This window comes from Nonomuraea sp. NPDC050733, assembly GCF_040654215.1.
Taxonomy (GTDB): Bacteria; Actinomycetota; Actinomycetes; order Streptosporangiales; family Streptosporangiaceae; genus Nonomuraea.
In genome coordinates this window covers 1-55,621 of sequence record NZ_JBFAHO010000007.1, presented here as the reverse complement: position 1 = coordinate 55,621, position 55,621 = coordinate 1, and the positions used below count along the sequence as shown (strand labels likewise).

Sequence of the window (55,621 nt, the reverse complement as noted above, 5' to 3'; positions counted from 1 at the left end):
ACGGCCGCGGCCACCGACGCCAGCGCGCTCAGCAGCCCGCGCCGCCGGCGCGAGGAGGGCCGCGAGTCCGGCTCGGCCAGCGCCCGCCGCGCCGCGCCGGCCAGCTCGGCGGCCGACGGCCAGCGCATGTCGGGCGCCTTCTCCAGCGCCCGCTGGACCACCTGCCGGGGCCCCGCGGGAATCTCGGGCGGCAGCGCCGGGACGGGCGCGTGGAGGTGCTTGTAGATGATCTGCACGGGCGTGTCGCCCTCGTACGGCAACCGCCCGGTCAGGCACTCGTACGCCACCACGCCCAGCGCGTAGACGTCGGCCGCAGGGGTGACGCCGCTCGCGGTGGCCAGCTCGGGGGCGCAGTAGGCGGCCGAGCCCAGCATCGCGCCGGTGGCGGTGAGCTGACCGGCCGAGACGGAGTGCGCGATGCCGAAGTCGGTGAGCGCGACCCGCCCGTCGGGCCTGATCATCAGGTTGGCCGGCTTGACGTCACGGTGCACGATGCCCTGCGCGTGCGCGGCGCCCAGCGCGTCGGCCACCTCGGCCACCAGCCGCATGGTCTCGGCCGGGTCGAGGGCCCGGCGCCGCAGGATCCGGTCGAGCGACTCACCCTCGACGTACTCCATCACCAGGAAGCTCATCCGCCGCCCGGCGACCTCGCACGTGCCGTAGTCGTAGACGTCGACCACGCCGGGATGCCGCAGCGTGGCCATGGCGCGGGCCTCGTTCTGGAACCGCTGGGCGAACGCCGGGTTCTCGGCCAGCGCGGGCATCATCACCTTGACGGCGACGGTGCGGCCGAGAACCGTGTCGGCGGCGCGCCAGACCTCGCCCATGCCGCCACCGCCGACGCGGTCGGCCAGCACGTAGCGGTCGTTGAGCGTGGTCCCGGAGCCGAGCACGCCTTCGAGGCTAACACCGGCAGGCCCATGACCAGGCCGGAATCGGCCACGGGCGGCCTGCTACGGCGGGAACGGCCGAGGGCCCCGGCACAAGGCGCGGGACCCTCGGGAACCGATCGCTACGACGCGGACTCCGCGTCCTTGGCCCGGTTGCGCAGCGCGCGGCTGACGCCGTCTGCCCCTTCGAGGATCAGCCGGCGCAGCGCCTGCGGCGGCTGGTGCTCGGCGAGGTAGCGCTGGGCCGCCTCCACCGTCTCCGGCTCGATGAGCAGCGACGGGAAGCACCCCACCGCGAACGTCGACGCCTGGTCGAAGGTCCACTCCTTGTAGATCCGCCCGACCTCCGCGAAGTACTTGTCGCGGTACGGCTCCAGCAGCTCGACGTGCTGCGGGTCCTGCAGCCCGGCGATCGTGGTGCGGGCGATGTGGTTGGCCAGCCCACCGCCCACGACGGCCGCCCAGGCCGCCGCCTTGGCCTCGGCCGTCGGCACGGCCGCCCGGCACAGCGCCGCGGACCGCTCGCCGGTGGCGGTCGGGTCGCGCCGCAGCTCGGCCTCGATGTCCGCCTCGCCGAGCACGCCGCCCGACACCAGCGCGTGGACGAGCGTCCAGCGCAGGTCGGTGTCCACGGTCAGGCCCGCGGGCACCGCCGAGCCGTCGAGGATGCCGCTGAGCAGCGCGAGGTCGCCTTCGGAGGTGGCCACCGGCGCGAACGCCTGCAGGAACGCGAGCTGGTGGTCGGAGCCGGGCTCGGCGCCCTCCAGCAGCGACCGGAGCTCGGTGGCGAGGAGAGCCAGGCCCTCCTGCCGCCAGGCCGGGTCGGCGTACTGCTGCACGGCCATCCGCGCCTGCCGTAGCACGGCCTGCAGGACCGTGATGTCCTTGACCGTGCCCACGCCCGACACCACGAGCCGGACGTAGTCGCGGGTGGACAGCTCGCCGTCGCGCGTCATGTCCCAGGCCGCCGACCAGCACAGCGCGCGGGGCAGCGACTCGGTGAAGCGGGCGATGCCGCCGTCGACCAGCGTGCGCAGCGACCGCTCGTCCAGGCGGATCTTGGCGTACGTCAGGTCGTCGTCGTTGACGAGGACCAGGTCGGGCTGCTCCTCGCCGGCCAGCTCGGGAACGGCCGTGCGGGCGCCCACGACGTCGAGCTCGACCCGCTTGACCCGGGTGAGCACGTCGCCGTCCAGCTTGTACAGACCGATCGCGACGCGGTGCGAGCGCAGCGTCGGGTAGTCGGCCGGGGCCTCCTGGAGCACCTCGAAGCTGTCGAAGCGGCCGTCGTCGGTCAGCGTGAAGGAGGGGCGCAGGGTGTTGACCCAGGCCGTCTCCAGCCACTCCTTCGACCAGGACGACAGGTCACGGCCGGAGGTCCGCTCCAGGGCGTTGAGCAGGTCCTTCAGCTCGGTGTTGCCCCAGGCGTGCTCGTTGAAGTAGTCACGCACTCCGGCCAGGAAGTTGTCCAGCCCCACGTACGCGACGAGCTGCTTGAGCACCGAGGCACCCTTGGCGTACGTGATGCCGTCGAAGTTGACCTCGACCGCCTGCATGTCGGGGATGTCGGCGGAGATGGGGTGGGTGGAGGGCAGCTGGTCCTGCCGGTAGGCCCAGGACTTCTCCACGTTCGCGAACGTCGTCCACGCGCCGCCGCCCCAGCGCGTCGCCTCGGCCTGCGCGAGCACGGACATGTACGTGGCGAACGACTCGTTCAGCCACAGGTCGTCCCACCAGCGCATGGTGACGAGGTCGCCGAACCACATGTGCGCCATCTCGTGCAGGATCGTCTCGGCGCGCCGCTCGACCACCGCGTCGGTGACCCGGGAGCGGAAGACGTAGTCCTCCAGGAAAGTGACGCAGCCGGCGTTCTCCATCGCGCCCGCGTTGAACTCCGGCACGAAGAGCTGGTCGTACTTGCCGAACGGGTAGCGGACGCCGAACACCTTGTGGAAGAAGTCGAAGCCCTGCCGGGTGACCTCCAGGATGTTGTCGGCGTCGAGGTGCTCCGCGAGCGAGGCGCGGCAGTAGACGCCGAGCGGGATCCCGTCGTGCTCGGAGGTCACCTTGTGGTACGGACCGGCGACGAGCGCGGTGATGTACGTGGACATGACCGGCGTGGGCGGGAACTCCCACCGCTTGGCGGGCTGCGCGGCTCCGTGCTTGCCGCCCTCCGGGGCCAGGTCCTCGACGCTGGAGGCGGCGGCGTTGGAGACGACCTCCCAGTCGGCCGGCGCGAGCACGGTGAGCTGGAAGGTGGCCTTGAGGTCGGGCTGGTCGAAGCAGGCGTACATGCGGTGCGCGTCGGCCGTCTCGAACTGGCTGTGCAGGTAGACCTTCTGGTCCACCGGGTCGACGAAGCGGTGCAGGCCCTCGCCGGTGCGCATGTAGGCGCAGTCGGCGTCGACGCGCAGCTCGTTGGTCTCGGCCAGGGAGGGCAGCGGGAAGCGGCCCTTCTCGGCGTCGTAGGCGGAGACGTCGAGGTCCTCGCCGTTGAGCGTGACGCGGCGCACCCGCGCGCCGTGCAGGTCGATGAAGGTGGACGCGCCGGGCTGGGTGCCGGCGAAGCGGACGGTGGTGACGCTCTCGAACCGCTCGTCCCCCTCGGTCAGGTCGAGGGCGACCTCGTATGACTCGACATTCAGCAGCCGGGCGCGCTCGCGAGCCTCGTCCCGAGTCAGGTTGCCTGCCAAGTTGTGCTCCTTTTCACCACTCCGTCGGGGTAGTCGGCATCCTGTCACGTGGAATAGGAGGCCGACGTTCCCAGGTTATGGCCATACATGACTACGAGGACTCCTGCCGATCTGTGGTTCGACCCCTCCTGCCCCTTCGCCTGGGCGACCTCGCGTTGGCTGATCGAGGTGGAGCAGGTTCGCCCCATCGAGCCGCGCTGGCACCTCATGAGCCTGAAGCTGCTCAACCAGGACAAGGACGTCCCCCAGGAGTACAAGGAGCGCACCGTGCGCGCCATGGGGCTCGTGCGGGTCATCGCCGCGGCCCAGCAGAAGTACGGCGACCAGGTGACGGGCCCGCTCTACACCGAGTTCGGCACCCGCCTGCACAACGAGGGCAGGTCCAAGCGGCCGGAGCTCTACCGTGAGATCGCGGAGGAGTCCCTGGTGGCGGTCGGCCTCGACGCCGAGCTGGTCTCCGCCATGGAGTCCGAGGACCACGACGACGCCATCGCCGCCTCCCACGAGGAGGGCATCGGCCTCGTCGGCGAGGACGTCGGCACTCCGATCATCCGCGTCGGCTCCAACGCCTTCTTCGGCCCCGTCATCACCCGCGTCCCGCGCGGGGAGGAGGCCGGCCGGCTGTGGGACGGCGTGCTGCTGGTGACGGCGTTCGAGGACTTCTTCGAGCTCAAGCGAACCCGCACGCGGTCGCCCCGCTTCGACTGACCCGCTCCCACCGACTCGCTCCGACCGACTCGCTTCCGGGCACCGACTCTCTCGGTGCCCGGGGCGGTTTCCTTGCCTCCCGGGCACAGTCCCGTACCTTCCTGACGAACCCCTGTCATGCGCACGCCCTCGCCAAGTCGGGAGCGGCGCGCGAGTATGGGGCCATGCGCAAGCTGTACATCGGCGGTGCCTGGACCGCGTCGGTCTCGGGTGAGGCGATCGACGTCGTCAACCCGGCCACAGAGGAGATCATCGACCGGGTGCCGGCGGGCGCGCCGGCCGACGTGGAGGCCGCGGTCCTGGCCGCGCGCAGAGCCTTCGCCGCGTGGTCGGGCGCCGATCCCGCGGACCGCGCCAAGCTCCTCGCCGCCGCGGCCGAGCTGCTCGAACAGCGCGCCCGCGAGGTCGCCCACGCCATCGCGACCGACATGGGGGCGCCGCTGCGGTTCGCGCTCAAGGTGCAGACCCTGATGCCCGCCGGGGTGCTCGCCTCCTACGCCCGGCTGGCCGAGAGCCACCCGCGCGAGACGCGCACCGGCAACTCCCTGGTGCTCAGGGAGCCGGTCGGCGTGGTCGCCGCGATCACCCCGTGGAACTACCCGCTGCACCAGGTCGTCTGCAAGGTCGCGCCGGCGCTGGCCGCGGGCTGCACGGTCGTGCTCAAGCCGAGCGAGGTGGCGCCGCTCGCCGCGTACGCACTGGCTGAGATCTTCGAGGAGGTGGGCCTGCCGGCCGGGGTGTTCAACCTGGTCAGCGGGCGCGGACCGGTGGTGGGCGAGGCCATGGCGGCCCACCCTGAGGTGGACATGGTCTCCTTCACCGGCTCGACCGCCGCCGGCCGCAGGGTCGCCGCGCTGGCGGCCGAGGGCGTCAAGCGCGTGGCGCTGGAGCTCGGCGGCAAGTCGGCCAACGTCATCCTGCCCGACGCCGATCTCGTCACGGCCGTCAGGTCCGGTGTCGCCAACTGCTTCGTCAACTCCGGCCAGACCTGCTCCGCCTGGACCCGCATGATCGTCCACCGCGACCAGTACGACGAGGCGGTGGGCCTGGCCGTCGAGGCGGCCCGCTCCTACACCGTCGGCGACCCGCTCGACGACGCCACCCGCCTCGGCCCGCTCGTCTCGGCCGTGCAGCGCGACCGCGTCGTCCGCTACATCAACCGGGGCCAGGAGGAGGGCGCCCGGCTGGTCACGGGCGGCACGGAGCGGCCCCTGCCGCGCGGCTACTACGTGGAGCCCACCGTCTTCGCCGGCGTCGAGCCGGGCATGGCCATCGAGCAGGAGGAGATCTTCGGCCCGGTGTTGTCGATCATCCCGTACACCACCGAGGAGCAGGCCGTCCGCATCGCCGACGGCACCCGTTACGGCCTGTCGGGCGCCGTCTGGGCGGGCACGGAGGAACGCGCCCTCGCCGTGGCCCGCCGCCTGCGCACCGGCCAGGTCATGATCAACGGTGGCCGCTTCAACCCCTCGGCCCCGTTCGGCGGCTACAAACAGTCGGGCATCGGGCGGGAGCTGGGCGAGGCCGGCCTGGAGGAGTACCTGGAACTCAAGTCCCTCCAGCTGTGACTAAAGGATCATGCCTCCCGTGGCCAGGAGGTTCTGGCCGGTGATCCAGCCGCTGTCCGGGCCGGCCAGGAACGCCACGACCGAGGCGATGTCCTCGGGTCGTCCCAGCCGTCCCAGCGCCGTGAGCGCCGCCGCCCGCTCCAGCGCCTCCGGGGCGTTGCTGGAGTGCAGCATGTCGGTGTCCGTGGCGCCGGGCGAGACGGTGTTGGCGGTGATGCCACGGGGGCCCAGCTCGCGCGCCGCCACCTTGGCGAACTGCTCGACCGCCGCCTTGCTGGCCGCGTAGAGGCCGATGCCGGGGCCGGCGAGCGCGGTGTTGAGGGTGGAGATGGCGATGATCCGGCCGCCGTCACGCATGACCCGGGACGCCCACCGGATGGCCAGGAACGTGGCGCGGGCGTTGACGGCGAACACCCGCTCGTACGTCTCCTCCGACACCTCCGCGATGGTTCCCAGCCCGCCCTCGGCCGCGTTGGAGACGATGACGTCCACGCCGGGCAGCAGCTTCTCCGCCTCGGCGAACAGCCTCTCCAGGTCCTCCTTGACGCCCTGATCGGCCTGGACGGCGTGCGCCCCGGTCTCGTCGGCGACCCGTGCCGCCGTCTCCGCGCTGTTGAGGTAGCTGAAGACCACCTCGGCCCCGTCGGCGCGCAGCCGCTCGACGATCGCCCTGCCGATGCCCCGGGACCCGCCCGTGACCAGTGCGCCCTTGCCCGCGAGTACGCTCATGCCGCCAATCTATGCCTTGAGGATGATCTTGCGCGCCTCGTTCTTCGGGAGCCGGTCGACGTACAGCCTGCCGTCGAGGTGGTCGGTCTCGTGCTGGAAGCACCGGGCCAGCGACCCCCGGGCCTTGACGCGCAGCGGGCGGCCGAGCCGGTCGAGGCCCTCGACCGTCACCCCGGCGGCCCGGGCGACCGGCGCGTAGATGGGCGTCCCGGTCCTCCGGTCGGGCACCGACAGGCAGCCCTCCTCGTCGAGGATCTCCTCGGGGTCGTCGACGGTCAGCACCGGGTTGATCACGTGCCCCTTGCGCCCGCTGATGTCGTAGACGAACAGCCGCCGGGACACGCCGATCTGCGGGCCGGCCAGGCCGACGCCGTCCACCGCGTACATCGCCTGGAACATCTCGTCGATCAGGCGGCGCAGCTCCCGGTCGAAGCCCTCGACGGGCTCGGCGGCCGTACGCAGGACCGGGTCGCCGATCACGCGGATCTCACGCATGGATGCTCAACTTCCGTAAGGGGCGGTCATGGTTGGCAGTCCTTACTGTAGCGAGCCGCCGCGCCGCCCACAGCTCCTCGCGCGGTGCTGTGGAAGACTGGACAGGTGCGTGTCTACATCGGTGCCGACCATGCCGGCTATGAGCTCAAGAACCATCTCGTGTCCTGGCTGAAGGACCACGGCCACGAGGTGACCGACTGCGGTCCCTTCGTCTACGACGCCGAGGACGACTATCCGGCGTTCTGCCTGCGGGCGGCCGAGGGCGTGGCGGGCGACCCGGCGAGCCTCGGCGTGGTCATCGGCGGGTCGGGCAACGGTGAGCAGATCGCCGCCAACAAGGTGCGCGGCATCCGCGCCGCGCTCGCCTGGAACGAGGAGACGGCCCAGCTCGCCCGCCAGCACAACGACGCCAACGTCGTCAGCGTCGGCGCCCGCATGCACTCCGCGGAGGAGGCGACCAGGTTCGTCGAGGTGTTCCTGGCCACGCCGTTCTCCGGCGCCGAGCGGCACAGCCGCCGCATCGCCCAGGTCGAGAGCTACGAGACGATCGGTCAGCTCCCCTCGCTGCCGTAGTCTCCCTACGTCCTGCGCCGGGGCTCGCGCCTCGGCATCTCGTCACGCAGGGGCCGCCTGTCGGCGGCCTCCTGCTGCTCCTTCGACGGCCGCGACACGTCGCGGGCCCGCATCGCCGTCACCGCCGTGATCTGCATGCTCTGCAGCGCCATACGCCGAGCCTACGTCAGAAGGTCAGCCCCGCCCACGGTTTCGGGCTCCACGCCATGGCCGTGGAGAGCTCCCGCACCGCGCCCGGCGTGTGCTCGCGCAGCAGCCCGGCGTCGAGCTGGGCCGTCAGGAGCCCGTCGCCCAGGTAGGCCGAGCCCAGCGCGGCCACCGGCAGCGACACGTCCGGCTCCTCCTCGACCGGCTTGCACTCCGCGCCCGTCGGGTCGGCGGTGAGCCGCCAGCGCCGCGCGTTCCACGGGCACACCTCGTCCCCGACCTCCACGACCAGGTCGACCGGTGCCGCGTAGGAGCGGGCGAGGAGCGCCTCGTCCACCGACACCACGCGTACCCACAGCTCGTCCGACCAGCGGGCACGCAGCCGGCGCGGGTTGGCGAGCAGCGCCATCAGCGGGTCGTCCACCGGCCTGGTGTGCGCGTCGACGTGCGTGACCAGGTCGCGGTCGAGCACGCCCCGCCACAGCAGCGCGTACGCGGCCGGGTCGGCGGCGAACAGCTCAGCCAGCAGCAGCTCGCCGTCGGCCATCCCGTTGTCGTCCCACGACGGCTTGATCCGGAACAGCGCGTACCCGCGCACCCCCTCGTCGTCCTCGACCAGGATCGAGCGCAGCGGCCCGGCGCCCCGCTGGTCGGCCTCGCCGTCGGCCAGCACGTTGTCCCAGGTCTCCTTCCGGCGCGCGTACAGCCCCGGCCGCCGGGTCACGAGGGTGGCGAACACCCGCTCGTAGTCGGCGCGGCGCTCCTGCGGGTCGACGACCCGCATCCGCAGCGACGGGTCGTGCGGCGCCCCCGGGACGAAGGCCGTGTCGTGGGTGCTGATGCGAAACCCCTGCTGACTGGAGGCCCTTCCGTACCCGAAACGGCCGTAGATCGAGGCCTCGGAGGCGTACAGGGCCGCGACGCTCTCACCGCGCTCGCGCACGTCGGCGAGCTGGCGACGCATCAGGGCGGACAGGATGCCGCGCCGGCGGTGCGAGGGCAGCACGCCGACGGCCGTGACGCCCGCGACCGGCAGTTGCCGCCCGCCGGGGACCGTCATGGTGAGGCTCAAGGCGGCGGCCACACCCGCGATGGCGTCGCCGTCGAAGGCGGCCAGCGTGCGGTCGAACTCCGTCTCGGCCTTGAACCGCTCCTCCTCGGACGGAGTCAGCCCCCGGCCGAACGCCTCCTGCAGCATCGCGGACGCCGCGCTCCACTCGGACTCGCCGATCGGGCGGATGGGATGGGTCATCCGTCAACCGTAGGAGCGCGTGAAGGCGGGCGGCCACCCAATATCCCCCGCATCATGATCTAGGCGTTGGTCAAGTGGGCTGCCCAAACGTGTGCCAGACCGATACAGTCAGGCGCATCATGAGTTCCCGACCGGCGCCGCTGATCCCGCCACGGCTCCGCGCGCTCCTGGTGCGGGTGCCCCTGCTGGTGCCCGCCGTCCGGCTTCTGCGGCGGGCCCTGACCCGTGACCGCAACCTGCTGGTCGCGCTGGTCATGCTGACGCTCGTCGTCGGCCTGCTGGCGGCGCGCGTGTCGACCGAGTGGTTCTCGCCGTCGCTGCTCATCCTCATCACGCTCGTGGGCGGCCTCCAGCTCCGGCTGGCGAGCCTGGCCAAGCTGCTGGGCGCCGTGGTGGTGGCGCTCGGCTACATCGCGCTCACCCTGGGCGTGGGCCGGATCGGGCTCGGGCTCATGGTGACGATCGGGTTCACGACCGTCCTGGCCGTGCTCATGGCGCGTACCCGCGGCAAGCTCGGCGTGCAGGGGCTGCGCGGCGACGCGATGCTGCTGGAGCTGCGCGACCGGCTGCGCAGCCAGGGCGAGCTGCCGCCGCTGCCCAAGGACTGGGGCGGCAGGGTCGTGCTCAAGCAGGCGGGCGGCTCCTCCTTCGGCGGCGACTTCCTGGTCTCCATGCGCGACGGCGACAAGGTGGACATCGCGCTGGTCGACGTGTCCGGCAAGGGCGTCGACGCGGGCACCAGGGCGCTGCTGCTGTCCGGCACGTTCGGCGGGCTGCTCGGCTCGGTCGACGACTTCCTGCCGGCCTGCAACACCTACCTGCACCGCCAGCGCGGCGACGAGGGCTTCGTGACCGCCGTGCACGTACGCCTCGACCTGGCCACCGGCGACTACACGATCACCTCGGCCGGGCACCCGCCCGTGGTGAAGTTCGACGCGGGCACCGGCAACTGGCAGGTCTCCGCGGCCAAGGGCGTGGTCCTCGGCGTGGTGCCCGACCTGCACTGCGAGCCCGACAGCGGCACCCTGCGCAAGGGCGACGCGCTGATGTTCTTCACCGACGGCCTGATCGAGCAGCCGGGGCGTGACATCGACGCGGGCCTGGACAAGCTGCTCGGCGAGGCGGAGCGGCTGCACGCGTCGGGCTTCCACGACGGCGCGCGGGTGCTGGTCAACGCCATGGCGTCGGGGCACAACGACGACTGCGCGCTCGTGCTCATCTGGCGTCCCTGAACGCCCGGCCATGACGAACCACACGGGTGATTGGTGAAGACCGTCACTGGCCGAAGGATCTCCGCCCTGAGATCGTCGTACTTGCTGGCCCATGAGCCCGGGCCCCGGCGGAGCGGCGCGGCTTCTTCCGGGGTCCGGATCCCCGGCGGTTCCAGGGTGCGGATTCCGCGCGCGGACGGGTGCCGGGCGCGGTCAGAGCCAGCCTGAGTCGCTGGCGATGCGGATGGCGTCGACGCGGTTGCGGGCCCCCGTCTTGCACATGATCCGCGACAGGTGGTTGCGCACGGTGCCGACCGACAGGCAGAGCTGGTCGGCGATCTCCGCCGAGCGGGCCCCGCCGGCCGCGACGCGCAGCACGTCCATCTCGCGCCGGGTCAGCGGGTTGGCGGCCGACTGGAGGGCGGCGGCGGCCAGCTCGGAGTCGACCGCGCGGCGGCCCGCCGCGACCTGCCGCAGCCCGTCGGCCAGCCGCTCCGGCGCAACGTCCAGACTCATGAACCCGAGCGCGTGCGCGGCGAACGCCCGGCGCACCTGGCCGGGATTGGGCTGCGCGGACAGCACCAGCGCCCGGCAGCCGGGCGCCTTGTCGTGCAGCGCCGCCAGCACCGGCAGACCTCCGGCGCCGGGCAGGTCCAGGTCGACGACCGCCGTGTCGGCCCCGGACGCCAGCGCCGCCGGCACCACGTCCTCGGCGCCGCCGACCTCGGCCACGACCCGCATCCCGGGCTCGGCGCCGAGGGCGGCGACCAGGCCACGCCGTACCAGTGGCAGGTGCTCGGCGACCAGGATCCGGATCAAGGCACTCCCATCGTCATGTCCCAGGGTGATCGTGTGATCGCATACTGTCAACGAAGTCTCTCGGTTCCCCAAAGGGGGCGCAAGCCATTCAGATGTGCAGAGCCAGCCAGGTGTGGAGAGTTCGACTACTCTTGGGGAGTCGGGACCTTCCGTTTACCTGGAGAGCTGCCTAGATGAACTGGCTGTTCCTGGCCGGGATCGTCATCTTCCTCATCGGACTGATGGCCTCCATCGCGCTGCACGAGATCGGCCACCTCGTGCCCGCCAAGATTTTCGGCGTCCGGGTGACCCAGTACATGGTCGGCTTCGGCACGACCGCCTGGTCGATCCGCCGGGGCGAGACCGAGTACGGCTTCAAGTGGATCCCGCTCGGCGGCTACATCCGCATGATCGGCATGCTGCCGCCACGGCCCGGCGACGCCCCGGGCAAGCTCCGCGGCACCTCCACCGGACCGTTTCAGGGCCTCATCGAGACCGCCCGCGAGGCGGCCATGGAGGAGGTGCGGCCGGGCGACGAGGACCGGGTCTTCTACCGCAAGAAGTGGTGGCAGAAGGTCATCATCATGTCCGGCGGCCCGGCGATGAACTTCGTGCTGTCGTTCATCCTGTTCTCCATCCTGCTCGTCGGCATCGGCGTGCCCACCGCGGCCCCGGTCGTCTCCCCGCAGACCAACACCTGCGTCATCCCGGTCAGCGAGCAGCGCACCGAGTGCCGTCCCACCGACCAGCCCACCCCCGCCGCCAAGGCCGGGCTCAAGCCGGGCGACAAGATCGTTTCCTTGGGCGGCCAGAAGATCTCCACCTGGGACGACGCCACCCGCCTCATCCGCGGGCACGGCGCCGGAACCGTCGCGCTGGGCATCGTGCGCGACGGCAGGCCGATGACCCTGTCCGTCACGCTCATCGCGATGGACCGGCCGTCGCCGACCGACCCGAAGAAGATCGACAAGCAGGTCGGCTTCCTGGGCGTGCTGCCCAGTCAGGTCATGGAGAAGCAGAGCTTCGGCATGGTCGTCGGCTACATGAGCGAGCTGACCGTCCGGGTCGCCGGGTCGCTGCTCAACCTGCCGGAGAAGATGGTCGGCGTCTGGCACGCGGCCTTCTCCGGCCAGGAGCGCGACCCCGAGGGCCCCGTCGGCGTCGTGGGCGCCGGGCGGATGGGCGGTGAGATCCTCTCCTCGGACATGACCACCGAGCAGAAGGTCTACCAGTTGGTGAGCCTGCTGGCCGGGTTCAACCTCGCGATCGGCATGTTCAACCTCATCCCGCTGCTGCCGCTGGACGGCGGCCACATCGCGGGCGGCCTGTGGGAGGGCCTCAAGCGGGCCTTCGCCCGCGTCACCCGTCGGCCGGAGCCAGCGTACGTGGACATCGCCAAGGTGCTGCCGCTCACGTACGCGCTGGCCCTCGTGATGATCGTCATGGCGGGGCTGCTGGTTTACGCTGACCTGTTCAACCCGCTCAAGCTCACCGGCTAGCTGTACTGGGCCGCCCGCCGCCCGCGCCGGGCCCGTGGGCGGCGGAACAGGAAGAACGCGCCCACCCCGCACAGCACGCCGACGCCGATCGCCGCGCCGCCCACCCAGAGCAGGGCCTGGTCGATCGGCGGATGGGCGTAGGGCGAGCCGACCGGCCCGTCCCCGAAGTGCTCCTTCCCCTTGTACGGCACGGCCGCGCTCTTCGCCGCCGTGGCCGTGGACGCCGCCTTCACCGCCGCCTCCGCGTTCACCAGCCCGAAGCCGAGGAACGGCGTGTAGCCGGCCGGCGGCTTGCGGGCCGTCCGGACGAGGATGTCGCGCACCTGCCGGGGCGTCAGCTTCGGGTTGGCCGACAGCATCAGCGCCGCGGTGCCCGCCACCAGCGCGCAGGCCGGCGAGGTGCCGTCGCCCGCCTCGTAGCCGCCGGTGTTGCGGGCGGCGTAGATGTCGACGCCCGGCGCGGCGATCGTGTTGTACGTGTGCACCTGCGAGAACTTCGCCCGCACGCCCTCCGGCGCCAGCGCCGCCACCGCGATCACCCCCGGATAGCCGGCCGGGTACGACATGGTGTTGTTGGCGTCCACCTCCAGCGGGTCGGTGGAGCCCCCGTTGCCGGCACTGGCCACGAGGATCGCGCCCTTGCCGACGGCGTAGTCGACGGCCGCGGCCGTGTCCTCCTCGTATCCGCCCCAACCCCACTCCGCGGTGCCCAGCGACATCGAGACGACCCGGGCGCCGTGGTCGACGGCGTAGCGGATGCCCTTGGCCAGGGCGTTGCCGGCGCGCTCGCTCTCCTTGTCGGCTCCGATCCCGCCGTCCTTGGCCGCCTTCTCCGCCCGCTTGCGCGCCGGGTCCTCGCGGTCCCAGATCACCCGTACGGACAGCACCCGCGAGTCCGGCGCCACGTGCAGCACACTGGAGGCCATGGCCGTGCCGTGCCCGCCCCAGTAGCTCTGGCCGGGACGGGCGCCGCCGCCGATGAAGTCGGGGCCGCCGGTCACCCTGCCCCTGAACTCCGGATGGCCCTTCATCACGCCCGTGTCGAGGACCGCGACGGTGACGCCCTTGCCCTCGGCGAGCCGCTGGGCGCCCGGCACGCGCATGGCCGCCTGCTCCCAGCCGCGCGGCGCGCCGGCCTGCTCCAAGCCACGCCGCGCGTCGGTCATGCCCGGGACCGCCGCGCCGGCGACGAGCCCGGCGGTCAGGACGGCCGTGACCGCCACTCTCCTGATCATGCGCCCACCTTCGGGATCTGGTTGTCCAGCCGCGTGGCCAGGTTCTCGGCCAGTCCCTCGGCCGTGGAGGCCCAGGCCGAGCGGTCGTCCTTCTGCTCCAGCGGCCGGTTGCCCCAGGGGCCGGGCAGCCGGCCGGGGCGCCTGCCGTCGGCCGGGCCGGTGGTGACCGCCACGAACAGCGGTGCGTACATGTCGAACACGGCCCTGCCGCCGTCGCCCGTGCGGGCCGCGTCCTTCCACTGCGTGCCGGGGGCCGCGAGGGCACGTACCGCGTGGTCCTGCACGTCCTGCCCGTCGCGGACGTGGTCGTCGAGGTCCTCCTTGGCGGTGACGTCGCGGAAGGCGACGATCGCGGCGGTCGCGGCCGTGCCCCCGGTGTCGTCGACGTACGTGGCGCGCAGGGCCGCGACGCAGCCGCGCTGGGCGGCGAGCTTGGCCAGGCCGCCGGACAGCGCGGCGTCGCACGAGGTGCTGGAGGAGATGGCGACCCTGGTCCAGCCGCGCTCGTTGTCGGGGCCGTCGCCCTTCTTGTCCGGGTCCTCGCGGCCGATCGCGCCGGGGAACAGCTTCTCGACGGGGACGTTGCGCCACAACTCCATGGAGTACTGCTTGTTGCGGATCTTCTGCTCGCTGTTGCGGAAGGTGTGCTGGACGAGCAGGCCGCCGCCGAGCGCGGACACCAGGCCGAACCCGGCCACGAGCACCCCCGCCACGATCCGGCCCGCCCCACGCCTGCGCGGCCCGGTCTCGGGTGTCTGCGGAGGCGGTCCGTAGGGTCCCGGTCCGTTCGGCGGGGGTCCGTGGGGTTCCGGCCCGCTCTGCGGGGGTGCGTACGGTCCCGGCCCGCCCGGTGGCTGGACGTACGAGCCCGGCGCGCCCTGGGGCGGCCCGTACGGTCCCGGTCCGCCGGGCGGCGGGTACGCCTGAGGCTGGTACGGGGCGGGATGCCCGCCGGACGGCTGCGGGGCGGGATACCCCGGCCCAGGACCGGGCGGGGGGTACGTCATCGTCTCTCCAGTGGTGCGTCCCAGGCGCCCCTCAGACCACAAGCGGCGCTTTACGGCTTTTTGACCTTATCGGTCACAAACGACATGGCGGGCTGAGGGGTTCCCGGGCTCGTGACGCAGGTTCGGAAACCGTTACAGGCGCGGGCAAACGCCATGCAACCGCCACGCAAGCGCTCCCGTGTCTCCTGTGATCGCACAAGTCGTCCAGGTCGAGTGAGGAACGCAGATGGCGAAGAAGGGAAAGCTGCTCCCCGTCGGGGCGGCGGTGGTGGGGAGCGGACTCGTCCTGCTGGGCGCCGGGGTCATGGGGATGATGATGTGGCCCATGCCCGGATGGGCCGGCGTGGCCTTCTCCGCCGGCATGACGCTCACCGCCCCGGGCGCGTTCCTGGTCGTCTTCGGCCTGGTCAACCGGTCGATGGGCGCGGCCATGTCGTCCATGGACGGAGCCCTCCGGCCGGCCGGCTCGGGCGGCGTGTTCGGCATGGTCAAGGACCTGGCCGGGGGCAACCGCGACCTCCTCCTCAACGGGTCGCCGGCGAGCGCCGTCGTCCTGTCGATGCGCGACACGGGCGTGACGGTCAACGACCTGCCCATGGCCGTGTTCGAGCTGGAGGTCCACCGGCCCGGCGCGGAGCCGTACCGCGTGGCGCACCGCGAGCCGATCCCGCGCCTGCTCGTGGGAGCCGTCCTGCCCGGCTCCCATCTCGCCGTCCGCGTCGACCCGAACGACCCCGGCCGTCTGGCGGTCGACTGGTCGCAGGCCGCGGGCCCGGCCTCCCGGCCCGCGGCGGCCGGTCAGCAGGTGTCGGCCGCCGACATCCTGGCCCGGGGCGTGCCCGCCACCGTGACCATCCTCGGGACGTTCACGATGAACGGCATGACCACCGGCGACGGCGACCCGGTCGTGGGCTTCGACCTGCGGGTGAGCGGGCCGTACCCGCCGTACGAGGTGCGCCTGGCCCACCGGGTCCCGCGGCCGCACCTGACCCGGCTGGTGCCGGGCACCGTGCTCCCCGCCAAGATCGCCCCCGAGGACCCGCAGAAGGTCGCCATCGACTGGGAGGCGGACAGCCCCGTCAGCGAGCCGCAGGTGCTCTGAGCCCCGGGCGGGCACCGGTCGTGTCGGGGCCCCTCCAGCGGGCCGACCGGACCGCGCCGATCGTCTTCGTCGCCGCCGGTCGGCGCCGGAGTGCCCCTCAGCCAGATGAGCCGCGACCTCGGCCGGTACGTACGGGCTGTCCCGCGGGCCGGCGACGCCATGATCACAAAGGCTGACGGACCGTGCGCCGGGAGTGACCTGGGTGTGAACCGGGGCGAACTGGGCAATGCGTCTAATCGCACAGTCGGGGGTAGGTGCCCAACAGGCGACGTCCGCGATGGCACCGCAGGAGCGGCACACGACATGGTGGTTGTCCTCCACCCGTGACTCGCAGCGGGCGGTCGTGCCGGCGGGCTCCGCGCACGCGGCACGCCGTACACGGCCTGGTGAGAGACCTCGGGAGTTCGGCCCGTACCAGGGCGATCACCCTGTAGATCCGGCATGACGGAGGAAGCAGATGAGCGACACCCAGAACAATCCCCCTTCGAGCGCGCAGGGCGTGGACCGGGAGGCCGCGGCCGGCTGCCCGGTCGCGCATGACTCCGTGACCGCGCACGGCAGCGAGAGCGAGAACCCGGCCATCGACTCGCCGACTCCGAAGACCGGCGGTCGTCCGCGCACGAACCGGGACTGGTGGCCCAACCAGCTCGACCTCTCGGTGTTGCGCGCTCACTCGTCCAAGGGCAACCCGCTGGGGGAGGGCTTCAGCTACGCCAAGGAGTTCGAGAAGCTCGACGTCGAGGCGCTCAAGCAGGACATCATCGAGACGCTCACCACCTCGCAGGACTGGTGGCCGGCCGACTTCGGACACTACGGCGGCCTCATGATCCGGATGAGCTGGCACGCCGCGGGCACCTACCGCATCCACGACGGTCGCGGCGGGGCCGGCGACGGCGCTCAGCGTTTCGCCCCGCTCAACAGCTGGCCCGACAACGCCAACCTCGACAAGGCCCGCCGGCTGCTGTGGCCGGTCAAGCAGAAGTACGGCCAGATGATCTCGTGGGCCGACCTGCTCGTGCTGGCCGGCAACGTCGCCCTGGAGTCGATGGGGTTCAAGACCTTCGGCTTCGGCTTCGGCCGCGAGGACGTCTGGGAGCCGGAGGAGATCTTCTGGGGTCCGGAGGACGCCTGGCTCGGCGACGAGCGCTACGTCACCGACAGCGAGATGGTGCCGAACTTCGGCGCGACCGAGATGGGTCTCATCTACGTCAACCCGGAGGGTCCCCGCGGTAACGCGGACCCGGCCGCGGCGGCGCATTTCATCCGCGAGACCTTCGCGCGGATGGCGATGAACGACGAGGAGACCGTCGCGCTCATCGCCGGCGGCCACACGTTCGGCAAGACCCACGGCGCCGGCGTCGCGGACGACCACGTGGGGCCGGAGCCCGAGGCCGCGCCGCTGGAGGCGCAGGGCCTGGGCTGGCTGAGCAGCCACGGCACCGGCAAGGGCGGTGACACGATCACCAGCGGTCTGGAGGTGACGTGGAGCGACCGGCCGACGCAGTGGAGCAACCGCTTCTTCGAGATCCTCTTCGGCTACGAGTGGGAGCTCACCACGAGCCCCGGCGGCGCGAAGCAGTGGGTCGCGAAGGACGCCGAGGCGATCATCCCCGACGCCCACGACCCGTCGAAGAAGCACAGGCCGACGATGCTCACGACCGACCTGTCGCTGCGCGTCGACCCGACGTACCAGAAGATCTCCCGCCGGTTCATGGAGAACCCCGACGAGTTCGCGCTGGCCTTCGCCAAGGCCTGGTACAAGCTGCTGCACCGCGACATGGGTCCGGTCAGCCGCTTCCTCGGACCGTGGGTCGCCGAGCCCCAGCTGTGGCAGGACCCGGTGCCGGCCGTCGACCACGAGCTCGTGGGTGACGCCGAGATCGCCTCCCTCAAGACGAAGGTCCTGGAGTCCGGCCTCACGACCGCCCAGCTCGTCGCCACCGCCTGGGCCTCAGCCGCGAGCTTCCGCTCCACCGACAAGCGCGGCGGCGCCAACGGGGCCCGGCTCCGTCTGGAGCCGCAGCGCGGCTGGGAGGTCAACCAGCCCGAGCAGCTCGCGACGGTCCTGGACACCCTGGAGGGCATCCGGCGCGAGTTCAACCAGGCCGGCGGGGCGAAGATCTCGCTCGCCGACCTGATCGTGCTGGCCGGCTCGGCGGCCGTCGAGAAGGCGGCACGTGACGCCGGCGTGACGGTGACGGTGCCGTTCCGGCCGGGCCGCACCGACGCCGGCCAGGAGCAGACCGACGTCGAGTCCTTCGCGGTCCTCGAACCCCGGGCCGACGGGTTCCGCAACTACCTGCGCCCCGGCGAGAAGACCCAGCCGGAGGTGCTGCTCGTCGACCGCGCGTACATGCTCAACCTGACCCCGCCCGAGATGACCGTTCTGGTCGGCGGCCTGCGTTCGCTCGGAGCCAACTTCGGCGGCACGCGGCACGGCGTCCTCACGGACCGGCCCGGCGTGCTCACCAACGACTTCTTCGTCAACCTGCTCTCCCCGGGCACCCGGTGGAAGGCGTCGGAGTCCGAGGAGCACGTGTACGAGATCCGCGACGTGGCCACCGACGAGGTGAAGTGGACCGCCACCGTGGTCGACCTCATCTTCGGCTCCAACTCGCAGCTACGAGCCCTCGCGGAGGTCTACGCCGGCCGGGACGCCCACGAGAAGTTCGTGACCGACTTCGTCGCGGCCTGGACCAAGGTCATGGAACTCGACCGGTTCGACCTCGCCCGGCCCTGACGCGGAACGCCCCCGCCGCCGAGGACGACGGCGGGGGCAAGCCCGGCTGTAGTGGCGGAGAGTCTTTTTCAGAGTGTGTGAATGGCAGCCATCAGGATCGGCCTCGGTCCGGTCTGTCCGGCCCGTCGACGCGGGTCGGGTCGATGCGAGAGCCGCTGATGTACCGTCCTGGAGGTGAAAGACGGCGGCAGCCCTCCGCTGACCGCCTGTCAGCGCATCATCGTGCGGGTGAAATGGATTCGGCCAGCCGTCAACCTGGCGGGCCGCCGAAGGCATCCACCAGGCGTGAACACCGACGAGGAGTACACCGCGTACGTCAGCGGACGCCTGCTCTGGTTACGCCGGATCGCGTACGCGCTGTGCCAGGACTGGCATCGGGCCGACGACCTGGTGCAGGCGGCGATCACGCGGCTGTACGTCAAGTGGCGCCACGCCCGCGAGGCCGCCGATCTGGACGCGTACGTACGCGTGATCCTGGTCCGCCTCGCCATCGGGGTCACCGATCAGCCCGGAGCACGGCCCTGAACGGTGGGACGGCCCGCCTGCGCCGGTGGGCGGTGCCAGCGGCGTCGCTGCTGCTGGTGCTCCCGCCGGCCGTCAACCTGGCCGGCGGGCTCACGTGGATCTGGACACCGTCGCTGCCGCTCCCACTGCTCCACCTGCTGACGCGGGCCGGCTTGCTGGACGGGTGGCTGGTGCTGGATCTCCTGGCCGCCTCGGGCGTCCTGGGCGGAGCCGCCCTGGCGGCACTGGCGGCACGGGAGAGGACCGCTACCCTCCTGCTGCTCGCCGCGGTTTCGACGATCAGCCTCGCCGCCGCCGTGATCGGAGGCGCGTGGCTGCCCGCCGGGTACGGCGTGGCGTACGGGGGAGCACTGGCCCTGTTACGGAGCTCTGGTCGACGCAGTTCCGGCTGATCGTCGACCAGGTCAGTACAGGGGGGCCGCCGACGGGCTGATCGGCCTGGCCCCTGCTGCTCACCCGCTGGATCCCGGGGCGCCTGATCAGCCAGGGACAGCTGCCAGGTTGAGCACCGTCAGTTCGGGGGCCTTCCCCTGACGGCAGGAGTTCGCGCAGGGCGGCGCGTCCCAACTGATCACCAGGCTGGGCGAGGACGACGCGCCCACGTTCAGGATTGTCGAACCCTGCGGGGTCCTCCTGCCGATCTCCGCGCCCTGCCAGGTGGCGAGGTCGTACACGTGCGGGCCGGTGTTCACGAACCTATCCCCTCGGATCTGCGACGACATCGCGTCGAAGGTGCCGCGCAAGGGCTGCGGGCGACCGCCGTCGCGGCGCCACGCCACCGCGTGCTCGCCCTGCATGCCCGCGCACCAGGTCGGGGCGCAGCGCATTTGCTTGACTCCCTTCGGCGCGCGGAGAGGGGTGCGCTTGCCGGTCTCCAGGTTGACCAGCACGCGCTGGTTCACCTGGTGATCGATGGCCCGGCCTGCGTCGGCCGCCCAGGGCCAGGACACCAGGTGCAGGCCATCGGTGCCAGGCATGGCCCGCGCCGTGCCGCCGGTGATCGGGACCGAGTACAGCCCGCCTTCTTTGACCGACCAGACGACGCGGTCACGCAGCACCCCGATGCGGTCGATCGACATCGGTGGCACGCTGATCCGGGCCACTCTGGCAGCCGTTCCGCCCGAGCGGGGCAGCACCCACAGATCGACGGCGTCGTGCGCGTTCAGAACCGTGGCCCACCAGAGGATGTGCGTGGGACCGAGATCGACGCCCTGCGGGAAGGAGTAGTCCCGTACGTTGGGAATCTCGCCCAGGACCGTGGCCTTTCGCCGCGTCGTGTCGTACACCTCCAGCCTGCGGCCCTCTTGGGGGGACTTGTCCGCCCGCAGCAACAGTTCGGTGGCGCTCATCGCGGTGACGGGCAGGTATGTCCAGCCGTCCGCCGCCTTGGCGGGGATGGTGGTGACCGCGGACGGCCAGACCTCGACGGCGGGCCGGAGCGCACCGGTGCGCGTGGGTGAAGGGCTGGTGGCCACGTCCCGTTGGCCGGGCGCGGTCAGCGACCCGGTCGCCAGCACCAGTGCGGTGGCGGCTGCGGCGGCGACCGGTACCAGCACCGGCAGCGTCCGGCGGCGGTGGCGCAGCCTGCGTCCCGTCTGGATGGCGCCCTTCACGTCAACCCGCGAGGGTGGCTGCTCCTCCGGCACCAGCGTGTCGAATATCGGCTTGAGGTCCATCAGCGATCCTCCTTGGTCGCCACCACGTCCAGCAGCGCGCGCAGGGCCGCCAGTCCGCGGGCGGTCTGGGTCTTGACGGTTCCGGTGGAGCAGCCGAGCGCCGCGGCGGTCTGCTCCACGCTCAGGTCGCAGTGGAAGCGCAGCACCAAGGTGGCCCGCTGCCGCGGTGACACCAGGGCCAGCGCGCGTTGCAGATCCATGGCGAGGTCCGCGTCCCCCGCGCGGGCCGCTGCCTCGGGCGGGGCCGCGCTCAGCCTGGTACGGGAGAACCAGCCGGCCCGCTGCTCCTTGAGGAAGACCCGGACCAGGATCACGCGTACGTACGCGTCCAGATCGGCGGCCTCGCGGGCGTGGCGCCACTTGACGTACAGCCGCGTGATCGCCGCCTGGACCAGGTCGTCGGCCCGATGCCAGTCCTGGCACAGCGCGTACGCGGTCCGGCGTAACCAGAGCAGGCGTCCGCTGACGTACGCGGTGTACTCCTCGTCGGTGTTCACGCCTGGTGGATGCCTTCGGCGGCCCGCCAGGTTGACGCCTGGCCGAATCTAGTCGCCAAGGTGCGGCCCCGGCGGCGCGGGTGGGTGCGGAAACGACTGCTGGCGGCGAGCCCGGCGGATCGACTGGGACCGTGCTGATCCAGGGTGCATGGGTGAGCGGGGCGCGTCCGGCGGCGATCTCGGCCAGGACGTCGTGGGCTCGGCTACGGCCCAGGTTGGAGAGAGCGGCCTGGGCGTTGTTCGTCGCGAGAATGGCCTCTCGCAGCGGCATCAGTGCCGCTGCGATGCTTCCGTCGGGTCCGGTGAGCAGGGCGTCGACGCGATCGGCGAGCATGCAACTGAAGCACGCCGGGGCATCACCGATGCCGGTGCGCCGACCACGGTTGTGCCGGCCACAGATCGCGCAGGACACCTCGAGTGCCTGGTAGCACGTAGGGCAGATGTCAGGGCTGGCGTCAGTGGCTTCCAGCGCGACACGGCGGGATCGTCCGCAGACCCCGCAGGGGCGACGAGGATGCGCGTAGCAGCGGGAGCAGAGGACGCGGTCGGAATCGGTGCGCCGCGCCGACCCGCACGACCCCGGCCGCCTGGTCGTCGACTGGTGGCATGCCACCTGCCACGTCTCCCGGCCGGCTGGTCAGCGGGTCTCGGCCGCCGACATCCTGGTCCGGGACGTGCCCGCCACGGTCACGATCCTGGGCACGTTCTCGACGAACGGCATGACCACCGACGACGGAGACCCGTCCTCGGCTTCGACCTGCACGTGACCGGCCCGTACAGGCCGCACGAGGTGCGGCCGGCCCACCGGGTCCCGCCGCTGCCGGGTGCGCGGGACGAGGCGGGCCAGGTGCCCGGATCGCCCCGGAGGGCCCGAGGCCCGGTGCACCGTCGGTGCCACGAGCGTCCCCAGCGCGTCCCCGGCCGAGGGTCTAACCGCTGGTGACTATGGCCGCGATGTCCTCGATGCGCACGATCTCCCCGCCCGCTCCCCAGTTGCCCTCCGGGATCTCGTTGATGTGCACCCACGCGGCGGCGGCCTGGGTGAACCGTCCCGGATCCACATCGGCGTCCGCGAGCACCCGCGTGACGCGCCGCACGATGTCACGGCGTTTTTCGTCGTTCATCGAACCGGCCGGGACCCCCACTCGCACCACGTATTTGGGCTTCTCCCCGGCGGGCAACTGCCGGCCGCCCACGAACCAGGCGTCGATCTCGTTGACCACCAGCCACGAGATGGACCTGGCCGCCTCGGTGTCGGGGGCGCCCTCGGCGATCATCACCTCCGACACCAGTCGCCCGCCGATCTTCTCGCGGTGCTCCTGGTCGAGCGAGCCCTTGGGGACGAACAGCTCTACGAACGGCATAGGTAAGTCCTTTCATTAAACTCTCCTGTTCGGCAACGTACAAGAGTGAGTTGAATGAAGCAACCCTCTACACTGGCGCCATGCAACGGACTAGCTTCGCGGAGATGCACTGCTCGATCGGGCAGTCCCTGGAACGCGTCGGCGAGTGGTGGACGCCGCTGATCGTGCGGGACATCTACCTCGGCCTGCACCGGTTCGACGACATCGCGCAGAACCTCGGCATCGCCCGCAACCTGCTCACCCGCCGGCTCGAGACGCTGCTCACCGACGGCATCGTGGAGCGCCGGGCGTATCAGGTGCGCCCGCTGCGGCACGAGTACCACCTCACCGAGGCCGGCCGCGAACTCGTGCCGGTACTGATGGCGCTGATGGCCTGGGGCGACAAATGGGCGACACCGGCGGGCGGTCCGCCGGTGCGCCTGGTGCACCGCGAATGTGGTGCGGAATTCACCCCGCAGGTCTGCTGTTCGGGGTGCGGGGAAGCGGTGACCACCGCCAACGTGACGGTGCTGCCCGGTCCGGGCGCCGCCTCCGGGCCGGGGACCAGGGTGCTGGCCCGGCGCAGCGGCATCGCGCCCGAGGAGTTGTGACCGGCGAGATCACGGTGCCCCGTCCCCGGTCGTCGAGTTCGAGGTGGGGCCAGGTATCGCCCCCGGCGTCATGGAAGCGGATCCAGCGGGTCGCCCCCCGCTCGACAGTCCTGGGGCGAGGCCGAGCGGCCGGCCGATGACCGGTGGTGGGAGTTGGCGACAAGCCCCAACCGGCGCGAGGGCTTACGCAGCCGCCAGTCTCCACCGCATCACCACCGCCGGCACAAACGGCATCCCGGTTTCAGTTCATCGAGATGTGGACGTGGTCGAAGTGGTTCTCGGTGATGCTGCCACGGTCCGACATGGCGCTCCAGCCGGAGCCCTGGTTGATGCGTTGCCGCCAGATCACGTACTTCACCCCCAGCTTCGCCTTGTTCGCCAACGCCCAGGCCGCGAGGCGGTCGCCGAGGGCCTGGTTGGCCGCGCTGGGCATGGTGCCGCCCGAACTCATCATGAAGTCGCACGCCCGGCCCAGCGGGTGCTCGCCGCTCGACCCCGAGCGGAAGCAGCCGACCGTGAACGGCAGCGAGAAGTTCTTCTCGACCAGCGCGCGCATCGCCCGGGTGCGGGGGGTGATGTTGTCGGTGCCCGACGGCAGCTCGGGCGCCCAGGTGCCGTCGGAGCGGCGGCCGGTGCTGACCGGCACGAGGTCCTTGAGCTTCTTCTCGATGTCGTCGATGACGTCCTGGGCCTCGTCGCGCCGCTTGGCGACGTCCGCCGTCTCGGCGCTGATCCGGGTGGCCAGGGCGGCGGCCTCGTCGGCCGCCCGCTTCTTCTCGTCGCGGGCCCTGGCGACGCCCAGCACGACCGCCTGCTGCTCGCGGGTCATCTGCTCCAGGACGGCCGCGCCGGCGGCGCTCTTGGGAAGCATGAAGCCGATGATGGCCGGGTCGCCGTTCTGGTAGCGCAACTGCGCGATCTCGGTGACCCGGCGCTCGGCCGTGGCGACCGCCTGCTCGGCGGCGGCGAGCCGCTTGCCGGCCGTGCCGGCCGCCTGCTGGGCCTTGGCGAGCTCGACCCGCTTGAGGTTGTAGCTCTCGATGAGCTTGTCGACCTTGCCGTTCAGCTTCTTCAGCTCGGCGCGCAGCTCGGATTCGCTGGGTTTGGGGTCGGCGGTCGCGGTGGCCGCGCCGAAACCGGCGGTGGCGATCACGACGCCGATGATGAAGTTGATGGCAAGGCGCGTGGGGGACGCGGACGCCACGGAGGATTCCTCTCCCTCTGCCGACCGGGTTAGCTGACGGGTTCGGGATGGGAGGTCCCTACCACCGAAGTGGATTCACCCCAGATGCGGTGGGTCCCCGGCTCCCGAGCGACGCGCCCGGGATTAGGCGTGTACCAGCTGTTACCGCCGGTACCGAAGGGATACTAGTAGTAAAGCGGAGGTCATGCGACTCCAATCGGAGATCAATCAGTGATCTACCTGTGATCGAATCAGCCGGGCCGCCTCCTCCGGGAGCACGTCGTTGACGAACGCGCCCATCGCCGACTCCGACCCCGCCAGATACTTCAGCTTCCCGGGCGCCCGCCTGATGCTGAACAGCTCCAGGTGCAGGTACCCCAGCTCGCGGTCCTGCCGTACCGGTGCCTGGTGCCAGGCCGCGACGTACGGCATGGCGACGCCGAACATCCCGTCCAGCGCCCGCAGCACCGAGGTGTAGAGCGGCGCGAACGCGGCGCGCTCCTCCTCCGACAGCGCGGCGAGGTCGGGGACCTGCCGGTGCGGGTAGACGTGCACCTCGAACGGCCAGCGCGCCGCGGCCGGCACGAAGGCCGTCCACAGCTCGTTGGCGGCCACGACCCGCGTCCCGGCGGCGCGCTCGGCCGCCAGCACGTCCGCGAACAGGTTGCCCCCCTGCCGGTCCGCGTGCCGCCTGGCCGCGCCGAGTTGGAGCTTCGTGCGGGGAGTGACGTACGGGTACGCGTAGATCTGTCCGTGCGGGTGGGTCAGCGTGATGCCGATCTCCTCGCCCCGGTTCTCGAAGCAGAAGACCTGCTCGACGCCGTCGATCGCGGACAGCTCGGCGGTACGGTCGGCCCACGCCTCCATCACCAGCTCGACCTGCGCGTCGGAGAGCCGGGAGAACGATGACGAGTGATCCGAGGTGAAGCACACCACCTCGCACCGCCCCACACCCGGACGAACCTCGCTCAGACCCCCCACATCCTGATAAGTCCCGAGATTCATGGAGAAGGAGGGGAAACGGTTCTCGAAGACCACCACGTCATAGTCGTGCGCCGGGATCTCCGAGGCCCGGGTGTCCGTCGACGGGCACAGCGGGCACTCGTCCGCCGGAGGCATGAACGTGCGTGTCTGCCGGTGTCCCGCGACCGCGATCCACTCCTCGGTCAGCGGGTCGTAACGCAGCTCGGAGGCCACCGGTCGCGGATCGAGCGGCCGGCGGTCGATCGCGCCGCGGTCGGCGTCGTCGCTCCGATCGAAGTAGATCAGCTCCCGGCCGTCGGCCAGATGGGTGATGGTGCGCTTCACGGCTACCCCTCAGCGATGATCAGTTGTCCGGCCCGTTCGGCCAGCTCGGTGCGTGCGTCCTCGGGCAGCCCCGCGTCGGTGATGACGACGTCGGCCTCGGCCAGCTCGGCGATCGTGCTGATGCCGATCGTGTTCCACTTCGTGTGGTCGGCCGGGACCACCAGCCGGTGCGCCGCGGCCACCAGCTCCCTGTCGGTCTCCGCCTCCAGCAGGTTCGGCGTGGTGAACCCGGCCCGCACGCTCATGCCGTGCACCCCGAGGAACAGCGTGTCCACGTGCAGCCGGCGGATCGCGGCCACCGCCACCGGGCCCACCAGCGCGTCGGAGGGAGTGCGGACGCCCCCGGTCAGCACGACCGTGCGGTCGGGACGCGGGTTGCGGTGGAAGACGTCGGCGACGGGCACGGAGTTCGTGATGACCGTCAGCTCGGGCACACCCGTCAGATGGTGGGCCAGCGACCACGTCGTGGTGCCGGCCGAAAGCGCGACCGCGGTGCCCGGCCGTACGAGCTCGGCGGCGGCACGCGCGATGGCCTCCTTCTCGTGCTGCTGCCGGGCCGACTTGGCGGTGAACCCCGGCTCCTCCGTGGAGCCCTGGTCCAGCGCCGTCGCGCCGCCGTGGACCTTGGCCAGCAGGCCGCGCTCGGCGAGGACCTCCAGGTCGCGGCGGATCGTCATGTCGGAGACACCGAGCTCGCGCACGAGGTCCGCCACCCGGACGCCGCCGCTGCTGCGGACGCGTTCGAGGATGGTCTGCTGTCGCTGCTGTGCCAGCAAGCCCGCGCTCCTTCCAACAGATTCCACCAAATTATGACATGCCAGTGTTGGGGAATGTTGACCGGTCTCACTCTTGTGCCGGAAGCGCCGGAGAGGGACGTTGGAGACACACGTCACACCAGAGCTCGTCGGTTTCCCAGGGAGGCCCGTATGGCCAGGCGCAGTCGCAAGGGCAAGGCCCGCAAGAAGAAGAAGGCCAACCACGGCAAGCGTCCTACGGCGCGCTGACGCCCGCCCGGCGGGCGGGAGCGCGCGGACCGGGACGGCGCGGTCCGGTCAGCCGGGCAGGTGGGCGAGGGCCTCGTCGATGCGCTCCTGCGGAAGCGCGAAGTCCTCCATCGCCCCCGACAGGTAACGGTCGTACGCGGCCAGGTCGAAGTGGCCGTGACCGCACAGCGCCGTCAGGATCACCTTGTCCTCGCCGCTCTCCTTGCAGCGCAGCGCCTCGGCGATCGTCTCGGCCAGCGCGTGCGTCGGCTCGGGTGCGGGCAAGATCCCCTCGGTACGGGCGAAGCGGACACCGGCCTCGAAGCACTCGCTCTGCGACTTGCTGACCGCCTCGAACATCCCCAGCTCGTACATGTGCGACAGCAGCGGCGACATGCCGTGGTAGCGCAGGCCGCCCGCGTGGATCGGGTCCGGCACGAAGTCGTGGCCCAGGGTGTGCATCTTGAGCAGCGGCGTGAACCCGGCCGTGTCGCCGAAGTCGTAGGCGTACACACCTCTCGTGAACGTCGGGCACGCGGCCGGCTCGACGGCCCTGATCACCGGGTCGATCCGGCCGGCCAGCTTCTCGCGCAGGAACGGGAAGACGAGCCCCGCGAAGTTGGAGCCGCCGCCGGTGCAGCCGATGATCACGTCGGGCGTCTCCTCCATCTGCTGGAGCGCCTCCTCGCCGATCACCGTCTGGTGCAGCAGCACGTGGTTCAGCACCGAGCCGAGCGCGTACCGGACGTCCTCGCCGGCGCGGGCCACCTCGACCGCCTCGCTGATCGCGATGCCCAGGCTGCCGGACGAGCCGGGCGTCTCGGCCAGCACCCTGGCCCCGGCCTTGGTCACGGGCGACGGGCTGGCGTGCACCGTCGCGCCGTACACCTGCATGAGCGAGCGCCGGTACGGCTTCTGGTCGTAGGAGGCCCGCACCATCCAGACCTCGCACTCCAGCCCGAACTGCGCGCACGCGAACGCCAGCGCGCTGCCCCACTGCCCGGCACCGGTCTCGGTGGTGAGCTTCCGCACGCCTTCGCGGGCGTTGTAGTACGCCTGCGGCACGGCGGTGTTCGGCTTGTGCGACCCGGCGGGGGAGCCGCCCTCGTACTTGTAGTAGATCCGGGCCGGGGTGCCGAGCGCCTGCTCCAGCCGGCGCGCCCGCAGCAGCGGCGTCGGCCGCCACAGCCGGTAGACGTCCAGCACCTCCCGCGGGACGGCGACGAACCGCTCACCGCTCACCTCCTGGCCGATCAGCTCCATCGGGAACAACGGCGCGAGGTCGCCGGGGCCCACGGGCTGCCGCGTCGCCGGGTGCAGCGGCGGAGGCGGCGGCGCGGGCAGGTCCGGGACGATGTTGTACCAGTGGCTCGGGATCACCGTTCCAGTCTGCGCCGATCCCGCCCGTCTTACCAGGTCACGCGCCGGATCACCTGGAGCTCCTTCAGCCGGGTCCGCGGTTCAGCCGGGGTCCTCGATCGCCGGCCGCCCGGGTCTGTCCACCCGTACGACGACGTCGGCGCTCAGCCGGGGCCGCGCCTCGCGCTCGTAACGGGCATAGGCGGGCAGCCGCCACCGCTCGTCCTCGCCGGTGCCGCGCGCCAGCGCCCCCTCCGACAGCCACAGATGCACGCTCAGCTCCGCCGGCAGTCCCCGCCCCAGCAGCAACGTCCCGTCGAGCAGCAGCACCCCTCCCACGGGCAGGTCCTCGTACGGCAGGCGGTAGGCCCGGTCCGCGCTGCTGTCCCACAGCGCCGGCAGCACCTTGCCGGTCCCGCCGGGCTCCAACGGCCCGAGCACCTCACGGACCAGCGCCCCGGTGTCGAGCCAGTCGTCGTAGAACACGTCCGGGTCGGTACGGCCGTACTCCAGCCGCAGCGACGCGGGCCGCAGGAAGTCACCGGCGGACACCCGCACCACCGCCCGCCCGCGGACCCTGAGCGGCGCGACGAGGGCGTCGGCCAGCCGCCCCGGCTCGCCCGGCGGCGCACCGTCGAGCAGCACCCGCACCCGCCGGTCGCGGGGAAGGGCGTCGATCCGCCCGGCCAGCTCCTCCGCCAGCGCCGCCGGCGAGATCGGTCGCACACGCATCGCCCCGAGCCTACTGCGACCTTCCTTCACCCCACCGGCGGCCGCCCGCGGCCCGCCTCGCCGTCCCGTCGGACCAGGTGGCGTCCGTGGCCGACCCGATCATCGCCGGTCTCGACCCGCACCGCGGCCGCCTCCTCGTGGCCCTCCTCGGCGGAACACTCGTTGGCTGGCTGCACGTACGCAGGGACGCCGGCCCGCTGACCTCCCACTGGGGCACGGTCCACCACGTCCAGACGCATACCGCGTTCCGCGGCAGGGGCCTCGGCGCCGCGCTGATGCACCGTGTGCGCCGCCTGGCCCGCGAGGAGATGGGACTGGAACAACTCCACCTCGCCGCCCGAGGCGGAACGGGTCTGGAGGACTTCTACGCGCGGCTGGGATGGAAGGAGATCGGCCGCTGGCCCGGCGCGCTCCGCCTCGCCCCCGGCGACGACCGCGACGAGATCCTCATGGTGCTCACCCTCTGACCGGCCACCGCACAGGAGAACGACCGTGCGACTGCACGGGCGTTCGGTGAGACGAGGAACGTCGTCAAGGACGCGGGCGGGATGGATCGCATCCTTGGTGCGCCTTGAGAACGGACCTGCGCGCGTCCAGCCGCGCGATCCGCAATGAACCCCGACATCGTGGACCTGGCCGCCCCCGCATTGCGACGTCCGACCGCTGGTTGTGCACCCTTCCGTTGGGAGTTCTTCGAGGCCATGGGCAAACAGAAGGCCCCTTCCAGTGCGGAAGGGGCCTTTGAGCTGGTCGGGGCGACAGGATTTGAACCTGCGACTTCTTGCTCCCAAATCATATCGAACACATGTTCCCATAGGTGGCCGCGTGACTGCCGCCAAAGCCAGACGTCCGCAGGAGTCCGCTCACGTCCGCCACTGTTCACCGCGATTGTCACCCAGTTCGTCACCCAAGCCGCCTCACCGCAAAGCGCCTGAGGGCGTCAGAGCCGAGAGTGCGCACGGTTCTCATGTAAAGACATGAGGACAAAGATCGTCGGCCCTCTACGGCTCTCTGGGCGCCTCGCAGCCCCCTTGAAGGACAGAAGGGCGCTTCGCGCGTCTCGTCAGAACGCGCTTCGCGCAAAGACCGGCTGCAACATGTTGCAGCCAGGGTTTCCGCGCGAAGCGCCTCAAGTAGACGCGCGAAGCGCCTTTCTGTCTTTGTCGGGGACACCAGGGACAAGAGGCGGGGACATGTGTCCCTCATGATCGGCCACGTTTATGCAGCTCAGGCGACGTTCGGGGACACCGGGGACACCGGGGACACGTCCGCCGTCGCGGGAGGGTTCCCGTAGCGATGCGTGGCAGGGGCCGGACGCAGTGCGAGAGACTTGGCGCATGGCCAAGCTGACCATGACGACACAACGATGGAATGAGATCACTGCACTGCTGGAGGATGAGCGGCGGCTACACGCCGAATACCCCAAGGTGGCGGAGTATCTAGACATGGCGGCACGCCTGTCGGGAACCGGGGATGTCGAAGCTGACGGGGCCTTTGATCTGCGGTTTGTGCACTTCATGACCGGCGGACGCGATGTGAGTTCAAACCCATACTGGGACATCGTCGAGCCGTTCGTGTCCGCGTATGAGGGCCGGCGCGTGGTGAACGGCGGGAGGGCGGAAGGAAGCGCACGGCTCGCCTTCGCGCAAATAATCTTGCAGGCGACCTACGCCTACGCCATCCCTTCCCCGGAGACCATTGCATGGATGTCCGACTTCTGCGCCAACCTTCCCATCGTGGAGTTGGGGGCAGGTCGGGGGTATTGGGCCGCGCAATTGTCCCGCTCGGGTTTCACCGTTGATGCGTATGACGTGGAACCGCCAGACAAGTGCGAGAACGTCTCGTTTCCCGAAGCTGCCGGACAGGTGCATGTATGGCATCCCGTCAACGGCCTGGAGGAGTTCGCGACTCATCCCAAAGCGGCAGGTCACGTGCTGTTCCTGTGCTGGCCCCCTGGTTGGGGCGACAGGATGTCGGTCGATGCGTTGACATCCTTCGAGGAGGCTGGGGGCGAACGGCTCATCTACATCGGGGAGCCAAAGGGCGGCAAGACCGGCCATGATGCGTTCTTTGATGCCTTGTCGGCCCGCTGGAGGCTGGACTCCACAGATCCACAGTTCGTTTCATGGTGGACAGAGACGGACGTCGCACAAGGTTGGGTTCGGACCTGAGAACACAGCAAAGAGGGGATGCCGGACATGCCGGCATCCCCTCTTTTGTCTGCCCTACTTGAGGGCCATACGGAACACGAAAGCGTCGTAACGATCCCGTGGATACGACACGCCAGAGATCATGATGACCTGATCGTCAGCGGCGAGAAACCGCTGATTGACCGTCTTTACGAGATCACCGGGCGTCGTGCGAAGCCACTCGGCATGAGTCGATGTCGGTAGCTGGTCAGTGACCGTCTCCTCCAGGAAGGCGGCACCCGACACGTCGGCCACGTCTATCGGGTGGTACGTGTCCGAGATCGAGATCGGTCGCCCTCCCTCAGAGGCTCGGGTGATCACGTGCGTGATCAACTCGCCCTCCGAGATGCCGAGAGCTTCCGCAAGTTCGCGAGTGGCGGGAATCTGTCGAGTCTCCCGTTCCACCTGAATATCCCGGTCGGACTCGTTCTCGAACGAGCGTTCAGCGCTTTCCATCTGGCGCTCCGGGGAGACGCGAACGAGGTTGGGCCGATCGGCGACGAAGACGCCGCGCCGTCGCACGGATCGAACAAGCCCCTGACTCTGGAGGAGTTCTAGAGCCTTCCGAACCACGATCTCCGAGACATCGTTCTCCTGAGCGATCTCTTTGTAGCTCGGTAGCTGGATGCGAGGCGGTAGCGCTCCAGTGCGGATGCGCCGGGCGTACTCGCCTGCGATGCGGACGTAGGCCGGTTCTGGCACTTGTGGATCAATCCCTTCGAGGTTCTTCGGCGACCCTATCAGCGTATACGCATCATCGTATACCTAGGACTTGTGCGTATACGCAACTACGTATACGCTGCTGTGCATGGCCCACTCCACACGGACCGGGTCACCGAAGGAACAGGGAGGAATGACCTGTGAGGAACGTCGCCGTACCTGCCATGCAGCCGCAGAAGCGTGGCGGTGGCCTGCTGTCCGTGCTCATGTTTCTGGCCGTCGTCGGCGCGATCGTCTACGCCATCAACGACCCCGTGGGCGCCGCGCACGCCATCAAGGCCGTCTTCCGCGCTGTGGCGACCTTCGTCGAAACCCTCGCCAAGAACTAGCCCCCCGGGGGCGGCCCTCATCCGCCAAGACACGAGCCGCCCCCTCGACTCCCGCGAAGGAGCACCACCATCATGACCCACGGGTCCAAACCGACGAACGTGGACCGGTCGCTCACCGCTGTTACCGGCAACAAGCTGACTGGCCTGCTCAAAGAGACGCCGCTGGTGCTGCTGGCCGCCGTGCAGGCTGCCGGACCGGCCTGCCAGCCGAGCGCCGCCGCCTTCACCGGCCCTGACGCGTTCGAGGAGGAGTCGCAGGCCGACCGGCTGGCGCGCGAGGAAGCCGCCATGAAGGTGTGCGCCGGCTGCCCGGCGCGTTCGGCGTGCTTGGACTACGCGCTGGCTGTCCGCCCTCGTGAGGGCGTCTGGGCCGGCCACACCGCCGATGAAATCATCGCACTCGCCTACGGCCTGACCGGCTTCGAGCGGGTCACCCCGATGAGCGAGGTGGCCTGATGACCACCACCCGCTTCCACTGCTCCGACTGCGGCCAGCGCTCCGCGAACGTTATCGGCTGCCGCCGCTGCGGCACCACCACCGGCCGCCGCGTCCAGCTCTGCCCCGCCCACGGGGCAACATGCCGGCCCGGCTGCCGTACCTGCCGCATCCGCTTCCGCTGGCCGAACGCCTGAAGGGGGCCGACATGATGACCGTTCTCCCCTACCTGGTGGCGTTCCTTGCCGGGTTCTTCGTCTGTGAGGCGCTGCGCATCACCCATGAACGCCAGCTCGCCAACCTCTTCACCGGCACTGGCACGAACGTCGCCAGCGACGTGGATGCCGCCTGCCAGGAGTGGGCCGCCGACCCGGAGTTCTGGTGTAACCGCCCCGGGTGCCCGCGCTGCTGGGAAGGGTGGGGCCGCTCATGACCTGCATCACTCCGCCCGCCGCGACCGCCTACCCGCTGCTCACCGCCATGGCCAACGGCCACCCACTGTATGAGCTGCGCCTGGACGTCACGCTGGACGTGCCGTCCTTCCACGGCCAGTCCGCCTTCGTCATCCGTCCCGGCGTCATCGACGCCGACGCCGTCGAGCTGTTCGGGTTCGCCCAATGCATGTACCTGGCCGGCGCCATCGCCGAACGGGTCGGCTGCGGGCATGCGCTGATCGAACGCTACAGCGATGACGACGGCTGGCAGCCGACCCACGTGGCCGCGTTCCTGCCGGACGGGCTAGTCCTGGACATCGACGGGCACCGCCCCATGGAACAGGTGCTGGCCGACCTGCGCACGCTCGGCCCGTGGCCGCTGCGGTACCGGACGGTCCACACCTGGCCGGAAGCGCTGCCGGGCCGTGGTCAGTCGTGGCGCGACACGCTTCCCCCGCTCAATGTCGAGCTGATCAGCGTGTTCGCCGAGAGGCTCATAGAGGGCGCGTCATGAGCCGCATCCGTGCCCGCTTCTGGGACCCCACCGGCAGCCGCTACGGCATCCCGACCTACCCCTGGCAGATGGCCCCCGCCCACCTGCTCACCATGCGCCAGCTCACCGCACGCGGGCTGCGTCCCGCCGGGCAGGGTGTCCAGGCACAGATCCTGTGGCGCTCGAACCGGCACGGCGCGCCCGGCGTGCGTGCCGCCTACCTGTACGACGTGCGGTTCGCGCTGCCCAAGCGCACCCCATCCCCGGCCCAGCGCGCCGCGCTGGCCAAGGCCAACGCCGCCCGCCGTACCTGCCCGCTCTGCCACCGGGACGCGGGCTATGTCCTGCCCCGCCACCTGGGGACCTGCCTCGACTGCGCTCAGGAGAGTGCCGCATGACCACCAACGACACCACCGACGCCCCCGAGGACGCCGCACCCGCCAAGACGCCGGCGCGCTGGCCGCTGTTCCTGCTGGCACTGCCCGCCGCCGTCGCCACCTGGTCGGGGTGGGTCGGGCTCGGCAGGATGACCGGCTTCGGCCTGGTCACCCCGCTGCCCGGCATCGCCGATGACTTCCAGATCGACACCGCCATCACGCTGCCCATCGGAGTGGAGACCTACGCCGCCTACGCGCTCGGGGCGTGGTTCTCCTCCGCCACCAGCATCAGCCCCGGCACCCGCGCGTTCGCCAAGTGGTCGGCCATCGGCTCACTCACGCTCGGCATGCTCGGTCAGGTCGCCTACCACCTGTTGGAGATCTCCGGACAGGACAAGGCACCGACCGCCATCACCACCCTGGTTTCCTGCCTGCCGGTTCTGGTGCTCGGGATGGGCGCCGCGCTCGGTCACATGCTGGCCAGGGACGCCCACACAGCCCCGGCGTCCGTCCCCGAGGAAGCCGAGATCCCCGCTGCGGTGGCGATCGACCCGCCGAAGGAGACGCCGCCCGCGCTGCCCGCCGCTGGTACGGCAAAGCCGCGCAAGCCCCGCACCGCCAAGACCGCGCCCGCGTCGGCCAAGTCCCGCCGTACGACCGCACCGCCGGATGTGGACGACCTGATGCCGATCGGCTGGCAGATCGCCGCCGACCTCGACGCCAAGGGCGAGCCGCTCACCCGTGACCGGCTGCGTGAGGCCATCCGCGAGAGCGGTCAGTCCATCTCCACCGACCGCGCCGGGGCGCTGCTGGCCCGACTGCGGACCGAAGCGCCCGCCGACCCCTCGACCGCCCTCGACACCTCGCCCGCCGACCGCGTCAACGCCGACGCCGCCTGAGAGGACCGACCGCCCGTGTTCACCACCATCTTCGCCGCCGCCCTGATCAGCCTGGCGTGTCTGGCCGTCCCGGTCGCAATCTTCGTCCGCATGCTCATCGACGGCCCGCGCGTCCGCGCCCGCATCCGGACCGGCATGAGCGCGGTCCGCAGCGAGCACCTGGCCCGCCGCGACACCGACCGATGACCGCCCGCGCGAACGGAGCGCGGACCGACCGCGCATCGTCCCTGACCACAGCAGAACAGGGCACGGCCCCCAGTCGCCAAACCGAAGCCGTGCCCTGCCACCCCGCCCGCTCAAGCGCACACGAGGTGCACACATCATGACCGAGCACATGCACGACTCCGACATCGACATCGCCGACCGCCCGCCGGACCGTGACGCCGACCGGCAGGGCGCGGACGTGGTGGACCTGGACGCGGCCCGCGCAGACCGGCTGCCGTACGGCACTCTGCCGCCCGCCGACGACCCGCAGGGCGGACCGGCCGTCTTCGACACCTCCTATGAGGTCGAACTGGACGACCCGCCGGACGACGACACTGCCACCGACGCCGGACCGGTGCCCGTGGACCCCCCTCAGCCGGCCGTCTTGGCGTCGCCTGAGGGTGACAAGCGGCGTCCGATCATCCCGACCGGCCTGCGTCGGGGCAGTCTGTCCAGCACCGTCCGTACGACGGCCGGCAAGTGGGCGTACGTGGCGGGCTTCCACGCGGTCCGCTCACCCTGGTACGCCCTGCAAGCCATCTGGTGGGCGATCGTCGGCGCGTTCCGGCTGGCCGGCCGTCAACTGCGCTGGTGGTGGCTCAACGAGCAATACGCGCTGCTGCAGCAGGCCGCCACCGACAACGACCCGGCGATGTGGCTCAAGCTGCACAAGGAGGGCAAGGCCACCCGCCGCTGGCGCGGTGTCGCACTGTTCTTCCAGGTCGTCGTCCTGACCGTGGCCATCATCGTCGTTCTGCGGGCCGACCTGTCGGTGTTCTGGTGGGTCGTCATCGCCGCCGTCCTGGTGCCGGCACTGGCCCGTTACGGGCGTCCGGCGGGACGGCAGATCATCCCGACCGCCGTCGTCAGCCGCCGCTACCGCCTGCTCAACAGCGACGTGGTGCTACGTGCCTACTACGCCGCCGGGCTCGGCCACCCGGACAGGGCCAACCAGCAGGTCAAGTTCGGGTCCCGGATGTCGCGCGACGCCGCCGGCACCGGCTCTGAGGTGCTGATAGACCTGCCGTACGGCAAGACGTTCGATGACGCCGTGAAGGCGCGCGGCGCGATCGCGTCCGGCCTGGACGTGACCGAACAGCAGGTCTACCTCACCCGCGACCAGACCTCCAACCGCCGGCACATGCTGTTCGTGGCCGACCGTGACCCGCTCGCGATCCCCGCTGGCCGCACGCCGCTGCTGGACGGCAAGCCGCGCAACATCTGGCAGCCCGCCCCGTTCGGGCTGGATGAGCGCGGACGCAAGGTCACCCTGCTGCTGCTGTGGATCTCGATCCTGGTCGGTGCGCAGCCGCGTAAGGGCAAGACGTTCGCCGCCCGCTCGTTGGCGCTGTACGCGGCGATGGACCCGTACGTGAAGCTGACCGTGGTGGACGGCAAGGACTCGCCGGACTGGCGCAAGTTCGCCCTGGTCGCGCACCGCATCATCTTCGGCACCATGCCCAACCGCGACGGTGACCCGGTAGAGATGCTGCTGGACGCCCTGAGGGAGATCAAGGCGCACATTCAGCAGGTCAACCAGTTCCTCTCTACCCTGCCCGTCACCGAATGCCCGGACGGCAAGCTCACCGAGGAACTGTCGCGCAAGTACGAGAACCTGCGCGTGTGGGTCCTGGTTATGGAGGAGTTCCAGGTCTACTACGAGCTGGATGACCAGGAGACGAACAAGGAGATCGCCTCCCTGCTCAGCTTCATCATGGCGGTTGGCCCGTCCGCCGGCGTCATCATCCTGTCCAGCAGTCAGAAGCCCGGCGGTGTGGGCGCCGGTGACGTGCAGCGGTTGTTCAACCGCTACCGGGACAACCACGCCGTGCGCTTCGCGCTCAAGTGCGGCAACCGCAACGTCTCCGACGCCATCCTTGGTGGCGACGCCTACTCCGAGGGGTTCGACGCCTCCTCCCTGCCGGTCGGCAAGCAGTACCGGGGCGTCGGCTACCTGTACGGGGCCGCCGACGAAACTCCGACCGTGCGGACCTACCTGGCCGACGCCGCCGACGCAGAGAAGATCCTGACCACCGCCCGTGTCCTGCGCGAGCGCGCCGGGACGCTGACCGGCTACGCCGCTGGCCAGACCATGGCCCGCGAAGCGCGTGACGTGCTGGCCGACGCGCTGACCGTCTACCAGGGCAGTGAGACCGGCCTGCCGTGGACGTTCCTCGCGTCCCGGCTGGCTGAGCGCATCCCCGAGCACTACGCCGACATCACCGCCGACACCGTCTCGGCTCAGCTTCGCGCGCTCGGCGTACCGAGCGTGGACATCAAGCGCGACGGCAAGGCGCTCAAGGGAGCCAAGAAAGCCGCCGTCGCCGCCGCCATCAAGCGGCGGGAGAACACCGCCGGATAGTCCGCGCCGGCCCCCCGGCGAACCGCCTCGAAGGGGTTCGCCGGGGGTCGCGGGAGACGCGCGACCGGTCGCGGTCGCGCGACCCGCCCCGCGACCGCCTAAATGCCGCCTGACCAGCCCGAATATCCGTAGGTCGCGGGTAGCGGGCTCGGCTTCCCACACCCAAAAACCGGCTCTGGAGACCTTCCATGACCCACCTGACCGCGACCGCGACCACCACCACCGCGACCGTCATCGTCGCAGCGCTGATCCTGCTGTGGCTGCTCGGCTACGCCGCCGCCTGCGCCGCCGACCCGTTCGCGCGCTGCCGCCGCTGCCACGGCGTCGGCAAGACCCTCAAGACCAACGGAAGCGTCGGCCGCTGGTGCCGCCGCTGCGACGCCACCGGCCTGCGCCTGCGCCTGGGCCGCCGCCTCTACAACTACCTGCGCCACCTGAGCCGGGACATCAGCCGATGACCGCGCCGGCCGAACCCACCGTCACCTACCAGGGCAAGCGGCGCCGCCTCTGGCAGGGCCGCCTACTCCTGGACTGGACCGGACGCGGGCACTGGCGCGGCGGCCGTCCCAGCCCCTGCCGACTCTGCCACCGCCCCTGCCTGCTGGTCGACGACGACGGCCGGCCCGTCCACAAGGTCTGCCTTGAGCAGGCCATCACCGCCGACCTGCTCACCCGCTCGGAGAGGGACGCCGCATGACCATCAGCCTGCCGTCAACTGCTACCCCGCCGACCGGCAACGGCCTGCGGGTCCTGGATCTGTACTGCTGCCAGGGCGGCGCCACGCGCGGCTACCAGCTCGCCGGCTTCCACGTCACCGGCGTGGACATCGCCGATCAGCCACGCTACGTCGGCCAGGAGTTCCACCAGGCTGACGCGCTGACATTCCTGCACACGCACCGCGACCAGATCCGCCGTGAGTTCGCGTTCGTCCACGCCAGCCCGCCCTGCCAGCACGACAGCGACACCCAGCGGCTACGCGGTAACGACCACCCCGACCTCATCGCGCCCACCCGCCAAGCGCTCGACGCGCTCGGTCTGCCGTACGTGATCGAGAACGTCAAGGGCGCGCTGCCCAAGCTTCGCACGCCGGTCATGCTGTGCGGCGCCATGTTCGGACTGGCCACTTACCGGCATCGCTACTTCGAGAATGGCTGTGGCTTCACCTTCACTCCGCCCGAACACCCCGCCCACCTCGCACCGCAGGCCAAGATGGGCCGCCCCGTCCCGCCCGGCAGCTACGGCCAGTTCATCGGCAACTTCTCCGGCGTCCCCCTGGCCCGCACCGTCATGGACATGCCTTGGGCCAACCGTGACGGGCTGCGCGAGGCCATCCCGCCCGCCTACACCTGCCACATCGGCCAGGCCATCGCCCGGACCCTGACCACCACCATCCGCTGAGAGGCGAGCCGCATGAATGACCTGACCCGCTATGCCCTGGCTGCCGCCGCACGCGGCTGGCACGTCTTCCCGCTCACGCCCGGCGGCAAGGTGCCGCCCCGCGGCTTCACCTCCTGGCAGGACCGCGCCACCACGGATCCCGACACCATCCGCGCCTGGTGGCAAAGCAAGCCGTACAACGTCGGCATCGCGTGCGGCCCGTCCCGACTGGTGGTCATCGACCTCGACACGCCCAAGCCCGGCGACACTGCGCCGCCGGAGTGGGACCGGCCCGGCATCACGGACGGGGCCGACGTGTTCGCCGCCCTGTGCGCCGACGCCGGCCAGTCGCTGCCGCTGGAGACTTTCCAGGTTCGTACCAGGCGCGGCGGCATGCACCTGTACTACACCGCCCCGGACGGGCCGACGCTCGGCAACACCCAAGGCAGCAACGGCGGGCTCGGCTGGCTGATCGACACCCGCGCCAACGGCGGGCTCGTGGTCGGCCCCGGCAGCCACGTCACTGCCAGCGACGGCACCGGCACCTACCAGGTCGTCCACGCCGTCCCCGCCGCTCCGCTGCCCGGCTGGCTGGCCGAACGCCTTATCCCCGCGCCGCTGCCACCGCAGAAACCGGTGGTGGTGTCGCTGCCGTCCGACCGACGCGGCAACTACCTGCGTGCCGCCGTGGACGCAGAGCTGGAACGGGTCACCACCTCACCGCCGGACGGGCACAACACCGCGCTCTACCGCGCATCGGTCGCACTCGGACAGCTTGTGGCCGGCGGCGAACTGCCCGAGCACGACGTAACCGGATGGCTCACCGACGCCGCCCGGCAGGTCGGCCAACCCTACGGCGAAGCCACCCGCACCATCGCCTCAGGACTGCGCGCCGGTGCCCGCCGCCCTCGAACGGTCGCCGCATGACCAGCGAGCGCCCCTCCCACCTACGGCTGGTCGCCGAAGACGCTGGCAAGCCGCGCGCCGCCGCCCCGGACACACCGGGGCTGCGCACCGCGTGGACGGCCGACGAACTCATGGCCATGACCTTCCCGGAGACCAAATGGGCCGTGCCCGGCGTCATTGCGGAAGGGCTCAACCTGCTGGCCGGTCCGCCCAAGGTGGGCAAGTCCTGGCTGTCCCTGGCCACCGCCATCGAGGTGGCCAGGGGCGGCAAGGCACTGGAAGCCATCGAGGTGGAACGGGGACCGGTGCTCTACCTCGCACTGGAGGACACCCCGCGCCGTCTCCAGTCGCGCATGCGCAAGATCCTTGGAGACAAGCCCGCGCCGCGTGACCTGACCCTGTCCACGGCCTGCCCGACCCTGCCCCAAGGCGGGGAGGAAGCCATCACGCGATGGCTGGAACGCAACGCCGGCGCACGCATGGTCGTCATCGACGTGTTCGCCAAGGTGCGCGGCACCACCCCGCCCGGCCTGTCCGCCTATGACGCCGACTACACCGCCATGGGCCGCGCCAAGCGCCTGGCCGACACCTTCGGCGTGGCCGTCGTCCTCGTCCACCACATCCGCAAGATGGGCTCAGACGACTTCCTGGAGCAGGTGTCCGGCACCAACGGCCTGGCCGGTGCCGCCGACGCCACGTTGGTACTCAAGCGCGCACGCGGCACCGCAGACGGCGTCCTGCACGTCACCGGCCGCGACGTCGAAGAAGCCGAGTACGCGATGGCCTTTCAGCCCGCCGCCGGCGTCTGGCACCTGCTGGACGGCCCGCCGGAGGACCACAACCTGTCCGACACCCGCGCGGCCATCATCCGGCACGTCCGGACCAACCCGAACAGCACGCCCAAGGCCATCGCCGAAGGTGTCGGCATCGTGCGCGACACCGTCAAGAAGACCTGCCAGCGAATGGCCGCTGACGGCCAGCTCTGCGTAGACGCCACCGGACGCTACCGCCTGCCGGGGACACAGACCACGGAAAGTGTCCCCGGTGTCCCCAGTGTCCCCGAACTGTCTCTGACCAGCACGAATCCGACCGATCAAGGGGGACATCCGAGCCTCCCCGGTGTCCCCGGTGTCCCCGGTGAGGAGAACCACCCGTCATGACGCCCGCCACGCTCGACGACGCCCAGCTCTACCGAGTGACCGACGCCATGCGCCTGCTGCGCATGAGCCGGACCGTCATCTACGAACAGATCCGCGCCGGCCGCCTGCGCTCGGTCAAGCAGGGCCGCGCACGCCTGATTACCGCCAACGGCATCCGCGCCTACATCAGCCTCTTGGAGAAGGAAGCGGAGGACGCTGCCTGATGACCAAACGACGCAGTAAGGGAGATGGTGGGCTTCACTGGGACGAGAGCCGGAAGCGCTGGATAGCCACGCTGACGGTCGGCTACACGCCCGCTGGCAAGCGCATCGTCAAGAAGGGGAGCGGCAGGACCAAGACCGAAGCCAAGACCAAGCTCAAGGAGATCGTTAGGGACTATGAGGACGGTCTCACCATCGCGCCAGGGGACCACACGGTAGAGCAGGCCGTCAGGGATTGGCTCGCCTACGGCTTGAGCGGACGCAGTCAGAGCACGGTGGACCTGAACACCACCGAGTGCGAGAAGCACGTCATCCCAGCACTCGGCAAGCGGAAGCTGCGCGACCTCAGTACGGAGGACGTGGACAAGTGGCTCGCGGAGAAGGCCAAGACCCTGAGCACGCGGACGCTGCAAATCATCCGCTCGTGCCTCAACCGTGCGATCAAGCGCGCGATGGCCCGTAACAAGGTCAAACGGAACGTAGTCGAGCTGTGCGAGGTCCCACAAGGCAGAGAGGGCCGTCCCTCCAAGGCGCTCACGTTCGCTCAGGCGGGGGCCATACTCCAAGCTGCCGAAGGGACACCGATGTACGCCTACGTGGTGGTCTCCCTGCTCACCGGGGCGCGCACGGAAGAACTAAGGGCGCTCAGGTGGGACCACGTGGACCTGGACGGAACGCCAGACGCCGAACCCGCCATCCCTCCCTACATGGCCGTATGGCGATCGGTCCGCACCGGGGGCGACACCAAGACGCGGAAGTCGCGCCGCACTCTCGCGCTCCCTCAGCGCTGCGTGGACGCCCTCAAAGAGCGCAGGGACGCTCAGCAGAAGGAGCAGGGCCGCGACTGGCGAGCCGACCAACTGGTGTTCAGCTCCGCCGTGGGCACCGAGCTGGATGCCGCCAACGTGCGGCGCGCGTTCCGTGCGGTCCTCAAGGACGCGGATGGCGTAGACCCCAAAGAGTGGACGCCACGAGAGCTGCGACACAGCTTCGTGTCCCTGCTCTCCGACAACGGGTTGCCGCTCGAAGAGATCTCCCGCCTGGTCGGTCACAGCAGCACAGCGACGACCGAAGCGGTCTACCGGAAGCAGATCCGTCCCGTCGTCCAGTCCGGAGCCATAGCCATGGATCGCATCTTCGCACCACCAGAAGCGGACCCTGAAAGACTCAAGGAACCGACACACAAAAGCTAAGCTGGGGTGGGCTTTACCTCTGCGATCCCAATGATCGGAGAAATGATGGCGGACGTTCAGACCGGCGATGAAGATCCTGAGCGCCCAACTGAGAAGGCGGAACTAAACTTCACCGTCCACGGCCCTGTTTACCAGTCCATGGGAGACCTCGTCTTCGAGATGAGGTCGCATCACGAACCACCTCCCGACCTGGCAAGTCAGCGCCTAAGCTTCTTTTTCGACTTCCTCAGGCAGGCGTTGAAACAGGCGGAGACCACCTTCCGTCTCAGTGTGATCTTCATGTCCGCAGGTGCCGTGATTCTCCTGACAGGCGGCGCCCTGGCCCTCGCAAATGCGGGGAATCCGGACTGGAGCTACCTGCCCCTGCTCACCAGCTTGAGCGGCCTGCTCATCACCACCTGCGGAGGAGCGTTCGCGCTTCACGCAAACCGCGCGCGGAAACACCTAACCGTCCAAGCTGAGCGTATTCATGAAAATATACAGGCCGATACCACCCTGACTCAGGCTCTTGAGCTGATCGATCGGGTGGACGACCCCATACTCCGAGACCGACTCAAGTCCTTCACCGCGATGCGTGTACTCAACCTCCAGCCAGAGCCCAACCAGGTAGCGGAGCAACTGTTCTCGTCACAGAAGCAGGACACGCCGCCTCCGGGGATCCAGCAAGGTCCTGCCAAGCGCAAGCCTGGTTCCAAGGGAGAGCGCTCGGCCCGCGACGACCCGTGATCGCATCCGCCCGGCGCGGGGTAGTCACTCACTTAGTCACTCAGAAGGCCCCTCCCGGTCGGGAGGGGCCTTCTGACCTGGTCGGGGCGACAGGATTTGAACCTGCGACTTCTTGCTCCCAAAGCAAGCGCGCTACCAAGCTGCGCCACGCCCCGCTGCGCCGGGTACGCACACGCTCCGGGACTCCGGTACGCTTACGCCCTGACGACCGGTTGAAGTCTAGACCAGACCACGACCGGTTCGTGCGGACGTAGCTCAATGGTAGAGCCCTAGTCTTCCAAACTAGCTACGCGGGTTCGATTCCCGTCGTCCGCTCCAAAACTGAAAGGCCAGGTCAGCCCCATGAGGTGACCTGGCCTTCGTGATCTCCGCTGCTTCCCCTGATCTTCCTCGTCACCTCGTGCCGACGTGATCATTGTCGCTCCGGACGATCAACAGATTCGCCCGGGCCCCTTCGTCAACAGCGCCCTTGCCTCTCGCGCGCCCGGTCCGCCGAGTTCGGGGGCCGACTACAGCTCGTCGGGTGCTTCCGCGCTCCGTCGAGCATGCCCGTTGCGTGCCCGTCATGGCGGACAACGAGGGGGAGTTTCAACGGCGGATGCGGAGGACGTGCCTCGTGTCGTCGCCGCAGTCCGCGCTCCCCGCCAGCAGGAGCCGGGAGGTGGTGGGGACACGAGTGATCGTGAAGCCGCCACCGCAGATCTCGCCGCCGACGTCGTGGTGGTCGCGGGTCCATCGTCGCCCGTTGTAGTGCAGCAACGTGACCTGCCTGGGTCGTTCGTCCTCACTGTGGTCGACACCGGCCACCCACACATCGTCAGCGGCGAAGGCGGTGACGCTCTGCAGACTCATCTTCCACCGCGGCGTCTCGATCTTCTTCCAGGAGGTGCCGTCCCAGTGCAGGACCAGCGGCCCGCCCGGCCGCCCGTACTCGTCGCAGGCCTGCCCGGTACCGGTCTCACCCACCGCCCACACGTCGGACGGGCTGTTCTGCCAGATGCGCCGCAACGAGCCCCGTCCCAGCGAGGGGAGCCTCATCCGTGTCGGCGTGCTACCGGGGGACGCGCTGTGCCAGATCGCCGGGTGCGAGTCCGCGCATCGGCCGCCGGACGACATGCCCGCGATCCAGACGTGCCCCGCTCCGGAGTCCACGGCGTTGAACCTGCCGCCACGCTGATACTCCCGCCTACCGAAACGCCTGCCGTTCCACGTCAAGAGGACGGGCGAGCTGATCCCACCGGCGTCCTGCGAGCCGCGTAGCCCGATCAGCGCCGCTCGCCGGCCGTCCACGGCGACGTCGGTCAGCCGGTCGGTCAGCCAACGGTCCTTGCGGTCTTTGACGGACGGGGACAGGTCCCAGGAGTCTTCGAAGGGCGTGTGTATGTCCCAGTCCCGGCGTTCCAGCGCAAGGCCAAGGGAAGCCGTCCGATATCCCTGCTGTCCGAGGCGACGCTGCCGACGACCCAGGCGTTGCCGGACCCGTCGGCGTCCACCGCTCTGAAGTCCGAGCTGAGCGCGCCGAGGATGCGACCCTCTACTCCCTGCTCGGACCGCCATCGCGAGCCGTCCACGCGCAGCAGGACCCCGGAGGGAGGCTCGTCCTCCGCTTCCGCGTACTGACCGACCGCCCAGGCCGTGTCGGGACCCGTCGCCACCACATCGCTCAGAGCGATGCCGTCCGGCTGCTCATCGTCCGGCTCGACCGACTGCCATCCAGGTGCCGGAACCGCGGAGGCCGTCGGGGACGACAGCGGTGCTGCGCGCGACGCGGCGGTCGCCGGCGTGCCGGCCGAAGACGGCGGGGCGGACACCGGTGATGGTCCGGCGGCGCAGGATGCCAGCGCGAGCACGTAGGCGATCAGCGTCGTCCGGCTGCGCAAGATCCTCATGCCCGCGCATTGTGGCAGAGCCTTCACCTGTCGGACGTCGGGCTTCAGTGCGAAGGCGCCCGGCTCGAAGGTCGGGCGGCAGGCTCAGGAGTCGGCGCGGAAGAGCGCCCAGACGGCCTTGCCGCCGCGGGCCAGCGGGTCCCAGCCCCAGCACTGGCTGTAGGTCTCCACGATGTAGAGCCCCCGCCCGTTCTCCGAGACGAAGTCGGGCTCCTTGGGCGTCGGCACCTCGTCGCTCGGGTCGGCCACGGCCAGCAGCACGTGCGGCGCCACCCTCATCAGCAGCAGCTGGATGCCCTGCGGCGCGCTGGAGTACATCGCGTACCTGACCGCGTTCGTCACCAGCTCCGACACCACCAGCGTCGCGTCGTCGCTCAGCTCCGACAGCCCCCAGCTCCGCAGCGTCGAACGTGTGACGTCGCGCGCGGTCTTGACAGAGTCGGCCTGGAAGGGGAGCGGGCACGAGGTCGTGTACGGCTTGCCGGCCGTCAGCAGGCTGTCGAAGCCAACCTCGCGCGTAATCTGCAGGCAATCGGCAGTGGCCAAGGAATCCTCCACCATCCCGCCGATACCTCCTGCTGCCCTCGATTTAGTGCATGTCTGGCCAAAATGCACTAGACCATCATGGGTCACGGATCCGGGTGCCTGCAAGACCCAAATGCACGTGCATGTGCAATGTGCAGCAGCATGAGCGGTTACTCGGATGGGTATCCGAATCGGACACCAGGTTGGGACCTTGTCATACCCGTCGATGTGGTGTCACTGTGTGTGCGGACCTTGATAGGAGGCAGAGTGACGCAGAACCAGCCGGGTTCCGGCCCTACGGCGCTGCGCATTCTCCTGGGCTCCCAACTGCGCCGGCTCAGGGAGGCGAAGGGCGTCACCCGCGAGGAGGCGGGCCACCTGATCAGGGGTTCCGAGTCCAAGATCAGCCGTATGGAGCTGGGCCGCGTCGGGTTCAAGGAGCGCGACGTCGCCGACCTGCTCACCCTGTACGGCGTGACGGACGCCGAGGCTCGCGCCGCCGTCCTGGACCTGGTGACCAAGGCCAACGAGCCCGGCTGGTGGCACCGCTTCAACGACGTCCTGCCCACCTGGTTCCAGGCGTACGTCGGCCTGGAGGAGGCCGCGGAGCGGATCAGGACGTACGAGGTGCAGTTCGTGCCCGGCCTGCTGCAGACCAAGGAGTACGCCCGCGCGGTCGTCACCGCCGGAGCGGCCGGCATCGGCCCCGACGAGATCGCGCGCCGCGTCGACCTGCGGCTCGAACGCCAGCGCCTCCTCGACCGGCCCGACGGCCCGATCTTCTGGGCGGTCATCGACGAGGCGGCGCTGCGGCGCCCCATCGGCGGCGCCGAGGTCATGCGGGCCCAGCTGGAGCACCTGGCGGACCTGATGCGCCAGCCCAACATCACGATCCAGATCATGCCGTTCAGCTTCGGCGGCCACAGCGCCGAGGGCGGCGCCTTCAGCATCCTGCGCTTTCCCGACCGCGAGCTGCCGGACGTCGTGTACGTCGAGCAGCTCGCCAGCGCCCTGTACCTGGACAAACGCGAGGACGTCGACCGCTACACCGAGGTGATGGAGCGGCTGTGTGCCGTCAGCACGACCCCGGACGAGACGGCCGCGTTGCTGCGGACCATCGCCGACGAGTTCTGAGGCCCGTCGCGTCGCTGTCGGGTGCGCACCTGCCCTAGACTGGCCATCGGCGCTCGTATCCCGCCGTGGCGGAGCATGCCCCAGCGCCGCTCATGTGGGCGCGGCGCGTGAGCCGTACCGAATGGACGCGCCCGCGATCACTCGAAGCATGATCAAGGAGACCACCCCGTGAAGACCGCTGTCGAGGAGCTCAGCCCGACTCGGGTCAAGCTCACTGTCGAGGTGCCGTTCGACGAGCTGCGCCCCAGCCTGGATGCCGCGTACAAGAAGGTCGCGCAGCAGGTACGGGTCCCCGGGTTCCGCCCCGGCAAGGTCCCGGCTCGCATCATCGAGCAGCGCTTCGGCCGCGCGGTCGTGCTGGAGGAGACCCTCAACGACGCGGTGCCCAAGCTGTACGGCCAGGCCGTCGACGAGGTCGACGTGTTCCCGGTCAGCCAGCCCGACATCGAGGTCACGAAGATCGACGACGGTGAGCAGATCGAGTTCACCGCCGAGGTCGACATCCGGCCCAACTTCGACGTCCCCGAGTACAAGGACGTCGAGGTCGCCGTCGACTCCGCCGAGGTGACCGACGCCGACATCGACGCGCAGCTCGACGCGCTGCGCCAGCGCTTCGCCACGCTGACGGGCGTCGAGCGCCCCGCCACCTCCGGCGACTTCGTCGTCATGGACCTGCGGGCCGAGATCGACGGCAAGAACATCGAGGAGCAGCAGGCCAGCGAGGTCTCCTACGAGGTCGGCGCCGGCTCGGTGCTCCAGGGCCTCGACGACGCGCTCGAGGGCATGTCCGCGGGCGAGGAGAAGACCTTCCGCACCGAGCTCGTCGGCGGCGAGAACGCCGGCGAGCAGGCCGACGTCATCATCAACGTCAAGTCGGTCAAGGAGAAGGTCCTGCCCGAGCTCGACGACGAGTTCGCGCAGCTCGCCAGCGAGTTCGACACGCTGGAGGAGCTCAAGCAGAGCATCCGCGAGCAGTCCCGCCGCAACAAGCTGATCGACCAGGTCGTCCAGGCCCGCGACAAGGCCCTCGACACGCTGCTGGACAAGATCGACATCCCGATCCCCGACAGCGCCCTCAAGGCCGAGCTCGACGCGCGCAAGCACAACCTCGAGCACCAGATCGCCGAGAGCGGCCTGAGCCGCGACGCCTTCTTCCGTCTCTACCAGACGACCGAGGAGGAGCGCTTCGCCGAGTTCGAGACCAGCTCCCGCAAGGCGATCAAGGTCGGCTTCGTGCTCGACAAGATCGTCAAGGCCGAGGAGCTGGGCGTCAGCGAGCAGGAGCTGACCAACTTCGTGGTCCGCCGCGCCATGGAGATGGGCGTCCAGCCCAACCAGCTCGCCCAGCACCTGGCCGACAACGACCAGCTCACGCTGGCCATGGTCGAGATCGTCCGCGACAAGGCCAAGGCCGTGGTCGGCGACGCCGCCAAGGTCGTCGACAGCGAGGGCAACGAGGTCGACCTCAAGGCCATCTACACCGAGATCAACGGTGAGGAGCTCGTCGAGGAGTCCGCCGAGGACGAGAGCGACGAGGGCGCCGAGGCCGCCGACCAGGCGGGCGACACCGCCGGCAAGGCTGAGGACAAGCCGGAGGCGTAAGGCCCCCGGGCGCGAATCCGGAGCGCGGCCGCCGCACGAGCCCAGGGCCCGAGCGGCGAGCGTCCACGCACGCGCCGAAGCCCCCAAATCCTATGATTTGGGGGCTTCGTCCTTTTCTTGGGCAGAAGGGGGTTCATGGGCGACCACCCCTTCCTCGCGATCCTGGCCTTCGGCGTCGCGCTCCTCGTTCCGGGCGTGCTTTCCAAGCGCCTGAATGTGCCGGGACCGATCCTGCTGGTGCCGTTCGGCGCCGTGGTCGGCTTCCTGCCGGCGCTGCGCGGGCTGCATGTGCAGCCGGAGGTGGTCCTCAACGTCTTCCTGCCGCCCCTGATCTACCGGGCGGCATTCCTGACCGCGCCCCGCGAGAGCCGCCAGGACGCGCTCCCCATCACCATCCTCGCCGTCGGCCTGACCTCCGCCACGGCTCTGTGCGTCATGGTCGCCGTCGGCTTCGCCGTACCCGGGCTGCCGTGGGCCGCCGCGCTCGCGCTCGGCGCGGCGATCGCACCCACCGACCCCGTCGCCGCCACCTCGGTGCTGCAGCGCGTCGGCGCCCCCAGGCGCCTCGTGACGATCCTGGAAGGCGAGAGCCTGCTCAACGACGGCGTGGCGCTCACCCTGTTCGGCCTGGCCCTCTCCGGCCTCAGCGGCGAGGTCACCGTCGCCGACGGCGTCATCGAGCTGCTGCGCGTCGTCTGCGGCGGCATCCTGTACGGCCTGGCGGTCGCCTGGGTCATCGGCAAGGTGCGCCGCGTGTTCCACGACCCCGGCAGCCAGATCGTGCTGTCGCTGCTGACCCCGTTCATCGCGTACCTGCCGGCCGAGCACTTCGAGGTGTCCGGCGTCCTCGCCACCATCGTCACCGGCTTCCTGCTCGGCATCAGCCCCCAGGGAGTGCTCCAGCCGGCCTCGCGGCTGAGCGGCCAGGTGTTCTGGCGAGTGCTGTCCCACCTGCTGGAGTCCACACTGTTCGTCCTGCTGGGCGTGCAGATCATGGACGTGTTCCACGAGGTGCGCGACCTGCCCTGGACCCAGCTCGCCCTCACCGCCCTCGTCGCGGTGGCTGTCGTGATCGTGCTCCGCCTCGTCTGGACGGCGCTGGTGCTCGCCCCCGTACGGCTGGGGAGGCCGATCGAACGGCGTCAGCGGCTGGTCCTCGGCTGGGCCGGGATGCGCGGCGCCATCACACTGGCCATCGCCCTGTCCATCCCGCTCGACGCCCCGAACCGCGCCCTGCTCATCTTCCTGGCCGCCTGCGTCGTGCTGGTCACCCTGGGAGTGCAGGCCACGACGCTCGCCCCCGTGCTGCGCAGGCTGGGCGTGGGAGAGGCCCAGGAGGAGGTCCAGGAGGACGCCACGGCCAGGGAGGCGATCCTGGAGGCCGCGCTGGCCCGCCTGGACGAGCTGGCCGCCGATGACGAGGTGGACGACCGGACCGCCGAGGTGTTCCGGCAGCTGTTCGAGCTCCGCCTCGACCGGGTCCGCGAGGTCCTCGGAGACCTCGACGGTGACGGGGACGGCGCGGACGCCGATGCAGCCACCGAATCGCACCACGGAGGGCTCCGGCGGGAGCTCATCAGGGCCCAGCGCGACAAGTTGCGACACCTTTACCGCAAGGGCGTCATCGGTGCCGACACCATGCGCAAGCTTGACCACGAGCTGGACGTCGAGGAGCGCCGCAGGGTCTCCGGAGGGGCCTGACCCAACCTGCGCCGTCAGCGAACAGTCCGTGGAGCGGGCATGACCTGTGGGCGGCGCGCGTTAAGGTCACAAGCAAAGCCAATCGATTACGACGCATCGGAAGGTGACGCTGTGACCAGCCCGCCGACCTTCTATCAGCCTGAGTCGCGAGGCCGTGAGAACGGCTCGTCCTTCCGGCTTGAGGACCAGCTTTACCAGCGCCTGCTGCGCGAGCGCATCATCGTGCTCGGTCAGGAGGTCAACGATGAGATCGCCAACCGGATCTGCGCGGAGCTGCTCCTGCTCGCCGCGGACGACCCCGACCGCGACATCACCCTCTACATCAACTCGCCCGGCGGCTCCGTCAGCGCCGGAATGGCGATTTACGACATGATGGAGTACGTCCCGAACGACGTCTCCACGGTCGTGATGGGCATGGCAGCCTCGATGGGGCAGTTCCTGCTCTCCGCGGGCACCAAGGGCAAGCGCTTCGGCCTGCCGCACGCCCGCATCATGATGCACCAGCCGTCGGGCGGCATCGGCGGCACCGCGGCCGACATCGCCATCCAGGCCGAGCAGATGCTCTACGTGAAGAAGACGCTGGCCGAGCGGATCGCCTTCCACACCGGGCAGCCGCTGGAGCAGATCGAGGCCGACTCCGACCGTGACCGCTGGTTCACGGCCGACGAGGGCAAGGACTACGGCTTCATCGACCACGTCGTTCGCAGCGCTCGGCAAGTGCCCTCGCAGGGCCCCGTCTCCTAGGGGGAGCTGAAGTGAACATCGAAAGCCGCTACGTCCTCCCCTCGTTCGTCGAGCGCACGTCCTACGGCGTGAAGGAGATGAACCCGTACAACAAGCTCTTCGAGGACCGCATCATCTTCCTCGGAGTGCAGATCGACGACGCGTCGGCCAACGACGTCATGGCCCAGCTGCTGACGCTGGAGTCGCTCGATCCCGACCGTGACATCAGCATCTACATCAACTCGCCCGGCGGCTCCTTCACGGCCATGACGGCGATCTACGACACGATGCAGTTCGTCCGGCCGGAGATCCAGACCGTCTGCCTCGGCCAGGCCGCCTCCGCGGCGGCCGTGCTGCTGGCCGGCGGCACCCCGGGCAAGCGCTTCGCGCTGCCCAACGCCCGGGTCCTGATCCACCAGCCCTCCACCGAGGGCGGCGGCCAGGGAAGCGACATCGAGATTCAGGCCCGCGAGATCCTTCGCATGCGATCCCTCCTGGAGGACATCGTGGCGAGGCACTCCGGAAAGTCCTCCGCCGAAGTCCGCAAGGACATCGAACGCGACAAAATTCTCAACGCGGACGAGGCGAAGGCGTATGGTCTGATCGACGACATCATTCCGTCGCGGAAGAAGCGAGCTCAGGCGGTTGCTTCCTGACGAGGATGTGACGCACCGGAGCGCTGCCCAATAGGGCACGTTCCGGTGCGACTCGCCGCCAGGGGGCTCACTGAGGGCCCAGAAGACGGTAACGTCGAAACCTGAGCGGTTCGGACCGGGTCCGGAGGACACGGATCGCGGAGCAGGGCGGTCCCACGCAAAGGAGTATCTGGGGTGGCACGCATCGGCGACGGGGGAGACCTGCTGAAGTGCTCTTTCTGCGGGAAGAGCCAGAAGCAAGTCAAGAAGCTCATTGCCGGTCCAGGCGTCTACATCTGCGATGAGTGCATCGATCTCTGCAACGAGATCATCGAGGAGGAGCTCTCCGAGTCCTCCGAGCTCAAGTGGGACAACCTGCCCAAGCCGAGGGAGATCTACGAGTTCCTCGACGCCTACGTCATCGGTCAGGACAAGGCGAAGAAGGCGCTCTCGGTGGCGGTCTACAACCACTACAAGCGGGTGCAGTCCGGTGACCGGGGCAGAGACGACGGCCTGGAGCTGGCCAAGAGCAACATCCTGCTCCTCGGGCCCACGGGCTCCGGCAAGACACTGCTCGCACAGACGCTGGCGAAGATGCTCAACGTGCCCTTCGCCATCGCCGACGCCACGGCCCTCACCGAGGCCGGCTACGTCGGCGAGGACGTCGAGAACATCCTGCTCAAGCTCATCCAGGCCGCCGACTACGACGTCAAGAAGGCCGAGACGGGCATCATCTACATCGACGAGGTCGACAAGATCGCCCGCAAGAGCGAAAACCCGTCGATCACCCGTGACGTCTCCGGCGAGGGCGTCCAGCAGGCGCTGCTGAAGATCCTGGAAGGCACCACCGCGTCGGTGCCGCCGCAGGGCGGCCGCAAGCACCCGCACCAGGAGTTCATCCAGATCGACACCACCAACGTGCTGTTCATCTGCGGCGGGGCGTTCGCCGGCCTGGAGAAGATCATCGAGTCGCGGGTCGGCAAGAAGGGCATCGGCTTCAACGCCGTCATCCGCTCCAAGGAGGAGATCGACACCATCGACATCTTCTCCGACGTGATGCCGGAGGACCTTCTCAAGTTCGGCATGATCCCCGAGTTCGTCGGCCGGCTGCCGGTCATCACCTCGGTGCACAACCTCGACCGCGAGGCGCTCGTCCAGATCCTCACCGAGCCCCGCAACGCGCTCGTCAAGCAGTACCGCAAGCTCCTGGAGCTCGACGGCGTGGAGCTCGAGTTCACCGACGACGCGCTGGAGGCCATCGCCGACCAGGCGATCCTGCGCGGCACCGGCGCCCGCGGCCTGCGCGCCATCCTGGAGGAGGTGCTCCAGTCCGTGATGTACGAGGTGCCCTCCCGCAAGGACGTGGCTCGCGTCGTCATCACCCGCGAGTCGGTGCTGGAGCACGCCATCCCCACGCTCGTACCGCGTGACCAGCTCGCCGCCAAGCAGCAGCGCACGCCGCGCGAGAAGTCGGCCTGACCCGCAGGCCGGAGCCTTCGTCCCCGCGTACGCCCCATGGTGCAAACCGTGGGGCGTATCGCTTTCCCGCCTCCCTAGAATGGGGCACTGTGACAACGCCAGAGCTGCCTACCCAGTACACCCCGGCCGACGTCGAGACCCGCAGCTACGAGCGATGGGTGTCCGAAGGCTACTTCCACGCCGAAGCCGGCAGCTCTCGCGCGCCGTTCAGCATCGTCCTCCCGCCGCCCAACGTGACGGGCGTCCTGCACATCGGTCACGCCCTCGACCACTCCATCCAGGACACGCTCACCCGCCGCGCCCGCATGCAGGGGCGCGAGGCGCTCTGGCTGCCCGGCATGGACCACGCCGGCATCGCCACCCAGAACGTCGTGGAGCGCGAGCTGGCCAAGCAGGGCCTGTCCCGCCACGACCTCGGCCGCGAGGCATTCGTGGAGCGCGTCTGGGAGTGGAAGGAGGAGTCCGGCGGCCGGATCCTCGGCCAGATGCGCAAGCTCGGCGACGGCGTCGACTGGGCACGCGAGCGCTTCACCATGGACGAGGGGCTGTCCCGGGCCGTCCACACCATCTTCAAGCGGCTCTTCGACGACGGGCTCATCTACCGCGCCGAGCGCATCATCAACTGGTGCCCGCGCTGCCTGACCGCGCTGTCCGACATCGAGGTCGAGCACAGCGAGGACGAGGGCGAGCTCGTCTCCATCCGCTACTCCGACGAGATCGTCGTCGCCACCACCCGCGCCGAGACGATGCTCGGCGACACCGCGGTGGCCGTCCACCCTTCCGACGAGCGCTACGCGCACCTCATCGGCACCATGGTGCAGGTGCCGCTGACCGGGCGGATGATCCCGATCGTCGCCGACGAGCACGTCGACCCCGAGTTCGGCACCGGCGCGGTCAAGGTCACCCCCGCCCACGACCCCAACGACTTCGAGATCGGCCGCCGCCACTCCCTGCCGTCGCTGACGGTCATGGACGAGCGCGGCGTCATCACGGCCCACGGACCGTTCGAGGGGCTCGACCGGTTCGAGGCGCGCCCGGCCGTGGTCGCCGCGCTGCGGGCCGAGGGCCTGATCGTCGCGGAGAAGCGGCCGTACCTGCACTCGGTCGGCCACTGCTCGCGCTGCAAGACCGTGGTCGAGCCGCGGCTGTCCCTGCAGTGGTTCGTCAACGTCGCCCCGCTGGCCAAGGCCGCGGGCGACGCCGTGCGCGACGGCCGTACCCGCATCCACCCGCCGGAGCTGGCCAAGCGCTACTTCGACTGGGTCGACGACATGCACGACTGGTGCATCTCCCGCCAGTTGTGGTGGGGCCACCGCATCCCGGTCTGGTACGGCCCGGACGGCGAGGTCGTGTGCGTCGGACCGGACGAGACTCCGCCGGAGGGTTACACCCAGGACGCCGACGTGCTGGACACGTGGTTCTCCTCGGGCCTGTGGCCGTTCTCGACCCTCGGCTGGCCGGAGGCGACGCCTGAGCTGGCGCGCTTCTATCCGACCTCGGTGCTGGTGACCGGTTACGACATCCTGTTCTTCTGGGTGGCCCGGATGATGATGTTCGGGCTGTACGCGATGGACGGCGAGCCGCCGTTCCGCGTCGTGGCCCTGCACGGCATGGTCCGTGACCAGTACGGCAAGAAGATGTCCAAGTCGTTCGGCAACGTCGTCGACCCGCTCGACTGGATCGAGCGCTTCGGCGCCGACGCGACCCGCTTCACGCTCCTGCGCGGCGCCAACCCCGGCGCCGACGTCGCGGTCAGCGAGGAGTGGGCGGCCGGCTCCCGCAACTTCTGCAACAAGATCTGGAACGCCACGCGCTTCGCGCTCATGAACGGCGCGACGACCGGCTCCCTGGACGGGCTCGACCTGACGGCGGCCGACCGCTGGATCCTGTCGCGCCTGCAGAGCGTCATCTCGACGGCCGACGCGGCCTTCGAGGAGTTCGAGTTCGCCAAGGTGTCCGACCTGCTCTACCACTTCGCTTGGGACGAGGTCTGCGACTGGTACCTGGAGCTGGCCAAGATCCAGCTCGGTGAGGGGCTGGAGCACACCAGGCTCGTGCTCGGGCACGTCTTCGACGCGCTGCTGCGGCTGCTGCATCCGCTGGTGCCGTTCGTCACCGAGGAGCTGTGGCGGGCCGTCACGGGTGGCGAGTCCATCGTGGTGGCCCCCTGGCCGGTGGTGGAGTCGGCCTACGTCGACGCCGGCGCCGAGAAGGAGATCGTCGCGCTGCAGGAGCTGGTGACCGAGGTTCGCAGGTTCCGTTCCGACCAGGGGCTGAAGCCGGGGCAGAAGGTCGCCGCCCGGCTCGGGCTGGCCGGCACGACTCTCGGGGGGCAGGAGGTGGCGATCCGCTCCCTCCTGCGGCTGACCGAGCCGGGTGACGGGTTCTCCGCCACCGCGCGGCTCGCCGTGGGCGAGGTGACCGTCGAGATCGACACGGCGGGAGCCATCGACGTGGCCGCGGAGCGGAAGCGGCTGGAGAAGGACCTGGCCGTCGCTCGCAAGGAGGCCGCGCAGGTGGCGGCCAAGCTGGGCAACGAGCAGTTCATGGCCAAGGCCCCCGATGACGTGGTGGCCAAGGTCAGGGGACGAGCTGAGCAGGCTCAGGCCGACATCGCGCGCCTTGAGGCACAACTCGCCGGCCTGGGCGTTTGAGACCTCCCGGCACGGGGAAGGCTCTCTTCTTACAAAGTTGGGTCTTGGGACCCCGCGCGGACTGGTAGAGTTTTCCGTGCGGGGCCAGTTGGCCCGGATCTCCCTCTAGCTGAGCCAAACTTCTAGCTGCGTTCACCTCGTGTTGGACAAAGGCTGAAAGTTCGGGTAAGTTAGCAGGGTTGCCTCGAAGCGAGGCAAACCCGGTATCTACCGGATCGGGCGGTTTGACAAGAACCACGCGAATCTGATAGAATTCCGACAGACGGAATGTAAGCCTCTCGCAGTTCTGGGGAGTACGCGTCCGTTTCTTGAGAACTCAACAGTGTGTTAAAAGCCAGTGCATGATGCACAACCCCGTCATTTCGGTGACGGATTCCTTTTTCAGTTAGGTTCAGACCTTTTTTGGAGAGT

At 69.9% G+C, this 55,621-nt stretch carries 57 protein-coding genes, 2 tRNA genes, 1 pseudogene and 1 riboswitch (1 of these 61 cut by a window edge); of the genes and pseudogenes, 38 read left to right on the top strand and 22 right to left on the bottom strand.

Going from position 1 to position 55,621, the window contains the following annotated elements:
• Positions 1–893, bottom strand: the 5' portion of a protein-coding gene (locus AB0H64_RS15465) for a serine/threonine-protein kinase (protein ID WP_357624187.1). It extends 397 nt beyond the left edge of the window; only the first 893 of its 1,290 coding nucleotides appear in the window; its start codon is at positions 891–893; its stop codon lies beyond the left edge, outside the window.
• Between the two features lie 119 nt (positions 894–1,012).
• Positions 1,013–3,583 (bottom strand): aminopeptidase N, encoded by a 2,571-nt coding sequence (pepN, locus tag AB0H64_RS15460; protein ID WP_357624185.1) that lies wholly within the window; start codon positions 3,581–3,583, stop codon positions 1,013–1,015.
• A gap of 87 nt (positions 3,584–3,670) precedes the next feature.
• Here pepN and AB0H64_RS15455 point away from each other — a divergent pair, with 87 nt between their 5' ends.
• Together AB0H64_RS15455 and AB0H64_RS15450 are read left to right on the top strand one after the other, a co-directional pair.
• A complete protein-coding gene (locus tag AB0H64_RS15455) occupies positions 3,671–4,291 on the top strand; it encodes a disulfide bond formation protein DsbA (protein WP_357624183.1) in 621 nt (206 codons plus the stop codon).
• A gap of 164 nt (positions 4,292–4,455) precedes the next feature.
• Positions 4,456–5,859, top strand: coding sequence for an aldehyde dehydrogenase family protein (locus AB0H64_RS15450; protein ID WP_357624181.1), 1,404 nt, complete (start codon positions 4,456–4,458; stop codon positions 5,857–5,859).
• On the opposite strand, the gene AB0H64_RS15445 is transcribed toward AB0H64_RS15450, so the two are convergent.
• Together AB0H64_RS15445 and def are read right to left on the bottom strand one after the other, a co-directional pair.
• Positions 5,860–6,588: an SDR family oxidoreductase gene (locus AB0H64_RS15445; RefSeq protein ID WP_357624179.1), complete on the bottom strand. Its 729-nt coding sequence runs from the start codon at positions 6,586–6,588 to the stop codon at positions 5,860–5,862.
• Positions 6,589–6,597: 9 nt separating this feature from the next.
• Positions 6,598–7,083: a peptide deformylase gene (gene def / locus AB0H64_RS15440; protein WP_310712268.1), complete on the bottom strand. Its 486-nt coding sequence runs from the start codon at positions 7,081–7,083 to the stop codon at positions 6,598–6,600.
• A 105-nt stretch (positions 7,084–7,188) separates the two neighbouring features.
• Here def and AB0H64_RS15435 point away from each other — a divergent pair, with 105 nt between their 5' ends.
• Positions 7,189–7,656, top strand: coding sequence for a ribose-5-phosphate isomerase (locus tag AB0H64_RS15435; protein ID WP_357624176.1), 468 nt, complete (start codon positions 7,189–7,191; stop codon positions 7,654–7,656).
• 5 nt (positions 7,657–7,661) lie between these two features.
• Here the strand turns inward: AB0H64_RS15435 and AB0H64_RS15430 are convergent, their stop codons facing one another.
• Together AB0H64_RS15430 and AB0H64_RS15425 are read right to left on the bottom strand one after the other, a co-directional pair.
• Complete coding sequence (locus AB0H64_RS15430; RefSeq protein WP_310712270.1) at positions 7,662–7,808, bottom strand: hypothetical protein; 147 nt, start codon at positions 7,806–7,808, stop codon at positions 7,662–7,664.
• A 14-nt stretch (positions 7,809–7,822) separates the two neighbouring features.
• Positions 7,823–9,055, bottom strand: coding sequence for a GNAT family N-acetyltransferase (locus AB0H64_RS15425; RefSeq protein ID WP_357624173.1), 1,233 nt, complete (start codon positions 9,053–9,055; stop codon positions 7,823–7,825).
• A 119-nt stretch (positions 9,056–9,174) separates the two neighbouring features.
• Here AB0H64_RS15425 and AB0H64_RS15420 point away from each other — a divergent pair, with 119 nt between their 5' ends.
• Positions 9,175–10,287 carry a PP2C family protein-serine/threonine phosphatase gene (locus tag AB0H64_RS15420; RefSeq protein ID WP_357624170.1) on the top strand — a complete coding sequence of 371 codons (1,113 nt, stop codon included), beginning with the start codon at positions 9,175–9,177 and terminating at the stop codon, positions 10,285–10,287.
• Between the two features lie 192 nt (positions 10,288–10,479).
• On the opposite strand, the gene AB0H64_RS15415 is transcribed toward AB0H64_RS15420, so the two are convergent.
• Positions 10,480–11,085, bottom strand: a complete 606-nt coding sequence (locus AB0H64_RS15415) for a response regulator transcription factor (protein ID WP_357624167.1) — start codon at positions 11,083–11,085, stop codon at positions 10,480–10,482.
• Positions 11,086–11,258: 173 nt separating this feature from the next.
• Here AB0H64_RS15415 and AB0H64_RS15410 point away from each other — a divergent pair, with 173 nt between their 5' ends.
• Positions 11,259–12,563, top strand: a complete 1,305-nt coding sequence (locus AB0H64_RS15410) for a site-2 protease family protein (RefSeq protein WP_357624164.1) — start codon at positions 11,259–11,261, stop codon at positions 12,561–12,563.
• On the opposite strand, the gene AB0H64_RS15405 is transcribed toward AB0H64_RS15410, so the two are convergent.
• Together AB0H64_RS15405 and AB0H64_RS15400 are read right to left on the bottom strand one after the other, a co-directional pair.
• Positions 12,560–13,798 carry a S8 family serine peptidase gene (locus AB0H64_RS15405; protein ID WP_357624162.1) on the bottom strand — a complete coding sequence of 413 codons (1,239 nt, stop codon included), beginning with the start codon at positions 13,796–13,798 and terminating at the stop codon, positions 12,560–12,562. The two genes, AB0H64_RS15410 and AB0H64_RS15405, sit on opposite strands and share 4 nt — an antisense overlap.
• The gene (locus AB0H64_RS15400) at positions 13,795–14,805 is read right to left on the bottom strand and encodes a hypothetical protein (RefSeq protein WP_357624161.1); all 1,011 of its coding nucleotides are present in this window, start codon (positions 14,803–14,805) and stop codon (positions 13,795–13,797) included. Before AB0H64_RS15400 ends, AB0H64_RS15405 begins: the two co-directional genes overlap by 4 nt.
• 226 nt (positions 14,806–15,031) lie before the next feature.
• Here AB0H64_RS15400 and AB0H64_RS15395 point away from each other — a divergent pair, with 226 nt between their 5' ends.
• Positions 15,032–15,907 carry a hypothetical protein gene (locus AB0H64_RS15395; protein ID WP_357624158.1) on the top strand — a complete coding sequence of 292 codons (876 nt, stop codon included), beginning with the start codon at positions 15,032–15,034 and terminating at the stop codon, positions 15,905–15,907.
• Positions 15,908–16,168: 261 nt separating this feature from the next.
• Here the strand turns inward: AB0H64_RS15395 and AB0H64_RS15390 are convergent.
• Positions 16,169–16,264 (bottom strand): annotated as a pseudogene (locus AB0H64_RS15390) (transcriptional repressor); the annotation flags it as partial.
• Between the two features lie 100 nt (positions 16,265–16,364).
• On the opposite strand from AB0H64_RS15390, the gene katG reads away from it, so the two are divergent.
• The 3 genes from katG (at position 16,365) to AB0H64_RS15375 (ending at position 19,564) form a co-directional block, all read left to right on the top strand.
• On the top strand, positions 16,365–18,647 hold the full coding sequence (katG, locus tag AB0H64_RS15385) for a catalase/peroxidase HPI (RefSeq protein ID WP_357624156.1): 2,283 nt from the start codon (positions 16,365–16,367) through the stop codon (positions 18,645–18,647).
• A gap of 285 nt (positions 18,648–18,932) precedes the next feature.
• The gene (locus AB0H64_RS15380) at positions 18,933–19,172 is read left to right on the top strand and encodes a sigma factor (protein ID WP_357624153.1); all 240 of its coding nucleotides are present in this window, start codon (positions 18,933–18,935) and stop codon (positions 19,170–19,172) included.
• A 32-nt stretch (positions 19,173–19,204) separates the two neighbouring features.
• On the top strand, positions 19,205–19,564 hold the full coding sequence (locus AB0H64_RS15375) for a hypothetical protein (RefSeq protein ID WP_357624151.1): 360 nt from the start codon (positions 19,205–19,207) through the stop codon (positions 19,562–19,564).
• 87 nt (positions 19,565–19,651) lie between these two features.
• On the opposite strand, the gene AB0H64_RS15370 is transcribed toward AB0H64_RS15375, so the two are convergent.
• Together AB0H64_RS15370 and AB0H64_RS15365 are read right to left on the bottom strand one after the other, a co-directional pair.
• Positions 19,652–20,848, bottom strand: a complete 1,197-nt coding sequence (locus AB0H64_RS15370; protein WP_357624149.1) for a hypothetical protein — start codon at positions 20,846–20,848, stop codon at positions 19,652–19,654.
• On the bottom strand, positions 20,848–21,345 hold the full coding sequence (locus AB0H64_RS15365; protein ID WP_357624147.1) for a sigma-70 family RNA polymerase sigma factor: 498 nt from the start codon (positions 21,343–21,345) through the stop codon (positions 20,848–20,850). The genes AB0H64_RS15370 and AB0H64_RS15365 overlap by 1 nt, the downstream gene beginning before the upstream one ends.
• A gap of 554 nt (positions 21,346–21,899) precedes the next feature.
• On the opposite strand from AB0H64_RS15365, the gene AB0H64_RS15360 reads away from it, so the two are divergent.
• Positions 21,900–22,112, top strand: a complete 213-nt coding sequence (locus AB0H64_RS15360) for a hypothetical protein (RefSeq protein ID WP_357624144.1) — start codon at positions 21,900–21,902, stop codon at positions 22,110–22,112.
• 162 nt (positions 22,113–22,274) lie between these two features.
• Here AB0H64_RS15360 and AB0H64_RS15355 read toward each other — a convergent pair whose 3' ends face one another.
• On the bottom strand, positions 22,275–22,709 hold the full coding sequence (locus AB0H64_RS15355; protein ID WP_357624142.1) for a tautomerase family protein: 435 nt from the start codon (positions 22,707–22,709) through the stop codon (positions 22,275–22,277).
• A gap of 80 nt (positions 22,710–22,789) precedes the next feature.
• On the opposite strand from AB0H64_RS15355, the gene AB0H64_RS15350 reads away from it, so the two are divergent.
• The gene (locus AB0H64_RS15350; RefSeq protein WP_357624139.1) at positions 22,790–23,299 is read left to right on the top strand and encodes a helix-turn-helix domain-containing protein; all 510 of its coding nucleotides are present in this window, start codon (positions 22,790–22,792) and stop codon (positions 23,297–23,299) included.
• Positions 23,300–23,540: 241 nt separating this feature from the next.
• Here the strand turns inward: AB0H64_RS15350 and AB0H64_RS15345 are convergent, their stop codons facing one another.
• The 5 genes from AB0H64_RS15345 to AB0H64_RS15325 form a co-directional block, all read right to left on the bottom strand.
• On the bottom strand, positions 23,541–24,503 hold the full coding sequence (locus AB0H64_RS15345; protein ID WP_357624136.1) for a hypothetical protein: 963 nt from the start codon (positions 24,501–24,503) through the stop codon (positions 23,541–23,543).
• Between the two features lie 4 nt (positions 24,504–24,507).
• A riboswitch (cyclic di-AMP (ydaO/yuaA leader) is annotated at positions 24,508–24,643 on the bottom strand.
• Positions 24,644–24,710: 67 nt separating this feature from the next.
• Complete coding sequence (gene galT, locus AB0H64_RS15340; RefSeq protein ID WP_357624133.1) at positions 24,711–25,790, bottom strand: galactose-1-phosphate uridylyltransferase; 1,080 nt, start codon at positions 25,788–25,790, stop codon at positions 24,711–24,713.
• A gap of 2 nt (positions 25,791–25,792) precedes the next feature.
• Positions 25,793–26,566: a DeoR/GlpR family DNA-binding transcription regulator gene (locus tag AB0H64_RS15335; protein ID WP_357624131.1), complete on the bottom strand. Its 774-nt coding sequence runs from the start codon at positions 26,564–26,566 to the stop codon at positions 25,793–25,795.
• A gap of 276 nt (positions 26,567–26,842) precedes the next feature.
• Positions 26,843–28,153: a TrpB-like pyridoxal phosphate-dependent enzyme gene (locus AB0H64_RS15330; RefSeq protein ID WP_357624129.1), complete on the bottom strand. Its 1,311-nt coding sequence runs from the start codon at positions 28,151–28,153 to the stop codon at positions 26,843–26,845.
• Positions 28,154–28,234: 81 nt separating this feature from the next.
• Entirely contained in the window at positions 28,235–28,864 is a 630-nt protein-coding gene (locus AB0H64_RS15325; RefSeq protein WP_357624128.1) for a uridine kinase, read from the bottom strand.
• Positions 28,865–28,950: 86 nt separating this feature from the next.
• Here AB0H64_RS15325 and AB0H64_RS15320 point away from each other — a divergent pair, with 86 nt between their 5' ends.
• Positions 28,951–29,331 (top strand): GNAT family N-acetyltransferase, encoded by a 381-nt coding sequence (locus tag AB0H64_RS15320; protein WP_357624126.1) that lies wholly within the window; start codon positions 28,951–28,953, stop codon positions 29,329–29,331.
• Between the two features lie 870 nt (positions 29,332–30,201).
• Positions 30,202–31,035 (top strand): hypothetical protein, encoded by an 834-nt coding sequence (locus AB0H64_RS15315; protein ID WP_357624125.1) that lies wholly within the window; start codon positions 30,202–30,204, stop codon positions 31,033–31,035.
• Between the two features lie 54 nt (positions 31,036–31,089).
• Here the strand turns inward: AB0H64_RS15315 and AB0H64_RS15310 are convergent, their stop codons facing one another.
• A complete protein-coding gene (locus AB0H64_RS15310) occupies positions 31,090–31,755 on the bottom strand; it encodes a GntR family transcriptional regulator (protein WP_357624124.1) in 666 nt (221 codons plus the stop codon).
• A 158-nt stretch (positions 31,756–31,913) separates the two neighbouring features.
• On the opposite strand from AB0H64_RS15310, the gene AB0H64_RS15305 reads away from it, so the two are divergent.
• From AB0H64_RS15305 to AB0H64_RS15225, 17 genes are all read left to right on the top strand, one after another.
• Positions 31,914–32,102 carry a hypothetical protein gene (locus AB0H64_RS15305; RefSeq protein ID WP_357624122.1) on the top strand — a complete coding sequence of 63 codons (189 nt, stop codon included), beginning with the start codon at positions 31,914–31,916 and terminating at the stop codon, positions 32,100–32,102.
• A 72-nt stretch (positions 32,103–32,174) separates the two neighbouring features.
• Positions 32,175–32,558, top strand: a complete 384-nt coding sequence (locus AB0H64_RS15300; protein ID WP_357624121.1) for a WhiB family transcriptional regulator — start codon at positions 32,175–32,177, stop codon at positions 32,556–32,558.
• Entirely contained in the window at positions 32,558–32,734 is a 177-nt protein-coding gene (locus AB0H64_RS15295; RefSeq protein ID WP_357624120.1) for a hypothetical protein, read from the top strand. The genes AB0H64_RS15300 and AB0H64_RS15295 overlap by 1 nt, the downstream gene beginning before the upstream one ends.
• 11 nt (positions 32,735–32,745) lie before the next feature.
• Positions 32,746–32,970: a hypothetical protein gene (locus AB0H64_RS15290; protein WP_357624118.1), complete on the top strand. Its 225-nt coding sequence runs from the start codon at positions 32,746–32,748 to the stop codon at positions 32,968–32,970.
• Complete coding sequence (locus AB0H64_RS15285) at positions 32,967–33,485, top strand: hypothetical protein (protein ID WP_357624117.1); 519 nt, start codon at positions 32,967–32,969, stop codon at positions 33,483–33,485. Before AB0H64_RS15290 ends, AB0H64_RS15285 begins: the two co-directional genes overlap by 4 nt.
• Positions 33,482–33,862: an RRQRL motif-containing zinc-binding protein gene (locus tag AB0H64_RS15280; protein ID WP_357624115.1), complete on the top strand. Its 381-nt coding sequence runs from the start codon at positions 33,482–33,484 to the stop codon at positions 33,860–33,862. The genes AB0H64_RS15285 and AB0H64_RS15280 overlap by 4 nt, the downstream gene beginning before the upstream one ends.
• Positions 33,859–34,740, top strand: a complete 882-nt coding sequence (locus AB0H64_RS15275; protein WP_357624113.1) for a hypothetical protein — start codon at positions 33,859–33,861, stop codon at positions 34,738–34,740. Before AB0H64_RS15280 ends, AB0H64_RS15275 begins: the two co-directional genes overlap by 4 nt.
• Before the next feature lie 15 nt (positions 34,741–34,755).
• Entirely contained in the window at positions 34,756–34,926 is a 171-nt protein-coding gene (locus tag AB0H64_RS15270; RefSeq protein ID WP_357624111.1) for a hypothetical protein, read from the top strand.
• Between the two features lie 136 nt (positions 34,927–35,062).
• The gene (locus AB0H64_RS15265) at positions 35,063–37,306 is read left to right on the top strand and encodes a hypothetical protein (protein WP_357624110.1); all 2,244 of its coding nucleotides are present in this window, start codon (positions 35,063–35,065) and stop codon (positions 37,304–37,306) included.
• Positions 37,307–37,494: 188 nt separating this feature from the next.
• The gene (locus AB0H64_RS15260; protein WP_357624108.1) at positions 37,495–37,764 is read left to right on the top strand and encodes a hypothetical protein; all 270 of its coding nucleotides are present in this window, start codon (positions 37,495–37,497) and stop codon (positions 37,762–37,764) included.
• Positions 37,761–38,003 (top strand): hypothetical protein, encoded by a 243-nt coding sequence (locus AB0H64_RS15255; RefSeq protein ID WP_357624106.1) that lies wholly within the window; start codon positions 37,761–37,763, stop codon positions 38,001–38,003. The genes AB0H64_RS15260 and AB0H64_RS15255 overlap by 4 nt, the downstream gene beginning before the upstream one ends.
• Positions 38,000–38,704: a DNA cytosine methyltransferase gene (locus AB0H64_RS15250; protein ID WP_357624105.1), complete on the top strand. Its 705-nt coding sequence runs from the start codon at positions 38,000–38,002 to the stop codon at positions 38,702–38,704. The genes AB0H64_RS15255 and AB0H64_RS15250 overlap by 4 nt, the downstream gene beginning before the upstream one ends.
• A gap of 12 nt (positions 38,705–38,716) precedes the next feature.
• Positions 38,717–39,610, top strand: a complete 894-nt coding sequence (locus AB0H64_RS15245; RefSeq protein WP_357624103.1) for a bifunctional DNA primase/polymerase — start codon at positions 38,717–38,719, stop codon at positions 39,608–39,610.
• On the top strand, positions 39,607–40,749 hold the full coding sequence (locus AB0H64_RS15240) for an AAA family ATPase (protein WP_357624101.1): 1,143 nt from the start codon (positions 39,607–39,609) through the stop codon (positions 40,747–40,749). Before AB0H64_RS15245 ends, AB0H64_RS15240 begins: the two co-directional genes overlap by 4 nt.
• Complete coding sequence (locus tag AB0H64_RS15235; protein ID WP_357624100.1) at positions 40,746–40,952, top strand: helix-turn-helix domain-containing protein; 207 nt, start codon at positions 40,746–40,748, stop codon at positions 40,950–40,952. The genes AB0H64_RS15240 and AB0H64_RS15235 overlap by 4 nt, the downstream gene beginning before the upstream one ends.
• Positions 40,952–42,142 (top strand): site-specific integrase, encoded by a 1,191-nt coding sequence (locus AB0H64_RS15230; RefSeq protein ID WP_357624099.1) that lies wholly within the window; start codon positions 40,952–40,954, stop codon positions 42,140–42,142. Before AB0H64_RS15235 ends, AB0H64_RS15230 begins: the two co-directional genes overlap by 1 nt.
• A 42-nt stretch (positions 42,143–42,184) precedes the next feature.
• On the top strand, positions 42,185–42,868 hold the full coding sequence (locus AB0H64_RS15225; protein WP_357624097.1) for a hypothetical protein: 684 nt from the start codon (positions 42,185–42,187) through the stop codon (positions 42,866–42,868).
• Positions 42,869–42,946: 78 nt separating this feature from the next.
• On the opposite strand, the gene AB0H64_RS15220 is transcribed toward AB0H64_RS15225, so the two are convergent.
• Positions 42,947–43,023: transfer RNA gene (locus AB0H64_RS15220), tRNA-Pro, on the bottom strand.
• Positions 43,024–43,112: 89 nt separating this feature from the next.
• Between AB0H64_RS15220 and AB0H64_RS15215 the strand changes: the two genes are divergently transcribed.
• Positions 43,113–43,186, top strand: a tRNA-Gly gene (locus AB0H64_RS15215).
• 270 nt (positions 43,187–43,456) lie between these two features.
• Here AB0H64_RS15215 and AB0H64_RS15210 read toward each other — a convergent pair.
• Complete coding sequence (locus AB0H64_RS15210; protein ID WP_357624096.1) at positions 43,457–43,906, bottom strand: hypothetical protein; 450 nt, start codon at positions 43,904–43,906, stop codon at positions 43,457–43,459.
• A gap of 935 nt (positions 43,907–44,841) precedes the next feature.
• Entirely contained in the window at positions 44,842–45,303 is a 462-nt protein-coding gene (locus tag AB0H64_RS15205; protein WP_357624094.1) for an ATP-binding protein, read from the bottom strand.
• Between the two features lie 246 nt (positions 45,304–45,549).
• Between AB0H64_RS15205 and AB0H64_RS15200 the strand changes: the two genes are divergently transcribed.
• The 7 genes from AB0H64_RS15200 (at position 45,550) to AB0H64_RS15170 (ending at position 55,210) form a co-directional block, all read left to right on the top strand.
• On the top strand, positions 45,550–46,416 hold the full coding sequence (locus AB0H64_RS15200) for a helix-turn-helix transcriptional regulator (protein WP_357624093.1): 867 nt from the start codon (positions 45,550–45,552) through the stop codon (positions 46,414–46,416).
• A gap of 168 nt (positions 46,417–46,584) precedes the next feature.
• The gene (gene tig / locus AB0H64_RS15195) at positions 46,585–48,018 is read left to right on the top strand and encodes a trigger factor (RefSeq protein WP_357624091.1); all 1,434 of its coding nucleotides are present in this window, start codon (positions 46,585–46,587) and stop codon (positions 48,016–48,018) included.
• Between the two features lie 135 nt (positions 48,019–48,153).
• The gene (locus AB0H64_RS15190; protein WP_357624089.1) at positions 48,154–49,719 is read left to right on the top strand and encodes a Na+/H+ antiporter; all 1,566 of its coding nucleotides are present in this window, start codon (positions 48,154–48,156) and stop codon (positions 49,717–49,719) included.
• Positions 49,720–49,830: 111 nt separating this feature from the next.
• Complete coding sequence (locus tag AB0H64_RS15185) at positions 49,831–50,463, top strand: ATP-dependent Clp protease proteolytic subunit (RefSeq protein ID WP_310712296.1); 633 nt, start codon at positions 49,831–49,833, stop codon at positions 50,461–50,463.
• Positions 50,464–50,474: 11 nt separating this feature from the next.
• Entirely contained in the window at positions 50,475–51,098 is a 624-nt protein-coding gene (locus tag AB0H64_RS15180) for an ATP-dependent Clp protease proteolytic subunit (RefSeq protein WP_310712297.1), read from the top strand.
• Between the two features lie 174 nt (positions 51,099–51,272).
• A complete protein-coding gene (gene clpX / locus AB0H64_RS15175) occupies positions 51,273–52,556 on the top strand; it encodes an ATP-dependent Clp protease ATP-binding subunit ClpX (protein WP_357624087.1) in 1,284 nt (427 codons plus the stop codon).
• Positions 52,557–52,645: 89 nt separating this feature from the next.
• On the top strand, positions 52,646–55,210 hold the full coding sequence (locus AB0H64_RS15170; protein WP_357624085.1) for a valine--tRNA ligase: 2,565 nt from the start codon (positions 52,646–52,648) through the stop codon (positions 55,208–55,210).
• Positions 55,211–55,621 lie beyond the last annotated feature (411 nt).

What these genes read in the sequence shown, in the direction of transcription:
- AB0H64_RS15315 (WP_357624125.1), top strand. Translation starts at nt 30,202, where the DNA reads ATGGCCAAGCTGACCATGACGACACAACGATGGAATGAGATCACTGCA.
- AB0H64_RS15210 (WP_357624096.1), bottom strand. Translation starts at nt 43,906, where the DNA reads ATGAGGCTCCCCTCGCTGGGACGGGGCTCGTTGCGGCGCATCTGGCAG.
- AB0H64_RS15265 (WP_357624110.1), top strand. Translation starts at nt 35,063, where the DNA reads ATGACCGAGCACATGCACGACTCCGACATCGACATCGCCGACCGCCCG.
- AB0H64_RS15295 (WP_357624120.1), top strand. Translation starts at nt 32,558, where the DNA reads ATGACCACCACCCGCTTCCACTGCTCCGACTGCGGCCAGCGCTCCGCG.
- AB0H64_RS15425 (WP_357624173.1), bottom strand. Translation starts at nt 9,055, where the DNA reads ATGACCCATCCCATCCGCCCGATCGGCGAGTCCGAGTGGAGCGCGGCG.
- AB0H64_RS15235 (WP_357624100.1), top strand. Translation starts at nt 40,746, where the DNA reads ATGACGCCCGCCACGCTCGACGACGCCCAGCTCTACCGAGTGACCGAC.
- AB0H64_RS15225 (WP_357624097.1), top strand. Translation starts at nt 42,185, where the DNA reads ATGATGGCGGACGTTCAGACCGGCGATGAAGATCCTGAGCGCCCAACT.
- AB0H64_RS15400 (WP_357624161.1), bottom strand. Translation starts at nt 14,805, where the DNA reads ATGACGTACCCCCCGCCCGGTCCTGGGCCGGGGTATCCCGCCCCGCAG.
- AB0H64_RS15260 (WP_357624108.1), top strand. Translation starts at nt 37,495, where the DNA reads ATGACCCACCTGACCGCGACCGCGACCACCACCACCGCGACCGTCATC.
- AB0H64_RS15190 (WP_357624089.1), top strand. Translation starts at nt 48,154, where the DNA reads ATGGGCGACCACCCCTTCCTCGCGATCCTGGCCTTCGGCGTCGCGCTC.
- katG (WP_357624156.1), top strand. Translation starts at nt 16,365, where the DNA reads ATGAGCGACACCCAGAACAATCCCCCTTCGAGCGCGCAGGGCGTGGAC.
- AB0H64_RS15285 (WP_357624117.1), top strand. Translation starts at nt 32,967, where the DNA reads ATGACCTGCATCACTCCGCCCGCCGCGACCGCCTACCCGCTGCTCACC.
- AB0H64_RS15275 (WP_357624113.1), top strand. Translation starts at nt 33,859, where the DNA reads ATGACCACCAACGACACCACCGACGCCCCCGAGGACGCCGCACCCGCC.
- AB0H64_RS15240 (WP_357624101.1), top strand. Translation starts at nt 39,607, where the DNA reads ATGACCAGCGAGCGCCCCTCCCACCTACGGCTGGTCGCCGAAGACGCT.
- AB0H64_RS15250 (WP_357624105.1), top strand. Translation starts at nt 38,000, where the DNA reads ATGACCATCAGCCTGCCGTCAACTGCTACCCCGCCGACCGGCAACGGC.
- AB0H64_RS15455 (WP_357624183.1), top strand. Translation starts at nt 3,671, where the DNA reads ATGACTACGAGGACTCCTGCCGATCTGTGGTTCGACCCCTCCTGCCCC.
- AB0H64_RS15290 (WP_357624118.1), top strand. Translation starts at nt 32,746, where the DNA reads ATGATGACCGTTCTCCCCTACCTGGTGGCGTTCCTTGCCGGGTTCTTC.
- AB0H64_RS15350 (WP_357624139.1), top strand. Translation starts at nt 22,790, where the DNA reads ATGCAACGGACTAGCTTCGCGGAGATGCACTGCTCGATCGGGCAGTCC.
- AB0H64_RS15355 (WP_357624142.1), bottom strand. Translation starts at nt 22,709, where the DNA reads ATGCCGTTCGTAGAGCTGTTCGTCCCCAAGGGCTCGCTCGACCAGGAG.
- AB0H64_RS15405 (WP_357624162.1), bottom strand. Translation starts at nt 13,798, where the DNA reads ATGATCAGGAGAGTGGCGGTCACGGCCGTCCTGACCGCCGGGCTCGTC.
- AB0H64_RS15325 (WP_357624128.1), bottom strand. Translation starts at nt 28,864, where the DNA reads ATGCGTGTGCGACCGATCTCGCCGGCGGCGCTGGCGGAGGAGCTGGCC.
- AB0H64_RS15300 (WP_357624121.1), top strand. Translation starts at nt 32,175, where the DNA reads ATGACCCACGGGTCCAAACCGACGAACGTGGACCGGTCGCTCACCGCT.
- AB0H64_RS15255 (WP_357624106.1), top strand. Translation starts at nt 37,761, where the DNA reads ATGACCGCGCCGGCCGAACCCACCGTCACCTACCAGGGCAAGCGGCGC.
- AB0H64_RS15450 (WP_357624181.1), top strand. Translation starts at nt 4,456, where the DNA reads ATGCGCAAGCTGTACATCGGCGGTGCCTGGACCGCGTCGGTCTCGGGT.
- AB0H64_RS15410 (WP_357624164.1), top strand. Translation starts at nt 11,259, where the DNA reads ATGAACTGGCTGTTCCTGGCCGGGATCGTCATCTTCCTCATCGGACTG.
- AB0H64_RS15420 (WP_357624170.1), top strand. Translation starts at nt 9,175, where the DNA reads ATGAGTTCCCGACCGGCGCCGCTGATCCCGCCACGGCTCCGCGCGCTC.
- AB0H64_RS15280 (WP_357624115.1), top strand. Translation starts at nt 33,482, where the DNA reads ATGAGCCGCATCCGTGCCCGCTTCTGGGACCCCACCGGCAGCCGCTAC.
- AB0H64_RS15395 (WP_357624158.1), top strand. Translation starts at nt 15,032, where the DNA reads ATGGCGAAGAAGGGAAAGCTGCTCCCCGTCGGGGCGGCGGTGGTGGGG.
- AB0H64_RS15370 (WP_357624149.1), bottom strand. Translation starts at nt 20,848, where the DNA reads ATGGACCTCAAGCCGATATTCGACACGCTGGTGCCGGAGGAGCAGCCA.
- def (WP_310712268.1), bottom strand. Translation starts at nt 7,083, where the DNA reads ATGCGTGAGATCCGCGTGATCGGCGACCCGGTCCTGCGTACGGCCGCC.
- AB0H64_RS15445 (WP_357624179.1), bottom strand. Translation starts at nt 6,588, where the DNA reads ATGAGCGTACTCGCGGGCAAGGGCGCACTGGTCACGGGCGGGTCCCGG.
- AB0H64_RS15430 (WP_310712270.1), bottom strand. Translation starts at nt 7,808, where the DNA reads ATGGCGCTGCAGAGCATGCAGATCACGGCGGTGACGGCGATGCGGGCC.
- AB0H64_RS15230 (WP_357624099.1), top strand. Translation starts at nt 40,952, where the DNA reads ATGACCAAACGACGCAGTAAGGGAGATGGTGGGCTTCACTGGGACGAG.
- AB0H64_RS15245 (WP_357624103.1), top strand. Translation starts at nt 38,717, where the DNA reads ATGAATGACCTGACCCGCTATGCCCTGGCTGCCGCCGCACGCGGCTGG.